General features: G+C 61.9%; 54 protein-coding genes and 7 tRNA genes. 45 read left to right on the top strand and 16 right to left on the bottom strand.

Features of this window, described 5'->3' with window-relative positions:
• Positions 1-139: 139 nt before the first annotated feature.
• From U0004_RS20685 to U0004_RS20670, 4 genes are all read right to left on the bottom strand, one after another.
• Positions 140-661, bottom strand: coding sequence for a helix-turn-helix transcriptional regulator (locus tag U0004_RS20685; RefSeq protein ID WP_070255377.1), 522 nt, complete (start codon positions 659-661; stop codon positions 140-142).
• 5 nt (positions 662-666) lie between these two features.
• Entirely contained in the window at positions 667-945 is a 279-nt protein-coding gene (locus U0004_RS20680; RefSeq protein WP_070255374.1) for a hypothetical protein, read from the bottom strand.
• A 72-nt stretch (positions 946-1017) separates the two neighbouring features.
• Positions 1018-1806 carry an enoyl-ACP reductase FabI gene (fabI, locus tag U0004_RS20675; protein ID WP_034779273.1) on the bottom strand — a complete coding sequence of 263 codons (789 nt, stop codon included), beginning with the start codon at positions 1804-1806 and terminating at the stop codon, positions 1018-1020.
• A gap of 103 nt (positions 1807-1909) precedes the next feature.
• Complete coding sequence (locus U0004_RS20670; RefSeq protein WP_070255371.1) at positions 1910-3322, bottom strand: transglycosylase SLT domain-containing protein; 1413 nt, start codon at positions 3320-3322, stop codon at positions 1910-1912.
• Positions 3323-3660: 338 nt separating this feature from the next.
• Here U0004_RS20670 and U0004_RS20665 point away from each other — a divergent pair, with 338 nt between their 5' ends.
• Both U0004_RS20665 and U0004_RS20660 read left to right on the top strand, forming a co-directional pair.
• The gene (locus U0004_RS20665; protein ID WP_034779269.1) at positions 3661-4233 is read left to right on the top strand and encodes a DUF1415 domain-containing protein; all 573 of its coding nucleotides are present in this window, start codon (positions 3661-3663) and stop codon (positions 4231-4233) included.
• Positions 4233-4427, top strand: coding sequence for a DUF1289 domain-containing protein (locus tag U0004_RS20660; RefSeq protein WP_070255368.1), 195 nt, complete (start codon positions 4233-4235; stop codon positions 4425-4427). The genes U0004_RS20665 and U0004_RS20660 overlap by 1 nt, the downstream gene beginning before the upstream one ends.
• A 158-nt stretch (positions 4428-4585) precedes the next feature.
• Here U0004_RS20660 and U0004_RS20655 read toward each other — a convergent pair whose 3' ends face one another.
• The gene (locus U0004_RS20655; protein ID WP_070255365.1) at positions 4586-5092 is read right to left on the bottom strand and encodes a DUF1993 domain-containing protein; all 507 of its coding nucleotides are present in this window, start codon (positions 5090-5092) and stop codon (positions 4586-4588) included.
• A 259-nt stretch (positions 5093-5351) separates the two neighbouring features.
• Between U0004_RS20655 and U0004_RS20650 the strand changes: the two genes are divergently transcribed.
• Together U0004_RS20650 and U0004_RS20645 are read left to right on the top strand one after the other, a co-directional pair.
• The gene (locus tag U0004_RS20650; RefSeq protein ID WP_070255362.1) at positions 5352-8489 is read left to right on the top strand and encodes an EAL domain-containing protein; all 3138 of its coding nucleotides are present in this window, start codon (positions 5352-5354) and stop codon (positions 8487-8489) included.
• Positions 8490-8499: 10 nt separating this feature from the next.
• Complete coding sequence (locus U0004_RS20645; protein WP_070255359.1) at positions 8500-10773, top strand: xanthine dehydrogenase family protein molybdopterin-binding subunit; 2274 nt, start codon at positions 8500-8502, stop codon at positions 10771-10773.
• 6 nt (positions 10774-10779) lie between these two features.
• Here the strand turns inward: U0004_RS20645 and U0004_RS20640 are convergent, their stop codons facing one another.
• Positions 10780-11208 carry a thioredoxin family protein gene (locus U0004_RS20640; protein ID WP_034779256.1) on the bottom strand — a complete coding sequence of 143 codons (429 nt, stop codon included), beginning with the start codon at positions 11206-11208 and terminating at the stop codon, positions 10780-10782.
• A 270-nt stretch (positions 11209-11478) separates the two neighbouring features.
• On the opposite strand from U0004_RS20640, the gene U0004_RS20635 reads away from it, so the two are divergent.
• Positions 11479-12396 (top strand): 23S rRNA (adenine(2030)-N(6))-methyltransferase RlmJ, encoded by a 918-nt coding sequence (locus U0004_RS20635; protein WP_070255356.1) that lies wholly within the window; start codon positions 11479-11481, stop codon positions 12394-12396.
• Positions 12397-12473: 77 nt separating this feature from the next.
• Here the strand turns inward: U0004_RS20635 and U0004_RS20630 are convergent, their stop codons facing one another.
• On the bottom strand, positions 12474-13223 hold the full coding sequence (locus tag U0004_RS20630; RefSeq protein WP_070255353.1) for an SAM-dependent methyltransferase: 750 nt from the start codon (positions 13221-13223) through the stop codon (positions 12474-12476).
• Between the two features lie 18 nt (positions 13224-13241).
• Positions 13242-13850, bottom strand: a complete 609-nt coding sequence (locus U0004_RS20625; RefSeq protein WP_070255350.1) for a Maf-like protein — start codon at positions 13848-13850, stop codon at positions 13242-13244.
• Positions 13851-14073: 223 nt separating this feature from the next.
• On the opposite strand from U0004_RS20625, the gene U0004_RS20620 reads away from it, so the two are divergent.
• The 31 genes from U0004_RS20620 to U0004_RS20470 all read left to right on the top strand — a co-directional run bounded on the left by U0004_RS20620 (position 14074) and on the right by U0004_RS20470 (position 37486).
• Positions 14074-14571: a YceD family protein gene (locus U0004_RS20620; RefSeq protein ID WP_034779242.1), complete on the top strand. Its 498-nt coding sequence runs from the start codon at positions 14074-14076 to the stop codon at positions 14569-14571.
• Between the two features lie 332 nt (positions 14572-14903).
• A complete protein-coding gene (gene rpmF / locus U0004_RS20615) occupies positions 14904-15086 on the top strand; it encodes a 50S ribosomal protein L32 (RefSeq protein ID WP_034749653.1) in 183 nt (60 codons plus the stop codon).
• 210 nt (positions 15087-15296) lie between these two features.
• A complete protein-coding gene (gene plsX, locus U0004_RS20610) occupies positions 15297-16364 on the top strand; it encodes a phosphate acyltransferase PlsX (RefSeq protein ID WP_034779241.1) in 1068 nt (355 codons plus the stop codon).
• Between the two features lie 15 nt (positions 16365-16379).
• The gene (locus tag U0004_RS20605) at positions 16380-17378 is read left to right on the top strand and encodes a beta-ketoacyl-ACP synthase III (protein WP_034779239.1); all 999 of its coding nucleotides are present in this window, start codon (positions 16380-16382) and stop codon (positions 17376-17378) included.
• A gap of 32 nt (positions 17379-17410) precedes the next feature.
• The gene (gene fabD / locus U0004_RS20600) at positions 17411-18352 is read left to right on the top strand and encodes an ACP S-malonyltransferase (protein ID WP_070255347.1); all 942 of its coding nucleotides are present in this window, start codon (positions 17411-17413) and stop codon (positions 18350-18352) included.
• A gap of 49 nt (positions 18353-18401) precedes the next feature.
• On the top strand, positions 18402-19145 hold the full coding sequence (gene fabG, locus U0004_RS20595) for a 3-oxoacyl-ACP reductase FabG (RefSeq protein WP_034749638.1): 744 nt from the start codon (positions 18402-18404) through the stop codon (positions 19143-19145).
• Between the two features lie 178 nt (positions 19146-19323).
• Positions 19324-19563, top strand: a complete 240-nt coding sequence (gene acpP / locus U0004_RS20590; RefSeq protein WP_008449912.1) for an acyl carrier protein — start codon at positions 19324-19326, stop codon at positions 19561-19563.
• Positions 19564-19592: 29 nt separating this feature from the next.
• A complete protein-coding gene (gene fabF, locus U0004_RS20585; protein WP_070255345.1) occupies positions 19593-20843 on the top strand; it encodes a beta-ketoacyl-ACP synthase II in 1251 nt (416 codons plus the stop codon).
• Positions 20844-21005: 162 nt separating this feature from the next.
• Positions 21006-21494, top strand: a complete 489-nt coding sequence (locus U0004_RS20580) for a hypothetical protein (protein WP_070255342.1) — start codon at positions 21006-21008, stop codon at positions 21492-21494.
• Between the two features lie 66 nt (positions 21495-21560).
• Positions 21561-22184: an RNA polymerase sigma factor RpoE gene (gene rpoE, locus U0004_RS20575; protein ID WP_070255339.1), complete on the top strand. Its 624-nt coding sequence runs from the start codon at positions 21561-21563 to the stop codon at positions 22182-22184.
• Between the two features lie 72 nt (positions 22185-22256).
• On the top strand, positions 22257-22592 hold the full coding sequence (locus tag U0004_RS20570; protein ID WP_070255336.1) for a sigma-E factor negative regulatory protein: 336 nt from the start codon (positions 22257-22259) through the stop codon (positions 22590-22592).
• Between the two features lie 247 nt (positions 22593-22839).
• Positions 22840-24342: a DegQ family serine endoprotease gene (locus tag U0004_RS20565; protein ID WP_070255333.1), complete on the top strand. Its 1503-nt coding sequence runs from the start codon at positions 22840-22842 to the stop codon at positions 24340-24342.
• Between the two features lie 54 nt (positions 24343-24396).
• On the top strand, positions 24397-24642 hold the full coding sequence (locus tag U0004_RS20560) for a glutaredoxin family protein (protein ID WP_070255330.1): 246 nt from the start codon (positions 24397-24399) through the stop codon (positions 24640-24642).
• Positions 24643-24960: 318 nt separating this feature from the next.
• Positions 24961-26751: a translation elongation factor 4 gene (lepA, locus tag U0004_RS20555; RefSeq protein ID WP_034749621.1), complete on the top strand. Its 1791-nt coding sequence runs from the start codon at positions 24961-24963 to the stop codon at positions 26749-26751.
• A gap of 3 nt (positions 26752-26754) precedes the next feature.
• Entirely contained in the window at positions 26755-27672 is a 918-nt protein-coding gene (gene lepB, locus U0004_RS20550) for a signal peptidase I (RefSeq protein WP_034749618.1), read from the top strand.
• Positions 27673-27764: 92 nt separating this feature from the next.
• The gene (rnc, locus tag U0004_RS20545) at positions 27765-28580 is read left to right on the top strand and encodes a ribonuclease III (RefSeq protein WP_034749615.1); all 816 of its coding nucleotides are present in this window, start codon (positions 27765-27767) and stop codon (positions 28578-28580) included.
• 1 nt (position 28581) lies between these two features.
• Positions 28582-29484: a GTPase Era gene (gene era, locus U0004_RS20540; protein ID WP_034749612.1), complete on the top strand. Its 903-nt coding sequence runs from the start codon at positions 28582-28584 to the stop codon at positions 29482-29484.
• Positions 29485-29512: 28 nt separating this feature from the next.
• Positions 29513-30361, top strand: a complete 849-nt coding sequence (recO, locus tag U0004_RS20535) for a DNA repair protein RecO (RefSeq protein ID WP_070255323.1) — start codon at positions 29513-29515, stop codon at positions 30359-30361.
• 42 nt (positions 30362-30403) lie between these two features.
• A complete protein-coding gene (pdxJ, locus tag U0004_RS20530) occupies positions 30404-31165 on the top strand; it encodes a pyridoxine 5'-phosphate synthase (RefSeq protein WP_070255320.1) in 762 nt (253 codons plus the stop codon).
• Positions 31166-31179: 14 nt separating this feature from the next.
• A complete protein-coding gene (gene acpS, locus U0004_RS20525) occupies positions 31180-31575 on the top strand; it encodes a holo-ACP synthase (protein WP_034779219.1) in 396 nt (131 codons plus the stop codon).
• Between the two features lie 93 nt (positions 31576-31668).
• Positions 31669-33549: an excinuclease ABC subunit UvrC gene (uvrC, locus tag U0004_RS20520; protein ID WP_070255317.1), complete on the top strand. Its 1881-nt coding sequence runs from the start codon at positions 31669-31671 to the stop codon at positions 33547-33549.
• 195 nt (positions 33550-33744) lie between these two features.
• Positions 33745-34329 carry a CDP-diacylglycerol--glycerol-3-phosphate 3-phosphatidyltransferase gene (pgsA, locus tag U0004_RS20515; protein WP_034749601.1) on the top strand — a complete coding sequence of 195 codons (585 nt, stop codon included), beginning with the start codon at positions 33745-33747 and terminating at the stop codon, positions 34327-34329.
• Between the two features lie 105 nt (positions 34330-34434).
• Positions 34435-34510 (top strand) — tRNA-Gly (locus U0004_RS20510).
• A 92-nt stretch (positions 34511-34602) separates the two neighbouring features.
• Positions 34603-34678 (top strand) — tRNA-Gly (locus tag U0004_RS20505).
• Between the two features lie 71 nt (positions 34679-34749).
• Positions 34750-34825 (top strand) — tRNA-Gly (locus tag U0004_RS20500).
• A gap of 56 nt (positions 34826-34881) precedes the next feature.
• A tRNA-Gly gene (locus U0004_RS20495) sits at positions 34882-34957 on the top strand.
• 83 nt (positions 34958-35040) lie between these two features.
• Positions 35041-35116: transfer RNA gene (locus U0004_RS20490), tRNA-Gly, on the top strand.
• 42 nt (positions 35117-35158) lie between these two features.
• A tRNA-Cys gene (locus tag U0004_RS20485) sits at positions 35159-35232 on the top strand.
• Positions 35233-35270: 38 nt separating this feature from the next.
• A complete protein-coding gene (locus tag U0004_RS20480; RefSeq protein ID WP_139144102.1) occupies positions 35271-35516 on the top strand; it encodes a hypothetical protein in 246 nt (81 codons plus the stop codon).
• A complete protein-coding gene (locus U0004_RS20475) occupies positions 35513-37000 on the top strand; it encodes a SulP family inorganic anion transporter (RefSeq protein ID WP_070254519.1) in 1488 nt (495 codons plus the stop codon). The genes U0004_RS20480 and U0004_RS20475 overlap by 4 nt, the downstream gene beginning before the upstream one ends.
• A 33-nt stretch (positions 37001-37033) precedes the next feature.
• The gene (locus tag U0004_RS20470) at positions 37034-37486 is read left to right on the top strand and encodes a hypothetical protein (RefSeq protein ID WP_070254520.1); all 453 of its coding nucleotides are present in this window, start codon (positions 37034-37036) and stop codon (positions 37484-37486) included.
• A gap of 25 nt (positions 37487-37511) precedes the next feature.
• Here U0004_RS20470 and U0004_RS20465 read toward each other — a convergent pair whose 3' ends face one another.
• Positions 37512-39218, bottom strand: a complete 1707-nt coding sequence (locus U0004_RS20465; protein WP_070254521.1) for a methyl-accepting chemotaxis protein — start codon at positions 39216-39218, stop codon at positions 37512-37514.
• Positions 39219-39600: 382 nt separating this feature from the next.
• Here U0004_RS20465 and U0004_RS20460 point away from each other — a divergent pair, with 382 nt between their 5' ends.
• The 9 genes from U0004_RS20460 to U0004_RS20420 all read left to right on the top strand — a co-directional run bounded on the left by U0004_RS20460 (position 39601) and on the right by U0004_RS20420 (position 52199).
• On the top strand, positions 39601-41745 hold the full coding sequence (locus tag U0004_RS20460; RefSeq protein WP_070254522.1) for a TonB-dependent receptor: 2145 nt from the start codon (positions 39601-39603) through the stop codon (positions 41743-41745).
• Positions 41746-42030: 285 nt separating this feature from the next.
• Entirely contained in the window at positions 42031-45102 is a 3072-nt protein-coding gene (gene fdnG, locus U0004_RS20455) for a formate dehydrogenase-N subunit alpha (protein ID WP_092605954.1), read from the top strand.
• Between the two features lie 13 nt (positions 45103-45115).
• Positions 45116-46039, top strand: a complete 924-nt coding sequence (gene fdxH, locus U0004_RS20450) for a formate dehydrogenase subunit beta (RefSeq protein WP_034779207.1) — start codon at positions 45116-45118, stop codon at positions 46037-46039.
• The gene (locus U0004_RS20445; RefSeq protein ID WP_070254524.1) at positions 46026-46697 is read left to right on the top strand and encodes a formate dehydrogenase subunit gamma; all 672 of its coding nucleotides are present in this window, start codon (positions 46026-46028) and stop codon (positions 46695-46697) included. The genes fdxH and U0004_RS20445 overlap by 14 nt, the downstream gene beginning before the upstream one ends.
• A gap of 109 nt (positions 46698-46806) precedes the next feature.
• Positions 46807-47862, top strand: coding sequence for a formate dehydrogenase accessory protein FdhE (gene fdhE, locus U0004_RS20440; RefSeq protein ID WP_070254525.1), 1056 nt, complete (start codon positions 46807-46809; stop codon positions 47860-47862).
• Positions 47859-49268, top strand: a complete 1410-nt coding sequence (gene selA / locus U0004_RS20435; RefSeq protein ID WP_070254526.1) for an L-seryl-tRNA(Sec) selenium transferase — start codon at positions 47859-47861, stop codon at positions 49266-49268. The genes fdhE and selA overlap by 4 nt, the downstream gene beginning before the upstream one ends.
• Positions 49265-51220 carry a selenocysteine-specific translation elongation factor gene (selB, locus tag U0004_RS20430; RefSeq protein WP_070254527.1) on the top strand — a complete coding sequence of 652 codons (1956 nt, stop codon included), beginning with the start codon at positions 49265-49267 and terminating at the stop codon, positions 51218-51220. The genes selA and selB overlap by 4 nt, the downstream gene beginning before the upstream one ends.
• 12 nt (positions 51221-51232) lie before the next feature.
• A tRNA-Sec gene (locus U0004_RS20425) sits at positions 51233-51328 on the top strand.
• A 157-nt stretch (positions 51329-51485) separates the two neighbouring features.
• Entirely contained in the window at positions 51486-52199 is a 714-nt protein-coding gene (locus tag U0004_RS20420; protein ID WP_231958035.1) for a substrate-binding periplasmic protein, read from the top strand.
• Positions 52200-52207: 8 nt separating this feature from the next.
• Here U0004_RS20420 and U0004_RS20415 read toward each other — a convergent pair whose 3' ends face one another.
• The 7 genes from U0004_RS20415 to fur all read right to left on the bottom strand — a co-directional run bounded on the left by U0004_RS20415 (position 52208) and on the right by fur (position 56921).
• Positions 52208-52948, bottom strand: coding sequence for a GGDEF domain-containing protein (locus U0004_RS20415; RefSeq protein WP_070254529.1), 741 nt, complete (start codon positions 52946-52948; stop codon positions 52208-52210).
• A 3-nt stretch (positions 52949-52951) separates the two neighbouring features.
• On the bottom strand, positions 52952-53350 hold the full coding sequence (locus tag U0004_RS20410; protein ID WP_034779193.1) for a DUF1987 domain-containing protein: 399 nt from the start codon (positions 53348-53350) through the stop codon (positions 52952-52954).
• A 22-nt stretch (positions 53351-53372) separates the two neighbouring features.
• A complete protein-coding gene (locus U0004_RS20405; RefSeq protein ID WP_034756676.1) occupies positions 53373-53930 on the bottom strand; it encodes a SiaB family protein kinase in 558 nt (185 codons plus the stop codon).
• Between the two features lie 65 nt (positions 53931-53995).
• Positions 53996-55213, bottom strand: coding sequence for a SpoIIE family protein phosphatase (locus U0004_RS20400; protein WP_070254530.1), 1218 nt, complete (start codon positions 55211-55213; stop codon positions 53996-53998).
• A 172-nt stretch (positions 55214-55385) separates the two neighbouring features.
• On the bottom strand, positions 55386-55976 hold the full coding sequence (locus U0004_RS20395) for an NAD(P)H-dependent oxidoreductase (RefSeq protein WP_070254531.1): 591 nt from the start codon (positions 55974-55976) through the stop codon (positions 55386-55388).
• Positions 55977-56035: 59 nt separating this feature from the next.
• Positions 56036-56401: a MerR family transcriptional regulator gene (locus tag U0004_RS20390; protein ID WP_070254532.1), complete on the bottom strand. Its 366-nt coding sequence runs from the start codon at positions 56399-56401 to the stop codon at positions 56036-56038.
• Between the two features lie 79 nt (positions 56402-56480).
• Positions 56481-56921, bottom strand: a complete 441-nt coding sequence (gene fur / locus U0004_RS20385; protein ID WP_034756687.1) for a ferric iron uptake transcriptional regulator — start codon at positions 56919-56921, stop codon at positions 56481-56483.
• Between the last annotated feature and the right edge of the window lie 177 nt (positions 56922-57098).

Raw genomic sequence — 57098 nt, 5'->3', positions numbered from 1 at the left:
AACATATTGCAGCGCACAACGACACTATACCGTATTTGCAGCCGTTTTGCACGGCTTAAATGGGAAGAAACGACAGTCCTACCACGTTTTGATCATGTTTCCTATGTGAAATCAGTAAGAATACGTAGTTTTCTTCCGTTTAATGGAGCATGGCCACGAGGTCGGCGGGCAGCGGCGGCGCCTGTCGCGTTTCCCTGGCCAGGTTGATTTGCCGGGCCGCTTGCGCCACGTCGACCAGGCTGCGTTCCAGCTGGTAAGTTCCCTTGGCCTGCAGCCAAGCCAGCACGTCGGCCAGGTGCCAGATGGTGGCGCTGCCCTCATGTACGGGCGCGGGGAAGTTGTGGCGGTGTTTGTTCATCAGCTTGTGCAGGTTTTGGCGAGACAAGCCCAGCACTTGCGCCACGTCCGTCAGTCCCACGAAGTCGGGGGCGGCCTCGACCAGCACGGCCCCGGGCACGATGGCTTTCACATCGGCCATGGCGCTCAGCAGTGCTTCGCTGGCATTGCTGGCCTCGCGCGTGAATTCCAGCGCCAGGCGTCCCGCTTGCCCGATGCCGGCCAGGGCATCGTCGCAACCGCCGCCGCCCAGGCGATCGGCCAGCGCATCGAGGTCGGTTTCGTTATCGGGCAGGCGGTATTTGAGAGTAAAGATGTAATCCATGATGGCTACCCCTTGGATTTGCGTTGCATGCAGTCGTGCATCAGCTTATTGAAAGTGCAATTGTCGACCACCCGCCGTATCGCCCGCGCATGGTTGCCGGGATTTTTCGGCGTGCTCCAGATGCAGGCGATGCAGAATTCGCCGCAGCGGCAGCCGGCATCATTGTACGGGCAGTAGATCTTGCCCCAGGCATGGCTGCCACCCGTTTCCACGCGCCAGCCCTGGCTTTCCGCGTGGCGCAATGCCGCTTCGATGTCCTTCTTCGGGTGCGGGGAGCGCGCCATGCGATGCCTCCAATGTAGGTCGATACTGGTCGGTTGTCAAGTGACAACCGCAAAACATCGACCATCACCGCCTCACTCTACTTCGGGATTGACGGCCATCACTTGCGAAAAACCGCCATCGACGTAGGTAATCTCGCCCGTGATGCCGGAGGCCAGGTCTGAGAGCAGGAAGGCGGCCGTATTGCCGACCTCTTCGATGGTGACGTTGCGGCGCAGCGGGGCGTGCTCGGCCACAAAGCCCAGCAGTTTGCTGAAATCCTTGATGCCGGACGCGGCCAGGGTCTTGATGGGGCCGGCCGAGATGCCATTGGCGCGGATGCCGCGCGGACCCAGCGATTCGGCCAGGTAGCGCACGGATGCTTCCAGCGACGCCTTGGCCAGGCCCATGGTGTTGTAGTAGGGCACGGCGCGCATGGCGCCCAGGTAGGTCAGGGTCAGCACCGAAGCGCCCGGGTGCAGCAGGGGCAGGGCGGCCTTGGCCATGGCGGGAAAGCTGTAGGCGGAAATGTCGTGCGCGATACGGAAGCTGTCGCGCGACAGGCCATCGAGGAAGTCGCCGGCGATCGCTTCGCGCGGCGCAAAACCGATGGCGTGCACCAGGCCATCGAGGTGTTCCCAGTGGCGCGCCAGGTCGCTGAAGACGGCGCTGATCTGTTCATCGCTGGAAACGTCGCAGTCGAATACCAGTTCGCTGCCGAATTCCGCCGCAAATTCCGTGATGCGCTCCTTGAAGCGTTCGCCCACATACGTGAAGGCGAGGGTGGCGCCTTCGCGGTGGCAAGCCTTGGCGATGCCATAGGCGATGGAACGGTTCGACAGCAAGCCCGTGATGAGGATTTTTTTGCCTTGCAAGAAAGCCATGACGACTCCTGTCTGGGTAGGTGGGCGGGGTGGGCGGATGTACAACCGGCCGCGACAGCAAAGCTGTGGCGGCCGGTGAGGTAGGTCAATACAGCTCAGGCGATCAGTGACGGGCCTTGGCGCGACTGTTGCCACCGCCGCGCTGGATGCGCGGTTTCACCAGGGAAATTGGCGCGGCTTGCACCTTGCCACCCTTGGCGGCGCGGCGCAGTGCCTTGGCGGCCCGTTCCGGACGGTCCGCTTCCAGCAGCATGGTGGCGCTGTCGGCGATTTCCTGGGTGATGTCCTTGTTCATCGTGGCCGAAGTTTTCGGCACGAGGATGGTGGAGCCGGCACGCAGGCTGGTGCGCTGGGGAATATTGTTGGCCTGGCGCAGCACGTCGGCCGTGGTGCCGAATTTCGACGCCAGGGTTTCGATGCGTTCGCGCGCATTGGTGATCTTGTGCGTCGTCCAGCTGGACAAGGCATGGCCCCATTGCGCCAGGTTGGTGGTGAACTTGGCGGCGTTTTCCTGCGGCAACAGAATCTTGGTCTTTTCACCGCCGATGATGACGGGGCGGTTAAATTGCGGATTCAAGGCCTTGAATTCATCCATTGACAGCTCGGCCAGCTGGGCGGCAACGGTGATGTCGATGTCGCTGGTCTTGTCGATGGCCGTGAAATACGGCTGGTTGTCGACCACGGGCAGGGTCAGGCCGAACTGGGCCGGATTGGCGATGATGTTTTTCACCGCTTGCAGTTTCGGCACGTAGTTGCGCGTTTCGGCCGGCATCAGGTCGGCCAGGCTTTCGAAGTCGGTCGGCTTGCCCAGCGCCTGGTTTTTCTTGATGGCCCGCTGCACGGAGCCTTCGCCCCAGTTGTAGGCGGCCAGGGCCAGTTGCCAGTCGCCAAACATGTCATACAGGCGCTGCAGGTAGGTCAGGGCCGCATCGGTCGAGGCAAGCACGCCGCGGCGCTCGTCCTTGAACATGTTTTGCTTGAGGTTGAAATCACGCCCGGTGGCGGGCACGAATTGCCACATGCCGGCCGCATTGGCGCTGGAGAATGCTTGCGGGTTGAAGGCGGACTCGATGAACGGCAGCAAGGCCAGTTCCGTCGGCATGCCGCGCTTTTCCAATTCCTGCACCACGTGGAAGATGTAGCGCGATGCGCGCGCCGTGGTGCGGGCGATGTAGTCGGGGCGGGTGGCGTACCAGTTGACATGGTTCGCCACCAGCTGGTTGTTGATGTCGGGAATCGCATAGCCGCTGCGGATGCGGCCCCAGACGTCGGCTTCGCGCAGCGGATCGGAATTGTCGCTGAGGTTTTTCAGCAGACGGTCGGTCTTTTGCAGGCGGTTGTCGAGGGTGGGGAGTTTCGCCGTGACCTGGGCGGTCATCGGGATCAGGGCGGGTGCGGCGGCGGCGATTGGCGCGTTATCGCTCTCAACACCGGCTTCGTACGCCTGGCTGAGGGCGGGCGCAAGCGCCAGGGCCAACGCCGCCAGGACGGTAGATTTAAAGGAGTTTTCGTGCATAGTGTTCCATTGTTGTCGTCGGAGAAACATCGGACAGACCCATGATCAAGCAGCGAGTGTACGTATATCCACATGCCGGAGTCAAGAATTATGTCAGCATGATGACAGGAAATAAGCGGCAATAAGTGGGTAACGGCTGAGTTTCCATTCGCAAATGCTGTCATTATTGCAAATTTAATTTGCCCGATGCGTGATTCGGCCGCTGTTATAGCATACATGGCGAGGAGGCTGGCGCAAGCCTGGATGGCGCCCGGTATGAGGCTGCGCAAAAGTGCGTACAATTTGGCTTTGGCCGGCCATTCAGCCGCCGGCCGTCTTATTAATAGAGAGTCAAGTATATGAACACCCCGCCGCGCCACGACGACGACAACGCCGTCATCATCGCCAATACCGTTGCCTGGCTGGAAAAGGCCGTGATCGGCCTGAACCTGTGCCCGTTCGCCAAGGCCGTGCACGTCAAGAAGCAGATCCGTTATGTGGTGTGCGAATCGGGCAACCCGGAAGATCTGCTGGCGATGCTGATGGACGAGCTGCAAACCCTGGCCGACACGGATCCCGAGCAGATCGACACGACCCTGCTGATCCATCCGTACACCTTGAACGATTTCCTCGACTACAACGAGTTTCTCGACGTGGCCGACGCGGCCGTGGAAGACATGCACCTGGCCGGCGAACTGCAAGTGGCCAGTTTCCATCCCAATTACCAGTTTGCCGAAACGTTCGAGGACGACATCAGCAACTACACCAACCGCTCGCCGTACCCGACCCTGCACCTGCTGCGCGAAGACAGCATCGAGCGCGCCGTCGAGGCGTTCCCGGAAGCGTCGGAGATCTTTGACAAGAATATTGCCACGCTGGAAGCGTTGGGCACCGAAGGCTGGGAAAAGCTCGGCTTGCCGAAGGTGTCCTGATGGCGGACAAGGAATTGCCGCCGCGTCCAGACACGCCTTGCGTGGCCGTGTGCTCGACAACCTTCGATGAAATCTGCCGCGGCTGCGGCCGCAGCGTAGTGGAAGTGGCCCACTGGGTGTCGATGACGGACGAGGAGAAGGAAGTGGTGTGGGTGCGGATTCTTTCGCAAGGGTATCCGCGCCGGAATACTTGATAGCGACGCAATAGAGTATTGCATTACTCCATTGCGTCGACGCTTAAGCAAATCGTAGCGAGCGGCGATGATTTGTGGCTAAGAAGCGCAGCCGTACTCAAGTACGGCGAGCATCGCAGGCCGCAAAGCGCGCCGCGCAGTAGATTTGCTTATGCGTCTCAGAAGCTGCCGATGAAGTCTTTCTTGCCCACTTCAATGCCGTTATGGCGCAGGATGTCGTACGCCGTCGTCGCGTGGAAGAAGAAGTGCGGCAGCGCATAGTGGAACAGATAGGTCTGGCCCGTGAAGTGCTTGGTCTTTTCGCCGCTGCCGGTGGTGATGGCGCGCGTTTCGCTGCCGTCGATGTCCGCTTGCGGCAGGCTTTCCAGGAAAGCGATGGTTTTCACGATGCGCGCTTTCAGTTCCGCAAAGCTCTGTTCGCTGTCTTCATACGGTGGCACGGCCACGCCGGCCAGGCGCGCGCCGCAGCCCTTGGCGAAGTCGGTGGCGATCTGGATCTGGCGCACGAACGGCAGCATGTCCGGGAACAGGCGGAATTGCAGCAGGGCGTTCGGGTCGATTTTCTTGTCTTGCGCGTGCGTTTCCGCCTTGTCCAGGATGGTGGCCAGGCTGCCCAGGATCTGTTTGAAGACGGGGATCGAAGCGGAGTAGATGGAGAAGGTCATGGTGGTTCCTCTAGGTAAAGTGGCGCGATGATAGCAAGCTGCGCGCTTTTCTGCTGGCGCCGGCCGGACGCGCCGGGCGGCGTGTGGTTTTTCAACCCTGTTTATATGACATGAGGTAGCCGTTGGCGTGTGTTTATTGGTGACTTTCCCCGCTTTTTCCATGCATAATTGCTCCTGATAAAGTTTCTTCCCGCCTCACCACCCGATTCCCCTGTAAAGTCAATGATCGCCCGCCTGATCCCTGTTGCCCTGTTGCCGCATGTTTAATTCACCTTACCAGCGCCTGCGCGCCAGCCTGCGTGTGCTGTACGGCTCGTCTATCTATGGCGCCTTGCTGCTGGTGGTATTTGGCGGCCTCGTCGTTCCCGCCATCTTCGGCAGCTATGTGCTGGTCGGCGTGCATGAGCGCCAGTCGGCGCGCACCAGCCTGAACGAAGCCTTGCAGCGCAATGCCGATATCCTGGCGCTGGGCATGCAGGAGTCGCTGTGGAACATGAACGCGGAATCGGCCCATTCGCTGGTCGAGTCGGTGATGCGCGACCGTTCCGTGCTGCTGGTGAAGGTGCTGGGGCAGGGCGACACGGAATTCATCCGCCTGCAGGCGCCGCAGCGGCCCGTGGGCAATCTGTACCGCGCCGAGCGCGACATCCTCGTGCGCGGCGAACGCATCGGCCACGTCGTCGTCGAGATGGACGATGCGCGCAGCCAGCAGGAGCTGCGCGAAAAGCAGATCTCCTATATTTTCGTGCTGGGCGCGCAACTGGCCGTGTCGATGGCGCTGATCGTGCTGTTCCTGAACCGCCGCCTGTTGAAACCCCTGCGCCGCCTGACGCGCTTTTCCGACCGCCTGTCGCACGGCGATTTCGACACGCCCCTGACCTCGCACAGCACTGACGAGCTGGGTCGCCTGACGGCCCAGCTTGAGCAAATGCGCGCGGCCATCGGCCAGTTGTTCGAGGATGTGGGCCAGCGCGAAGAGCGTTTCCGCACCATCGTCACGCAGGTGCCGGGCGCCGTCTTCCGCTACCGGCCCGACGGCCCCATCGATTTTGTCAGCGATGCCATCGAAGAGATTTCCGGCTATTCGGCGCGCCAGTTCATGCGCGGCACCACGCATGCCTGGGCCGACCTGATCTGCCCGGAAGACCGCCGCGAGCACCGCCGCGCCGTCCGCCAGGCGGTGGCCGAGGTGCGTCCATATGCGCTCGAATACCGCATCATCGACGCTTTCGGCATCGAGCGCTGGGTGGCCGAGAATGGCCAGCCGCAGGCGGGCGAGCAGGGCGTCATCTGGGTCGACGGCATCATTGCCGACATCAGCCAGCGCAAGCACCACGAGATGCGCATCGAAGCGCTGCTGACGGAGCAGAGCGCGATTCTCGACAACGTGATGTTCGGCGTGATGTTCGTGCGCCACCGCCGCATCATTTCCGTCAACCGCCGCTGCGAGGAACTGTTCGGCTACGAGCATGCCGAGATGACGGGTAATTCGACGGCCATGGTGTTTATGAGTTCGTATGACTTCGAGGAGGCGGGCGAGCGCCAGTATCCGGCGCTGGCCATGGGCGGCGATTTCAGCGAGGAGCGCCAGTACAAGCGCCGCGACGGCAGCCTGTTCTGGGCGTTGGTCAGCGGCTGCGCGCTCGATCCGCTGCGCCCCAATGAAGGCAGCATCTGGGTGTATGCCGACATCACGGCGCGCAAGGAAGCCGAGGAAAAACTGCGCCTGTCGGCCACCGTGCTCGAACATATCGCCGACGGTGTGATGGTGGTCGATGCCAGCGGCATCATCGTCACCGTCAATCCCGCCTTCACGCAGATCACCGGCTATGCCGAAGCGGAGGCGGTGGGCCAGCACTCTTCGCTGACCCGCTCGGCGCGCCACGACTCTGCGTTCTACGAAGCCATGTGGAACGAGCTGAAGGCCAGCGGTTTCTGGCGCGGCGAAATCTGGCATCAGCGCAAGAATGGCGAGCTGTATCTGGAGTGGCTGACCATCAGCGCCGTGCGCGACGCGCGCGCCGGCACCACGCATTACGTGGGCGTGTTCAGCGACATCACCCTGATCAAGGAGTCGCAGGAAAAGCTCGACCACATGGCCCACCACGATCCGCTGACGGCCCTGCCGAACCGTTTGCTGTTCCACGACCGCCTGCAGCACGCCTTGCTGCGCGCCGCGCGCGACCAGGAGCAGCTGGCCGTGCTGTTCATCGACCTGGACCGCTTCAAGAACGTCAACGACACCCTGGGCCACCATGTGGGCGACGAACTGCTGCAAAAGGTGGCCGGCCAGCTGGCGGCCCGCCTGCGCGAGGGCGATACCCTGGCGCGCCTGGGCGGCGACGAGTTCATCGTGCTGCTCGAACGCGTCGACGGCGAGTACGGTGCGACGCAGGTGGCGGAAAAGCTGATGACCATGTTCGACCAGCCGTTCACGGTGGCCGACCACGAACTGTTCGTCACCTGCAGCGTGGGCATCAGCCTGTATCCGGACGATGCGCTGGACTTGAACATGTTGATCCGCAATGCCGACGTGGCCATGTACCAGGCCAAGGCGCGCGGGCGCAATGGCTACCGCTTCTATGCGCCGTCGATGACGGGCGAAGGCGTCGAGCGGCTGCGCCTGGAAACCTTTTTACGCCGCTCGATCGAGAAAAACGAGATGTTCCTCAATTACCAGCCGCAGGTGGAAATCGACACGGGCCGCCTGGTCGGCGTCGAGGCGCTGGTGCGCTGGAACCACCCGGAACTGGGCCTGGTGCCGCCCGCGCGCTTCATCCCGCTGGCCGAGGACAGCGGCTTCATCAACCAGTTGGGCAAATGGGTGCTCGACGAAGCATGCCGCCAGATGATGCGCTGGCAGGCGCAGGGCTTGCACGTGCCGAAGATGGCCGTGAATCTGTCGGTAAAGCAGTTCGAGCGGGGCAGCATCGCCGGCATGGTGGCCGACATTCTGAAGGAAACGGGTCTCGAGCCGCAGCGCCTGCAGCTGGAAGTGACGGAGTCCGTCATCATGAACACGGGCGATGCGCTCGGTTTCATCAACGACTTGCACGCCATCGGCGTGGGCCTGGCCATCGACGATTTCGGCACCGGTTATTCCTCGCTCGCGTATCTGAAGCAGTTGCCCGTGCAAACCCTGAAGATCGACCGCTCCTTCATCAAGGATATCTCGACGGACGTCAATGACGAAGCGATTGCGATTGCCATCATCCAGCTGGGCAAGAGCATGCAATTGTCCGTGATCGCCGAAGGCGTGGAGACGGAAGAGCAGGCGGCTTTCCTGCTGCGCCATGGCTGCAAGCTGGCGCAAGGTTATTTTTATAGCCGCCCGGTGCTGGCACAGGATATGCTGGAGCGCTGGATCGACCCGCTGGATCAACCACTAACCAATTAAAGGGTATCCCATGGCCGGAGAAAAAAATACGTCGCGCCGCCGTTTCCTGCTCCGCGGCCTGGGTCTCGGCGTGGCCGGCGTGGGTGCCCTGGTGCTGGGCTGGGGCGTGTTGCCGCCGCGCCAGCGCCTGCATGGCAGCGTGCCGCTGCCGCTCCAGGATGGCGCCGTGGCGCTGAACGGCTGGCTGGCCATCGGCACCGATGGCACGGTGACCCTGGCCATGCCGCGCAGCGAGATGGGGCAGGGTGTGCACACGGCCTTGCCGATGCTGGTCGCAGAGGAGCTCGACGTGCCTTTGAGCAGCGTGAAGCTGATCCAGGCGCCCATGGACAAGATCTTTGGCAATGTCGCCATGCTCCAGGACGGCTTGCCTTTCCACCCGGACGACCAGGGCCGCGTAAAAGCGCTGGCCCAGTGGACGGTGGCCAAGGCGGCGCGCGAGCTGGGCGTGATTGTCACGGGCGGCTCGTCGAGCGTGAAGGATGGCTGGGGTCCCATGCGCGAAGCGGGCGCGTCGGCGCGCGCCATGCTGGTGGGGGCCGCCGCCGCGTTGTGGCAGGTGCCGGCTGCGCAGTGCCGCACGGAAAATGGCGCAGTGCTGCACCCGGATGGCCGGCGCGCCAGCTACGCCAGCCTGGCGCAGCGCGCCGCCGCAATCGACCCGGGCACGCCCGTGCTGAAGCTGCCCAGGGATTTCAAATTGATCGGCCAGCCGGCGCCGCGCCGCGACACGCCATCCAAAGTCAATGGCAGCGCGCGTTTCGGCATCGATGCGCGCCCGCCCGGCATGCTGTATGCGGCCCTGCATCTGCCGCCGCGCCTGGGCGATATCCTGTCCGCGTTCGACGCGGCGCCCGTGCTGGCCATGCCCGGGGTGAAAAAGGTGCTGGACCTGACGCCGCACCTGGCTCAGCGCAGCGTCTCGTGTGCCGCCGTGGTGGCCGACACCTGGTGGCGCGCCAGGCAGGCGGCGGCCGCCTTGCCGACGCAGTGGAAGGCTGGCCCGCAGGCGAATTTGTCCAGCGCCGGCGTGTATGCGGAGTTTGCCCGCCTGCTCGATAGCGAAGCGGGCTATGCCTATCACGCCAGCGGCCAGGTGGAAAGCAAGGCCGTGCAGGGCATGCGGCAGGTTAGCGCCGAGTACCGCGCGCCATTCCTCGCGCACGCCGCCATGGAACCCGTCAACTGCACCGCGCAAGTCAAGGATGGCAAGGTGATGCTGTGGGTCTCGACGCAGGCGCCCGGCATCGCCGTCGACGTGGCGGCGAAAGTGGCCGGCGTCGCTGCGAAGGACGTCGTCATCGAGGTGCTGCTGCTCGGTGGCGGTTTTGGCCGCCGCCTGGAAGTGGACATGATCGCCCAGGCCGTGGCCATCGCACTGCAGTGCGGCGGCGCGCCCGTGCAGCTGGTGTGGACGCGCGAACAGGATACGCAGCACGATATGTACCGTCCCGCCGCGCTGGCCCGCTTTGCGGCCCGCCTCGATGAACACGGCCGCATCGCTTCCTGGGACAACAAATCCGTCAGCGGCTCCATCACGCACCAGTTTTTGCAGCGTAATTTCGGCTTGCCCGGTGCGGGGCCGGACAAGACCACGGCCGAAGGCGAATTCGACATGCCGTATGAAATTGCCAGCCAGCGCATCGCCCACGTGATCGCCGACAGTCCTGTGCCCATCGGTTACTGGCGCTCGGTGGGACACTCGCACAACGCTTTTTTCAAGGAAAGCTTTATCGACGAACTGGCCCACGCGGCGGGGCAGGATGGCATTGCTTTCCGCCGTGCCATGCTGGTGCGGCACCCGCGCCACCTTGCCGTGCTCGATGCGGCAGTTGCCAAGGCGGGAATGCCTCCGCCCGGCCATGCGCATGGCGTGGCCTTGCATCAGTCGTTCGGCAGCATCGTGGCGCAAGTGGCGCAGGTGTCCGTGGAAAACGGAGAAATCCGCGTGCAGCGCGTGGTGTGCGCCATCGATTGCGGCATCGCCGTCAATCCGAACATCATCGCCCAGCAGATGGAGTCGGCCGTGCTGTTTGGCCTGTCAGCGGCGCTGGGTGGCGAGATCACCTTCAAGGAGGGGAAAGTCGAGCAGGCTAACTTCCACGACTATCCCGTGCTGCGCATGGGGCAAACGCCCGAGGTGGAAACCGTCATCATCGCCAGCGCCGAGCATCCGGAAGGCGTGGGAGAGCCCGGTACGCCGCCGATTGCGCCGGCCGTGGCCAACGCCGTGTTCAGTTTGACGGGGAAACGGCTGCGCAGCCTGCCGCTGCGCCTGGGTTAATTTACATCAAGCCAGGGTGGCGGCGAGGAGGTTGCGCAGATTGCAGTCGCGCTGCCAGTCTCGCCGCTCCTGCGTGCTGGCGGCCAGCGCCGCCAGTTCCGCCCCGCTGAGGGCCTGCTGCGCCTGCACCATGCGGTGCGCCAGGCCGCCGTCGGGCAGCACGGTGCCGAAGAAGGCCACGTTGTCCTCGTGCTGGATCAGCAGGGTGGGGAAGTTGTCGATGTCGAGGTCGCCCACCACGTCGGCCTGGTCTTCGATGTCGACCCAGACGAAGACGGTGTCAGGATGGCGCGCGGCCAGTTCCTCGAATGTGGCGCGGTAGCTGCCGCAAGTGCCGCACCACAGCGCGCACAGGCAGGCCACCGTCCAGCGCGGGCCGGCCAGGGCTGCCGCGACGTCGGCGCGGTTATCGGTCGTGAGGGTCAGGCTGTGCATGGTCGTATCTGGTTAGTAGGGCGCCGGGCGCCCGATGCGCGTATTCTACCGCGCCCGGCCACCGCAGTCCCGGGAATGCATGGGCTTGTTTATCCGTGTTTTTTGATGCAATACACCTTTCTGGTGGATAATGCTGGTAATTGCGCGCTGATTACGCTGGCCCATGCTGTTTCCTGGCCCCGCAGCCTGACCCCTCCAGTCTGTTTTCATGCCCTGCCCGGTGTCAGCGCTCCCGCCTTTATTTATTTTTATTATGGAATTAGCCAGCTTATGTTGAGTTACCGCCACGCCTTTCACGCGGGTAATCACGCCGATGTGTTGAAACATTATGTGCAGATTCAGTTGTTGCAATATCTGAATCAAAAAGATACCGCCTATAGCTATATTGATACCCACTCCGGCGCGGGCGTGTATGCGCTCGACGGCGGCTATGCGTCGAAAAATGCCGAGTACGAAACGGGCATCGCGCCCCTGTGGGATCGCACGGACTTGCCGGCCTCGCTGGCCGAGTACATGAAGCTGATCAAGGAAATGAATCCGAGCGGCAAGATGCGTTATTACCCGGGGTCGCCGTACTGCGCGGACAAGGTCAGCCGCGAGCAAGACCGTCTGCGCCTGTTCGAGCTGCATCCGGCGGACGCAAAGATTCTGGCCGACAACTTCCGCAAGGTCGAGGCGCATGCGCTGGCCCAGGGCGAGCGTCCTACCGTGCGCGGCAAGCGCGTCATCATCACCAAGGCGGACGGTTTCCAGAGTCTGAAAGCCCTGCTGCCGCCGCCATCGCGCCGCGCGCTGGTGCTGATCGACCCGCCATATGAAGACAAGATGGATTACCGCAAGGTCAAGGACACCCTGGCCGACGCCCTCGTGCGCTTCCCTTCGGGCATGTATGCCGTCTGGTACCCGGTGCTGCAGCGCATGGAATCGCGCCAGTTCGCCGACAAGCTCAAGCAATTGCCCAGCTCGGACTGGCTGCACGTGACCCTGACGGTCAACACCCCGTCGCCGGACGGTTTTGGCTTGCACAGCAGTGGCATGTTCATCTTGAACCCGCCATACACGCTGGAGCCGATGTTGCGCGAAGTCATGCCGTACCTGGTGAAGGTGCTGGGCCGCGACGATGGCGCGAAGTTCGTATTGGAAACGGGCAAGGGCGGACAGAAAAATACCGGTACAAGAAGAGTGTAATCATATTTCTCTTGGTAGTGCTGTAATAAAAAACGCCACGGGCAATGTACCCGTGGCGTTTTTTTATGGGCGGGGGATTACTGTCCCAGCAGCAAGAACACGGTCGGTTTCTTGTGGAAGTCAGGTGCCTTGCCGGCGGCCAATTGTTTCCTCCACTGGCCGCCATTCCACGTTTGCACGCTTTCCGTGTCCAGACTCAGGTCGGTGGCGACGCAGATCAGGGTCGACGGTGCGCATTGCGCCACCAGCGCTTCGAGCATGGCCGCATTGCGGTACGGCGTTTCGATGAACAGCTGGGTCTGCTTTTCATTGCGCGAACGCACTTCCAGTTCCTTGATGCGCTTGGCGCGCAGGGCCGCGTCCGTGGGCAGGTAGCCGTTGAAGGCGAAGCTCTGGCCGTTCAAGCCGCTGGCCATCACGGCCAGCAGGATCGACGATGGGCCCACCAGCGGGCGCACCTTGATGCCGTGCTGATGCGCCAGGCGCACCAGGTCGGCGCCGGGGTCGGCCACGGCGGGTACGCCTGCTTCCGAGACGAGGCCCGCATCGCGCCCCGCCAGCAGGGGTGCCAGCAAGCCGGTCAGCGCTTGCGCCGGGGTATTTACGTTAAGTTCGGAAATCGTGATTTCCTGCAGCGGCTTGGCCAGCGGATGCTGGTTGCCGATCAGTTTCAGGAAGGCGCGCGCCGTCTTGGCGTTTTCCGCCACGAAATAATCGAGCTGCGACGTGATCTGCCGTACTTGCTCTGGAATGATGTGGGCCAGCGGGTCGGCCGGGCTGTCGGACAGGCCGAGGTGGTTGGGAATCAGGTACAGGGTGCCGGTCATATTGTTATTGTCGGTAAATTAAAGGGTGAAAAACGCGACGCCCGCCTTGCGCAGCATGCCGGTGAGGGCGATCAGCGGCAAGCCGGTCAGGGCGGTCGGGTCAACGCTGTCGATGCGCTCGAGCAGGGCGATGCCCAGGCCCTCGTTCTTGGCGCTGCCGGCGCAATCGTACGGCTGCTCGATGCGCAGGTAGGCATCCAGCTCGGCATCGGGCAAGTCGCGCACGGTGACGAGGGTCTGGATATCTTCCACTTGCGCCACAGGCGGACTCTGGCGGCCATCGAGCAGGCACAGGGCCGTGTGGAACACGGTCTGGCGCCCGCGCATGGTTTGCAGCTGCAGCAGGGCATTCGCATGGTTGCCCGGCTTGCCGATCTGCGCGCCATCCAGGGTGGCGACCTGGTCGGAGCCGATGACGAGGCTGCGAGGGTAGCGGTCGAGCACGGCCTGCGCCTTTGCCTGGGCCAGGCGCAGGGCCGTGGCGCTGGGGCTTTCGCCTGGCAGCGGGCTTTCGTCGAGATCGGGCACGGCGACCTCGAAAGGCAGGCGCAGGCGTTGCAGCAATTCCTTGCGGTAGGTCGAACTCGATGCAAGAATCAAGCGCAATGGGACGGAAGTTGGTATCATTCGGTAGTGGATGGCGGCCGGCATGGCCGCGCTGGTCGATGTCAGTGGAATTTCACGCAAATTCCAGGGCGCAGAGCCCACAACTGAGGCTCCATGCGGCATGACGGTGTTGATGAAGTTGTCATGTTTATGGCAATGATTGCGTCAAAAAAGATGCTTAGCCTTTGACTCCGTGCTAAAAACCCTGTTATTATCGCAGGTTTTCCGGGGAAATTTTCTACCAATGAATGCTTTTGTGATCGACGCCTTTGATTTTTGTCGTATCAGCGGGAGCCGCGAGGGTGTAACTCCTGTCGCTGAAATGACCCGGTTGACCAAGGATTGTGCAGATAGTTCCGGCGAGATCGCCTGGAAGATCGTCGGCGGCACCAGCAAGCTGGGCTACCCACAACTGACCTTGTCGGTCAACGGCACCGTTCAGCTGGTTTGCCAGCGCTGCCTGACTCCGTATGCTTACGCAATTGATTCGACGACCACTCTGATGCTGGGCAAGGATGACGAGCACGCGGACGAGATCGAAGAAATCATCAACGATGAATCGATCGACGTGATCGTCGGCAGCCGCAGCATGGATGCCGCGGCCCTGATCGAAGATGAAGCCTTGCTGGCCCTGCCGCAGGTACCCAAACACGACGTCTGCCCCGATACGGCGCAGCTCGATGCTCTCAAGACTGAAAAGAAGTCGCCGTTTGCGGCCCTGAAAGACTTGAAGCCAGAATAAGTTAAGAGAATAAGTAGTAGTGGTAGTTTGTAGGGGGCCTCAAAAACCGTAGCGAGCGGCCCAATATCGTCTTGAGTAGCGCAAGCGTACGGAAGTACTTTGAGCAACGCCGAGGCGATAGTGGGACGCGCAGTAGGTTTGTGAGGCTCCGCTTAGAGAACGTGTCAAACGCGTGTAGTAATCGAGTATGGCAAGTGTAGTGAAATGTAATTGTAATAAACGATGTCGGTCCGGGCTATTTTCGGGTAGTCTTTGCCGCTGGGATACTCGATTCGCATGTATTTGCTAATCGATTGTGCTAAAATTTTAGAACTTATGTATTAGGAGTCATCATGGCAGTTCAACAGAACAAGAAAACCCCTTCCAAGCGCGGCATGCACCGTTCGCACGACTTCCTGGTCGCGCCGCAATTGAGCGTCGAGCCAGTTACCGGCGAAACACACATGCGTCACCATATCAGCCCTAACGGCTTCTATCGTGGCCGTAAAGTGTTGAAGACCAAAAACGACGAGTAATCGACGTTTTTGTTGGGTAAGATGAAAGCGGTGTTGCGTGGTTATTCGGCGTGGCGCCGCTTCTTCTTTTTTATCGGCTGCAATTCATCTTGCGCACCCGTCATTTTGAATCAAGCTTGCTCAGGCGGTGCATGACATGCTGCGCCCTGCATATGCTCCAGTCCGATTCACATCTTGCCGCACGCCCGCAGCGGTATTGAATCAACACAAATGACAATCAAAATTTCTATCGACTGCATGGGCGGAGATCACGGTCCCTCAGTCACTATCCCCGCAGCAATTTCCTTCGTAAAACATGAGCCTGAAGCTGAACTGATCCTTGTTGGATTGGAAGACGTGATCCGTGCCGAACTGAAAAAACATAAAGCCGACACGCATCCGCGCCTGTCGGTATTGCATGCCTCCGAACAAGTTACCATGGACGATCCCCTGGAAGTGGCCCTGCGCCGCAAGAAGGATTCCTCCATGCGCGTGGCCATCGAACAGGTCAAGAACGGCGTGGCGCAAGCCTCCGTTTCCGCCGGTAATACGGCAGCCCTGATGGCTGTGTCGCGCTATGTATTGAAAACCATGTCCGGCGTCGACCGCCCGGCCATCTGCAGCATCTTGCCGAATCAAAAGAACGGCCCCACCTACATGCTGGACCTGGGCGCCAACGTCGATTGCGAACCGCATCACTTGCACCAGTTCGCCATCATGGGTTCCGTGCTGGTGTCCGCCATGGAAGGCATCGCACGCCCGACGATCGGCTTGCTGAACGTGGGCACGGAAGATATCAAGGGCAATGAAGTGGTCAAGCTCACCTCGAAGCTGCTGCAGGCCGACCACGAGCGTGGCGCGCTGAACTTCTACGGCAACGTGGAAGGCAACGATATCTTCAAGGGCACGACCGATATCGTCGTCTGCGACGGTTTTGTCGGCAATGTCACCCTGAAAGCCATCGAAGGTCTGGCGCGCTTCATGAAAGACGTGCTCACTTCCGAATTCAAGCGCAATCCGATCACCATGCTGGGCGCGCTGATCGCCCGCGGGGCCCTGAAAGCCATCGGCAACCGCTTGAATCCATCGCGTTACAACGGCGCCAGCCTGCTGGGCTTGCGTGGCCTCGTCTTCAAGAGCCATGGCAGCGCCGATGCCTATTCGTTCGAATGGGCCTTGCGCCGCGCCTTTGATGCGGCAAAAAATGACGTGCAAGCGCACCTGGCCAGCCTGATCGCCGAGCTGATGCCGCGCACGCCAGTACCGGACGAACCTACATCAACAAGCTCTACCATTTAGTGGACGGGTATTTGCATGACTGTTTTTAGCAAAACTTACAGCAAAATTATCGGTACCGGCAGCTACTTGCCGGAGAAGCGCGTCACCAACCAGGATTTGACCGAACAGCTCGCCGCCAAGGGCATCGAGACGTCGGATGAATGGATCGTATCGCGCAGCGGCATTTCGGCGCGCCATTATGCGGCGCCGTCGCAAAACTCCTCGGACCTGGGCGTGGAAGCGGCCAAAAAGGCCCTGGAAATGGCTGGCCTGAACGGCAATGACCTGGACCTGATCATCGTTGCCAGCTCGACTCCCGATTTCTTCGGCAGCTTCCCCAGCACGGCTTGCATCGTGCAAAACAAGCTGGGCATCACGAACAACTGCGCTGCCGTCGACGTGCAAGCCGTCTGCAGCGGTTTCGTGTATGCGGTCGCCACGGCCGACAGCTTCATCCAGTCGGGCATGCACAAGAATGTGCTGGTGATCGGCGCCGAAGTGTTTTCGCGCATCCTCAATTTCGACGACCGCGGCACCTGCGTGCTGTTCGGCGACGGCGCTGGCGCCATCGTCATGACGGCCTCCAAGGAGCCGGGCATCCTGGCCACCAAGCTGCACGCGGATGGCCGCCACTCGAACATCCTCAGCGTGCCGGGCAGCCTGGCTGGCGGCGCGCTGGACGGCAGCGCCTTCCTCTACATGGATGGCCCGGCCGTATTCAAGCTGGCCGTGTCCGTGCTGGAAAAGGTCGCGCACGAAGCGCTGGAACACGCCAACATGACGTCGGACCAGATCGACTGGCTGATCCCGCACCAGGCGAATATCCGCATCATGAACAGCACGGCCAAGAAACTTGGCTTGCCGCTGGAGAAGATGGTTGTCACCGTCGACCAGCATGGCAACACCTCGGCCGCCTCGATCCCGCTGGCGCTCGACATCGCCGTGCGCGATGGTCGCGTCAAGAAGGGCGACAACGTCATGATGGAAGGCGTGGGCGGCGGCTTTACCTGGGGCGCCGTGCTGGCGCGCATGTAATCCCGTAACACTATTAAAAAAACGGAGTCGACATGACACAATTTGCATTTGTTTTCCCAGGTCAAGGCTCGCAAGCGATTGCGATGCTCGACGGTTTCGCCGGCAACCCCGTGGTTGCGCAGACCGTTGCCGAAGCGTCGGACGCCCTGCAATTCGACCTGGGCAAGCTGATCGCCGAAGGTCCGAAGGAAGAACTCGATCTCACCACCAATACGCAGCCGGTGATGCTGACGGCGGCCGTGGCTTTCTATCGCGCCTGGCTGGCGGCCGGCGGCCCCGTGCCGACGGTCGTGGCCGGTCACAGCCTCGGTGAATACTCGGCGCTGGTCGCCGCCGGCGTCATCCCGTTCAAGGATGCCGTGCCGCTCGTGCGTTTCCGCGCGCAAGCCATGCAGGAAGCCGTGCCCGTCGGGCAGGGCACGATGGCTGTCGTGCTGGGCCTGTCGGATGACGACGTGCGCGCCGCCTGTGCGGAAGCGGCGGCGGAAAACCCGGCCCTGGTGGTCGAGCCCGTCAATTTCAATGCGCCAGCACAAGTCGTCATCGCCGGCCATACGGCGGCCGTCGAGCGTGCCTGCGAACTGGCCAAGGCCAAGGGCGCCAAGCGCGCCATGAAGCTGCCCGTCTCCGCGCCATTCCACTCGTCGCTGCTGAAGCCCGCATCGGACCGTTTGCGCGAATACATGGCCGGCTTGACGTTCTCGGCGCCGCAGATCGCCCTGATCAACAACGTCGACGTGGCCATCGTCAACGATGTGGCCGGCATCAAGGATGCACTGGTGCGCCAGGCAGCCAGCCCCGTGCGCTGGGTGGAAACCATGCAAAAAGTGGCGGCCGACGGCATCACGCAAGTGATCGAGTGCGGTCCGGGCAAGGTCCTGATGGGCCTGGCCAAGCGCATCGATCCGGTGCTGGTGGGCGACGCCATCGTCGATCAGGCATCGCTGGAACGCATTTTGACGCAGCTCAAATAAACATCAGACCGCGGCAGCCTGCCTGCCGCGGTTGCTCTTAAGGATACTCATGAATTTAGCAAATCAAGTCGTGCTGGTCACGGGCGCCTCGCGCGGCATCGGCCGCGCCATCGCCACCGAACTGGGCAAGCAGGGTGCCACCGTGGTCGGCACCGCCACCTCGGAAAGCGGCGCGCAAGCCATCACCGATTACCTGGCCGCCGAAGGCGTGACAGGCAAAGGTCTGGTGCTGAACGTGACCGATGCGGCGCGCTGCGCTGCCGTCGTCGATGAGGTGCAGAAAACCTACGGCAGCCTGTCGATCCTGGTCAACAATGCAGGCATCACGCAAGACCAGCTGGCCATGCGCATGAAGGATGAAGAGTGGGACAGCGTCATTTCCACCAACCTGTCGGCCGTCGGCCGCCTGTCGCGTGCCGTGTTGCGCGGCATGATGAAAGCCAAAACTGGGCGTATCATCAATATCACGTCGGTGGTGGCTTCGTCGGGTAATCCTGGGCAAATGAATTACGCGGCGGCCAAGGCCGGCGTGGAAGGCATGAGCCGCGCCCTGGCGCGCGAAATCGGCAGCCGCAACATTACCGTGAACTGCATCGCCCCGGGCTTCATCGATACCGACATGACCAAGGCGCTGAGCGAAGAGCAGCACGCAGCCCTGTTGACGCAAATTCCCCTGTCCCGCCTGGGCAAGCCGGAAGACGTGGCAGCGGCGGTGGCCTTTTTGGCTTCGCCGCAAGCGGCGTATATCACGGGCACAACCCTGCACGTGAACGGTGGAATGTACATGAATTGATGTGAAAGCTAGACGGGGCGGGCGTTTGTGGCATGATTCAACGGCCGTTTTTGTCTATAATCGCATCTTTTAGCAGCAGCTTCGGTCGAATTAGCAGCAGACACCGAAATTAGTATTCGGACGCGCAAACCTGATAAAATGCGCGCACTTTCCGTAACACACACTTTGGAGCCATAACATGTCGGATATCGAACAACGCGTTAAGAAAATCGTCGCTGAGCAACTGGGCGTTGCAGAAGCAGACATCAAAATCGAATCCTCCTTCGTCGACGATCTCGGCGCCGATTCCCTGGACACCGTGGAACTGGTCATGGCCCTGGAAGACGAATTCGAAATGGAAATCCCTGACGAACAAGCTGAAAAAATCACCACCGTGCAACAGGCGATCGACTACGCCACTGCACACGTCAAGGCCTAAGCCTGTCTGACCGACTTCAGGAGAATCGCTTGAGCCGTTCTAAAAACCGTCGTGTTGTTGTCACCGGCCTGGGCTGCGTTTCACCTGTCGGCAATACTATTGCCGAGGCGTGGGGCGCAATCATTGAAGGTAAATCCGGCATTGCCACGATTACCAAGTTCGATGCACTGCCATTCACCACGCATTTTGCTGGTGAAGTCAAAGGCTTCAATATCGAAGAGTACATCTCCGGTAAGGAAGCCCGCCACATGGATACCTTTATCCATTACGGCATGGCTGCGGGCATCCAGGCGATGCAGGACTCCGGTCTGGAAGTCACCGAAGAGAACGCCGAGCGTATCGGCGTGATCATCGGTTCCGGTATCGGTGGCTTGCCGCTGATCGAAGACACCAAGTCCGAGTACGAAAAGCGCGGTCCGCGCCGTATCTCGCCATTTTTCGTGCCTGCCTCGATCATTAACATGATCTCTGGCAACCTTTCGATCAAATATGGTCTGAAGGGCCCGAACCTGGCGATCGTTACAGCGTGTACTACCGGTTTGCACAGCATCGGTGCCGCAGCGCGCATGATCGAGTACGGCGATGCCGACGTCATGATCGCCGGCGGTGCTGAATCGACCGTGTCGCCACTGGGCCTGGGCGGTTTCGCTTCGGCGCGTGCCTTGTCGACCCGCAACGACGATCCGGCAACGGCATCGCGTCCGTGGGATACCGACCGCGACGGCTTCGTGCTGGGCGAGGGCGCTGGCGTCATGGTGCTGGAAGAGTACGAGCACGCGGTGGCCCGTGGTGCCAAGATATATGCCGAAGTGCATGGTTTCGGGATGAGCGCAGATGCTTATCACATGACCTCGCCGCTGGAAGATGGTAGCGGCGGCAGCAAATCGGTGATCGCGGCCCTCAACAACGCTGGCTTGAACGCGGATCAGATTCAGTACCTGAACGCGCACGGCACGTCGACCCCGCAAGGCGACGTGGCGGAAGTGATGGGCATCAAGCGCACCTTCGGCGAGCACGCCAAGAATCTGGTCGTCAACTCGACCAAGTCGATGACGGGCCATTTGCTGGGCGGCGCGGGCGGTCTGGAAGCGGTGTTTACGGTCCTGGCATTGCACCATCAGGTGTCGCCACCGACCATCAACATCTTCAACCAGGATCCGGCTTGCGATCTCGATTTCTGTGCCAACACGGCGCGTGATATGAAGATCGATTATGCAGTGAAGAATTCGTTCGGCTTCGGCGGAACGAATGGCACGCTGATTTTCGGTAAGGCGAAATAAGCAGGAACTTTCAAGCGCTCGCTACGGTCAAACTGTAGTGAGCGCTGATTCGGCGCCAACGTTCGTTGGCGCCTGAATTTGCCCGGCATGGTGTCGGCGCGCCTTTTTTTCCCATGAAGTATGTCTATCGCAGTAGCGGCTGTCATTCGCACGCCTGTCTGTTTGCGCCTGTTACAAGCGGCGCTGGGGCTGTGCGCGGTGCTGGCCGCCTGGCCCTTGAGCGGTGCGTGGCGCGTTGCTGCCGTGTCCGGTCAGCTGGTGGGCGGCTACGCGCTGGGCTGGAGTGCTGCGCTGCTGAGTGCGGCTGGCGGCGTGTTTTTGCTGGCTTTGCTGCGCCGGCGCAGAAAGCCGCAGGCGCTTGATATTTCGCCGGTTGGCCAGGTGCGCCTGGCGGTATATCTGGAGCGTGGCGAGGTGCCGGGGGCTATTGCTGACGGGGGAGCGGAGCCGGCCGGGCCGGGACTTGCGGGGGTGCAGGGGCTGCGCCTGTTGCCGGGCTCGACCTTGTGGCCGTCGCTGCTCGTGCTGTGCCTGGCCGATGCGGCCGGGCGGCGCACGGATGTGCTGGTGCAGCGTGGCGGCAGCTGCGCCGCCTTCCGTCCGCTGGCCGTGGCTTGCCGGGCGATCGCGGCGCGGAACAGGGAAGAATAAAAGTGCGGCGAACACTGAACTTCTTGCAGCGGGCCAACTCTATATCCATACAGGCGCCCACGCTGCATGACTACAGGGACATCGGGCGTGAGGACAGAGCGCGAGTATGATCAGTTACTGGTCGAGCGGGTACAGGCTGGCGACAAACGGGCATTTGATGTGCTGGTATCGAAATATCAGCGCCGCTTGATGCGCCTGGTGTCGCGCCTCGTGCATGACCCGGCGGAGGCCGAAGATGTGGTGCAGGAAACCTTTATCAAGGCCTACCGGGCGCTGCGCCATTTTCGCGGCGAGGCTGCCTTTTATACGTGGTTGTACCGCATCGGCATCAATACGGCCAAGAATTATCTCGTCATGCAGGGGCGGCGCGCCGCCACGTCCAGCGATACCGACGCCGAGCAGGCGGAGTCTTTCGATGACGGTAATAAATTGCGCGATAACAATACACCCGAATCGGTGCTGGCCAGCAAGCAGATTGCCGCCACCGTCAATGCGGCCATGGATGTGCTGCCCATCGAGTTGCGCACGGCCATCGTGCTGCGCGAGATCGAGGGCCTGAGCTATGAGGAAATATCGGAGATCATGGCGTGCCCCATCGGCACCGTGCGCAGCCGGATTTTTCGCGCGCGCGAAGTGATTGCGGAGAAATTGAAGCCATTGCTGGACATGCCGATTGACAAGCGCTGGTAATCTGGGGAGTATGAGGTTGGCATGGCTGCGTCCGTTTTCCGCACCGACCCTCTTGAAATGGCAGGATCCATCATGGATACGCACACACGATTGCACGAGACTATTTCCGCGCTGGCCGATGGCGAGCTGGCGGCGAACGAACTCGAACTGGCTTTTGCCGCCCTCGATACGCCATCGGGACGGCAAGCCTGGGATGCCTATCGCCATATCGGTGACGTGCTGCGCTCGGAGCAGTACGGCCATGCCTTGAGCACCCAGTTCGATGCGCGCCTGGCCAGCCGCCTGGCCGCCGAGCCGGCGCCCGATGAGCCGGCTGCCCATGCGGAACCGTTGCTGCCCCTGTCCACGGCCATCGTGCCGCCGGGCGCGGCCGAACCGCTGGAGGCGGGGCCGCTGGCGCAGCGCTAGCTGTCGCGTTTTCCATCTTATGCCAGGCTTAACGTTCCTGTCACTCTCTTGACACTGGCCTTCGGTACGATTGACACTGTGCACAGGCAATATCTTGCTTTTGCGATATATTGTTGCTGCCATGCGCGCTGTCAGGTGAGTTTGCCCCTGGTTTCCCGTCATGACGGCGCAATCATGCGCGCAGGCAATTGCCTGATCCGCGTTTTGATCCGTTTACCGTTTATATATACTCGAAAAGATCCTTTCCATGAAAAAAAACATGTGTGCCGCCAGCAAGTCGTTTTCAGTGAAGACGCTTTCCGCCTTATTGTTCGGTACGGCTGGCGTCTTCCTTGCTCCCACCATGCTGGGCCTTGCGCCGCAGGCGCAGGCCGCCGTGCCTTCCGTGAAACTGCCTGATTTTTCTGACCTGGTCGATGCCGTCGGCCCGGCCGTGGTGAATATCCGCACCACCGAGCGCCTGAAAATGGGCGCCGCCGGGGCTGGCGTGGGCGGCCAGGATGAACAGGAAATGCAGGAATTCCTGCGCCGCTTCTTTGGCGGCGCCATGCCCACGCCGCGCCAGCAGGCGCCACGCGGCGGCCGCCGCGCCGTGCCGCAGGAGCAGGAAGTGCAGCGCGGTGTCGGTTCCGGCTTCATCATCTCGGCCGATGGCTATGTGCTGAGCAATGCCCACGTGGTCGATGGCGCCGACGAGGTGTACGTGACCTTGACGGACAAGCGCGAATTCAAGGCCAAGGTGATTGGTGCCGATGCGCGTACCGACGTTGCTCTGCTGAAAATCGAGGGCGGCAACCTGCCGCGCCTGACCATCGGCGACTCGGACAAGATCCGCGTGGGCGAGTGGGTCATCGCCATCGGCTCGCCGTTCAACCTGGAGAACACGGTGACGGCCGGCATCATTTCCGCCAAGTCGCGCGACACGGGTGACTACTTGCCGCTGATCCAGAGCGACGTGGCCGTCAACCCTGGCAACTCGGGCGGTCCGCTGATCAATATGCGCGGCGAAGTGATCGGCATCAATTCGCAGATCGCCACCTTGTCCGGCGCCTACAATGGCATTTCGTTTGCCGTGCCCATCGATGAAGCCATGCGCGTGGGCGAGCAGCTGAAAAAGACGGGCAAGGTTGTGCGCGGGCGCATCGGCGTGCAGATTGGCGAAGTGAGCAAGGACGTGGCGGAATCGCTGGGTTTGCCGAATGCCAAGGGCGCGCAAGTATCGATGGTGGAGCCGGGCGGTCCGGCCGACAAGGCGGGCATCAAGCCGGGCGATATCATCCTGAAATTCAACGGTGCTCAGATCGAGCGTTCGTCCGATCTGCCGCGCCTGGTAGGCGGTGCCGCCGTCAACGGCAAATCCACGATAACGGTCTGGCGCAAGGGCGCGCAGCAGGATATTCCCGTCACCGTCGTCGAGCTGGAAAGCGAGAAGACGGCGAAGAAGGGCGCCAAGGAGCCGGAAGCGCAAGCCGTCAACGCACTGGGGCTGAAGGTCAGCGATGTGCCGGCCGCGAAGAAGCTGGAATTGAAGATCGACGCGGGCGTGCTGGTCGACGAGGCGGATGGCGTGGCGGCCCTGGCTGGCCTGCAGCCTGGCGATGTGATCTTGCAATTGAATAACGTTGCCGTGAAAGACGCCAAGCAATTCAACGCCCTGGTCGCCAAGCTCGATCCGAAAAAGACATCGGCCGTGCTGGTGCGCCGTGGCGACGTGGCGCAATTCGTTTCGCTGCGTCCATCAGCGAAGTAACTATGTGATCATCCCGCATTCCGGCCGCAGCCGGGATGCGGTATTCTTCCCGCTATGCACTTCACCCTCTATTCCCGCAGTTATTGCCATTTATGCCAGGATATGCTCGATGCCTTGCTCCTGCTGCAGCCGCCTGAAAAACCGTTTACCGTGGACGTGATCGATATCGATGCCTCGCCCGATGCCTCGCTGCTGGCCCGTTTCGATGAACTGGTGCCGGTGCTGTTTGGCGACCTGGCGCAGCCCGAGCTATGTCATTATTTTCTTGATGAAGAGGCTGTGCGGCGCTGCTTGACGTAGCTTAACTGTCAATATTGACACTGCATTGCACCATTCTGGTGCCGAAAACAGCCGAAAATGTCGGCTTGCCCCGGTGCCGGCCTCATAAGACGGGCTTTCTACTCTGAAATCCGGTAAAATGGGGAGGTCGAAAAAGCTACTGTCCGAGGCAGCAGCTTCTGTCGCTTCAAAAGCGCTCGCCTGGGCATGCAGATGTCCTGCTCGGAGCGCTTTTTTTCATCATGAGTGGGGCGCCCGGTTTTGGCCCTGTTTGGCCCGAGCATGATCCCCATGATTCCTGTTAAAGCAGTGTCGTCAACTTCGCACTTATATTAGTTAATGAACAACATACGCAATTTCTCCATCATCGCCCATATTGACCACGGTAAATCGACCCTGGCTGACCGCATCATTCAATTGTGCGGCGGCTTGTCCGACCGCGAGATGGAGGCGCAGGTGCTCGATTCGATGGATCTGGAGCGCGAGCGCGGCATTACCATCAAGGCGCAAACGGCGGCCTTGCACTACAAGGCGCGCGATGGCCAGATCTACAATCTGAACCTGATCGATACGCCAGGCCACGTCGACTTCAGCTATGAAGTGTCGCGCTCGCTGTCGGCGTGCGAAGGCGCGCTGCTGGTTGTTGACGCGTCGCAAGGCGTGGAAGCGCAAACGGTCGCCAACTGCTACACGGCGCTGGACCTGGGCGTGGAAGTGGTGCCCGTCCTGAACAAGATCGACTTGCCGAACGCGGATCCTCCGAGCGCCATTGCCGAGATCGAAGACGTGATCGGCATCGACGCGGGCGACGCCGTGCATTGCTCGGCCAAGACGGGCTTCGGCGTGCTGGACGTGCTCGAGCAGCTGATCGTCAAGGTGCCGCCACCGAAGGGCGACCCCGATGCGCCGCTGCAGGCGCTGATTGTCGACTCCTGGTATGACGCCTATGTGGGCGTGGTCATGCTGGTGCGCGTCATCAACGGCACCCTGAAACCAAAAGACAAGATCCGCCTGATGGCCACCGATTCGGTGCAGCTGGTGGAAGACATCGGCGTGTTTTCGCCCCGTTCGCAATCCTTGCCGCAATTGTCGGCAGGCCAGGTGGGCTTCATCATCGCCGGCATCAAGGAATTGAAAGCGGCGAAAGTGGGCGATACCGTCACCCTGGCCAACCGTCCTGCCGCCGCGCCATTGCCCGGCTTCAAGGAAGTGCAGCCGCAAGTGTTCGCCGGCCTGTTCCCCGTGGAAGCGAATCAGTATGACGCGCTGCGCGACTCGCTGGAAAAGCTGAAACTGAATGACGCGGCCCTGATGTACGAGCCGGAAGTGTCGCAGGCGCTGGGCTTCGGCTTCCGCTGCGGTTTCCTGGGTTTGCTGCACATGGAAATCGTGCAGGAACGCCTCGAGCGCGAATTCGACATGGATCTGATCACGACGGCGCCAACCGTGGTGTATGAAGTGATCCAGCGCGACGGCACCATGATCAACGTCGACAATCCATCGAAGATGCCCGATCCGTCGCGCATCGAGGAAGTGCGCGAGCCTATCGTCACGGTCAATCTGTACATGCCGCAGGAATACGTGGGCTCCGTGATCACCCTGTGTATCGGCAAGCGCGGCATCCAGATGGACATGAGCTACCACGGCCGCCAGGTCAAGCTCGTGTATGAAATGCCGATGGCCGAAATCGTGCTGGACTTCTTCGACCGCCTGAAGTCGACGTCGCGCGGCTATGCCTCGATGGATTACGAGTTCAAGGAATACCGCGCGGCCGACGTGGTCAAGGTCGACATGCTGATCAACAGCGAAAAAGTCGATGCGCTGGCGATTATCGTCCACCGTTCGAACAGCCAGTACCGTGGCCGCCAGGTGGCTGCCAAGATGCGTGAACTGATCCCGCGCCAGATGTTCGACGTGGCCATTCAAGCGACCATCGGCGCCAACATCATTTCGCGCGAGAACGTGAAAGCCTTGCGCAAGAACGTGCTGGCCAAATGCTATGGCGGCGATATCAGCCGCAAGAAAAAATTGCTGGAAAAACAAAAAGCGGGTAAGAAACGCATGAAGCAAGTGGGTTCCGTGGAGATCCCGCAAGAGGCATTCCTGGCAATTTTACAAGTGGATGGTTAATCAATGAACCTGCAAGTGATTTTAGGAAATTTCGCTTTAATCCTGTTCGTGCTGATGGTGTTGACGGGCCTGGTCTGGTGCCTGGATGTGTTTTATCTGTCCAAGCAGCGCCGCAAGGCGGCCGACCGCGCCCTGGCCGAGTTCGACGCACGCCAGTCCAAGCTGGCCGCCGAGGGCATCAAGTCCGATGCGGGCGGCAGCCGCGCCAGCATCGAGGCGGCCCTGTTGCGCCAGCCGACCTGGGTCGAGTATTCGGGCAGCTTCTTCCCCGTCATCGCGCTCGTGTTCTGCCTGCGCTCGTTCCTGTACGAGCCATTCAAGATCCCGTCGAGCTCGATGGTGCCGACCTTGCTGGTGGGCGACCTGATCCTGGTGAACAAGTTCACCTATGGTATCCGTTTGCCGATCGTCAACAAGCGCATCATTGAAGTCAACGATCCGCAGCGCGGCGACGTGATGGTGTTCAAGTATCCGAAAGATATGTCGCAAGACTATATCAAGCGCGTGATCGGTGTGCCCGGTGATAAAATCACCTATGAAAACAAGCGCTTGACGGTCAACGGCAAGGAAGTCGCCTACACGCCGCTGGACGACTACCTGGACGATGAAAGCACGGTCTACCACAAGCAGCTGGAAGAAAACCTGACGGGCGTGAGCCACCGCATCCTCAACGACGAGCCTGCTCCAACGTTGAACTTGCGCGAAGTGAAGGATTTCCCGCACAAGGATGCGTGCAACTACAACGAAGACGGTTTTACGTGTGTAGTGCCACAAGGCAATTACTTCATGATGGGCGACAACCGCGACAACAGTGCGGACAGCCGCTACTGGGGCTTCGTGCCGAACGAGAACATCGTCGGCAAGGCTTTCCTGGTGTGGATGAACTTCAGCAATCCGAAACGCGTGGGCGGCATACACTAAGCCGGTCTGGTCTGTAAAGGACCGGCCATGGCTGCCGCGCCGATTCCCCGCGTGGCGGCCAGCCGAATTACTCAGATGACACAGAAACAACAATGAATCTTCAGCTATTGCAAACCCGTTTAGGCTATACGTTCCAGGATGCTGGCCTGTTGCAGCAAGCCTTGACGCATCGTAGCCACAGCAGTTTGCATAACGAGCGGCTGGAATTCCTCGGCGACTCCATCCTCAACTGCGTGGTCGCTTCCATCCTGTACGAGCGCTTCAAGTCCATCGACGAGGGCGACCTGTCGCGCCTGCGCGCCAATCTGGTCAAGCAGCAGTCGCTGTATGAAATCGCGCAAAAGCTGGAACTGTCGCAATTCCTGCGCCTGGGCGAAGGCGAACTCAAATCGGGCGGCTTCCGCCGTCCATCGATCCTCGCCGACACCCTGGAAGCCTTGCTGGGCGCGATTTTCCTCGACACGGGCTTCGATGCCGCCAGCACGGTGATACGCGCCTTCTACATCCCTATCCTCGATTCGGTCGATCCGCAAACCCTGGGCAAGGATGCCAAGACCCTGCTGCAGGAGTTTTTGCAAAGCAAGAAAATTTCGCTGCCACAGTACAACGTGGTGGCCACCCACGGCGCCGCCCACAGCCAGGAATTCGAGATCGAATGCCTGGTGCCGAAATTGAACATCCAGGTCTACGGCCGTGGCGGAAGCCGCCGCGCCGGTGAGCAAGCCGCCGCCAAACTGGCGCTGGACGTGGCCGAGCAGGCGCTGTTGAAGTCGCCTGCCGCCAGCCGCAAGCCCAAACCGCGCGCCGCCCAGCTCAAGCTGGCCGGCATTGCCACCATCCAGAGCGACGACGCGCAAGCTCCTGCAGCCCCGGCGATCGCCGCTCACACTAAACAGAATCGACACTAGCATGACAGCCACCAAAATGCCCGACAACTTCCGCTGTGGCTATATCGCCATCGTGGGCCGCCCCAACGTGGGCAAATCGACCCTGATGAACGTGCTGATCGGCGCGAAGGTCAGCATCACTTCGCGCAAGGCGCAAACCACGCGCCACCGCATCACGGGCATCCAGACGGTGCCGGATGCGCAGTTCATCTACGTCGACACGCCAGGTTTCCAGACGCGCCACTCGAACGCGCTGAACAAGACGCTGAACAAGACCGTCACTAACACCCTGATTTCCTCGGACGTCATCCTGTACGTGATCGAAGCGGGCACGTTCGGCCCGGCCGACCAGCAAGTGATGGACCTGTTGCCGAAGGAAGTGCCATGCATCCTCGTCATCAATAAATCCGACCGCGTGAAGGACAAGGCCGTACTGCTGCCGTTCGCGCAAAAGATCGCCGCCATGCGCGACTTCGCCGCCATCGTGCCTGTTTCCGCCAAGCTGCACTTCCAGCTGGAAGGCTTGCAGAACGAAATCAAGCGCTTCTTGCCGGAAAACCAGCCCATCTTTGGCCCGGACGACATCACGGACCGCAGCGAGAAATTCCTCGCCTCGGAAATCGTGCGCGAAAAACTCTTCCGTTTCGTGGGCGACGAACTGCCGTACACGAGCACCGTGCTGATCGAGAAATTCGAGCAGGAAGGCGATCTGCGCCGCGTGTTTGCCGCCATCCTGGTCGAGCGCGACACGCACAAGTCCATGATTATCGGCAACAAGGGCGCGCGCCTGAAGGAAGTCTCCACCCAGGCCCGCCTGGATATGGAAAAGCTGTTCGGCGGTCCCGTGTACCTGGAAATCTGGGTCAAGGTCAAGTCGGGCTGGGCCGACAACGAGGCGGGCTTGCGCGCCTACGGCTACGAGTAATCCGCAACCCGGGGGCGACGCCACACGCATGAGCACCACCACGCCAGCGCTGCAGCATCCTGCGCCAGCTTCACCTGCTGTTTCCGCACCTGTCCCCGCGCCGGTGGCCATCGCGCCGCCGGCCGTACCTCCCACAGCACCCCGGCGCAGCCGTCCGCCCACGCGCGACGGCCGCATCACGGGCCAGCCAGCCTTTGTGCTGCACAGCTACCCACATAAAGAAACCAGCCTCATCGTCGACGTGTTTACGCGCGAGTATGGCCGCATCGCGCTCGTTGCCAAGGGCGCCAAGCGGCCCCATTCGCAGTTGCGCGGCGTGCTGCAGACGTTCCAGCCGCTGCAAGCGGGCTGGACGGGCAAGTCCGAGCTGCGCATCCTCACCGGTGCGGAATGGGTGGGTGGCATGTTGCCGTTGGAAAAGACCGCCTTGTTGTGCGGCTTTTATTTGAACGAATTGCTGGTCAAATTGCTCGCGCGCGACGATCCGCATCCCGTCCTGTTCGACCACTACGTTGCTACCTTGAATCAACTGGCGCACAATGAGCCGCCGCCCATCGTGCTGCGCAAGTTCGAGCGCGCCCTGCTCAAGGAAACGGGCGTGGCGGCCGACCTGACGCGCTGCACGGGCACGCGCCATGCCGTCGAGGCGGGGCAGGTGTACGTGGTCGACCCGGAACGGGGGCCGCGCCCGGCGCGCGCCGCCGACGCTTGGCCCAGGATCACGGGCAAGACCCTGCTCGACATGGAGCGCGAAGATTATCTTGACGTGGCCACGCAGGCGCAAAGCAAGCTGTTGATGCGCTTTTTGCTGGCCCATCAACTGGGCGGCGCCACCTTGAACACGCGCCAGATACTGATTGATTTAATGCAGCTGTAGCTGAAGTTTGCAGCAGGACAGCACTTTACGGATACCATTTATATGAGCTTTTTGCAGCCTTCCGGCCCCGTCATCGACCTGGGCGTCAATATCGACCACGTGGCCACCTTGCGCAATGCGCGCGGCACCGCGTATCCGGACCCGATCCGCGCGGCCCTGCTGGCCGAACAGGCCGGCGCCGACGCCATCACCCTGCATTTGCGCGAAGACCGCCGTCACATCAAGGATGCGGACGTGATCGCCATCGCGCCGCAATTACTGACGCGCATGAACCTGGAAGCGGCTGTCACGGCCGAGATGATCGATTTCGCCTGCCGCATCAAGCCGGCGGACGTCTGCCTGGTGCCGGAAAAGCGCACGGAGGTGACGACCGAAGGGGGCCTGGACGTGGTGCGCTACTTCAAGGAAGTGCAGGCGGCGGTGCAACAATTGCAAGGCGAGGGCATCCGCGTGAGCCTGTTCATCGATGCGGACGAGCAGCAGATCGCTGCCGCCGCCGAGCTCGGCGCGCCCGTGATCGAGCTGCACACGGGGCGCTATGCCGATACGCAAGGCGCCGAGCAGCTGGCGGAACTGGAGCGCATCAAGGCGGGCGTGCTGTTTGGCGTGGGCTGCGGCTTGAAAGTCAACGCGGGTCACGGCTTGCATTACACCAATGTGCAGGCCATCGCCGCCATTCCCGATATTGCTGAGCTGAACATCGGCCACGCCATCGTCGCGCATGCCGTGTTTGTCGGCTGGGAAAACGCCGTGCGCGAAATGAAGGCCATCATGGTGGCCACGCGCCTCGGTCACAGGGCTTGACACGGGAGTAGGGCATGATCTACGGCATCGGTACCGATATCTGCAAGATACCCCGCATCGAGGCGGCCCTGGCGCGGCACGGCGAGCGTTTCGCGAAAAAGATACTGGGGCCGCAGGAGCTGGAAAAATTCCGCGCCCGCAGCGCCAAGAATGCCGCGCGCGGCGTGCGCTTCCTTGCCACGCGCTTCGCGGCAAAGGAAGCGTTTTCCAAGGCCATCGGCCTGGGCTTGCGCATGCCGATGACCTGGCCCGCCGCGCAGATGCTGAACCACCCCAGCGGCAAGCCGATGATCGTCTGCAGTGGCGTGCTGGCGCAGTTCATGGAGAAAAATCGCCTGAGCGCGCAAGTGACCATCAGCGACGAGGAAGAATATGCCGTGGCGTTTGTGATTGTGGAGCAAGCGCCGTAATGCAGACGACTGCTGGGGTCAGTCTTTTCGATCGGAATGCGTCCCACCGGGACGTATTCCCCCGGCGGGTCTGACCCCATTTAAGAGCCAGCAATGACTGAAGCAATACCCGACCTCAATTCCGCGGAAACGCCACCCGACCCGCGCGCGCAGGTGCTGGCGACCGTCGCCAAGCTGCCGAATTTGCCCGGCGTGTACCGCTATTTCGACGCCGCCGACAAGGTGCTGTATGTCGGCAAGGCGCGCGACCTGAAAAAACGCGTCTCCAGCTACTTCCAGAAGAACCTGGCCAGTCCCCGCATCGCCATGATGGTCGAGCGCATCGCGCGCCTGGAAACGACGGTCACGCACAGCGAAGCGGAAGCATTGATCCTGGAAAACAACCTGATCAAGGCGCTGCAGCCGCGCTACAACATCCTGTTCCGCGACGACAAGTCGTATCCGTATCTGAAGATCACGAATGGCGATGCGCCGCGCATGGTGTATTACCGGGGCGCGGTGGACAAGAAAAACCAGTATTTCGGGCCGTTCCCCAGTTCCTGGGCCGTCAAGGAATCGATGCAGATCCTGCAAAAGGTGTTCCTGATCCGTACCTGCGAGGACAGCGTGTATGCGAACCGCACCCGTCCCTGCCTGCTGCACCAGATCGGCCGCTGCAGTGCGCCCTGTGTGGACCTGATCAGCAAGGAAGACTACAAGAACGACGTGGAAAACGCGGCGCGCTTCCTGCGCGGGCGCCAGAGCGAAGTGCTGGCCGACCTGGAAAAGAAGATGCACGCGTTTGCCGCTGAATTAAAATTCGAGCAGGCCGTGGTGGTGCGCAACCAGATCGCCTCGCTGTCGCGCGTGCTGCACCAACAAAGCATGGAGACGACGGGTGACGCCGATGTCGACATTCTCGCCGTGCTGGTGCAGGGCGGGCGCGCCTGCGTCAACCTGGCCATGGTACGCGGCGGACGCCATCTGGGCGACCGCGCTTATTTCCCCAGCCAGCTCAGCGATGCGGCGGCGATTGCCGAGGAGCCGATCGAGGTGGAAGTGCTGGCCGCCTTCCTGGCCCAGCACTACACGGAAAAATTCATTCCCGGCACCCTGATCCTGAATATCGAATTCGACCAGCCAGCCCTGATGGTGGCGCTGATGGAGCAGTGTGGCCACCGCATCAACCTGATCTTCCAGCCGCAGGGGCAGCGCCGCCAGTGGCTGGAAATGGCGCAGAAGGGCGCCGAGATTTCGCTGGCGCGCTTGTTGTCCGAGCAGGGTTCGCAGCAGTCGCGCACGCGCGCGCTGGCCGAAGCGCTGCGCCTGGAAACGGAAGACCTCGACAGCCTGCGCGTGGAGTGTTTCGACATCAGCCACACGCAGGGCGAGGCGACGCAGGCGTCGTGCGTCGTGTTCCACCATCACGCCATGCAGAATGGCGAATACCGGCGCTACAACATCAATGACATCACGCCCGGCGACGATTACGCGGCCATGCGCCAGGTCCTCATGCGCCGTTACGAGAAAGTGGCGAATGGCGATGGCGTGATGCCCGACGTGGTCTTGATCGACGGCGGCAAGGGGCAGATCGAAATGGCGCGCCAGGTGTTTGCCGAGCTGGGACTCGATATCAGCTTGATTGTCGGCGTGGCCAAGGGGGAGGGGCGCAAGGTGGGCCTGGAAACCCTGCTGTTCGTCGATGGCCGCGCGGCGCAGGAACTGGGCAAGGAATCGGCGGCTCTGATGCTGATCGCGCAAATCCGCGACGAGGCGCACCGCTTCGCCATCACCGGCATGCGCGCCAAGCGCGCCAAGACGCGCCAGACGTCGCGCCTGGAAGAGATCGAGGGCATCGGCGCCAAGCGCCGCCAGAAACTGCTGTCGCGCTTTGGCGGCTTGCGCGGCGTGGTCGACGCCAGCATCGAGGATCTGATGTCGGTGGAGGGGATTTCCACGCAGCTGGCAGAAGAGATTTACAAGCAGCTGCATTAGAACTCCTAACCAAACCTACTGCGCTTCTCGGTCGCAACTCACTGCCGCTCGCTACGGTTTTGTGAGGGTTCTATGACGGCCTGGTCCGGTGCCGCGGCAACCGGACTAGGCTAATACCCTGGGGCCATGTAGACTAGTGGCGCTTTCTTCACGCTTTCCTCATGTTCAATTTACCCGTCGGCCGATTGCTCTCTTATGCCTTTTAATATTCCCATCCTTTTGACCTGGCTGCGCGTGGCCCTGATACCGCTCGTCGTCGGCGTGTTTTATTTGCCGCCGTCGATGCTGCTGCATGGCGACCAGAACCTGGTTGCCACCCTGGTCTTCATTGTTGCCGCCGTCACCGACTGGTTTGATGGTTTCCTCGCGCGGCGCTGGAACCAGACCTCGGCCTTCGGCGCCTTCCTCGACCCGGTCGCCGACAAGCTGATGGTGGCGGGCGCCTTGCTGGTGCTGGTGCAGCTGGACCGTGTGAATGCCGTGCTGGCCTTCATCATCATCGGCCGCGAAATCACGATTTCCGCGTTGCGCGAATGGATGGCGCAGATCGGTGCATCGAAATCGGTGGCCGTCAGCTCGATCGGCAAGATCAAGACGGCCGCGCAAATGACGGCCATTCCCCTGCTGCTGTACCACGAAGTGATCTTTGGCGCGATCGACACGCACGTGTGGGGCGAGAAGCTGCTGTGGATCGCCTGCGTGCTGACGGTGTGGTCGATGTTCTATTATTTGCGTCTGGCATGGCCGCTGATTAAAGAAAAAGCGGGAAATTTGCACTAAGAATAGGCAGGCGGCTGCTTTGTGCGGAATATTTTGCAAAACACCAGATATTGCCCGTTGACAGCCCCTGTAATCCCTCTATAATGCTGGCCTGTTGTTGATGACGCGGGAGTAGCTCAGTTGGTAGAGCGCAACCTTGCCAAGGTTGAGGTCGAGAGTTCGAGACTCTTCTCCCGCTCCAGTTTTCTGGATCGTGTCATAGGTAAAAACAGCGACTGCAGTAAAAAGTAGTACTGGCGATGTAGTAGAGCTTCTGATACAATGTTGTCCACTGCGGGAGTAGCTCAGTTGGTAGAGCGCAACCTTGCCAAGGTTGAGGTCGAGAGTTCGAGACTCTTCTCCCGCTCCAGTGAATGCTGGATCAGCAGTAAAGCAGCACTGGTAAACGGTAGCAAAAAGCAGTAAAATAGCGGTTCGTATGCGGGAGTAGCTCAGTTGGTAGAGCGCAACCTTGCCAAGGTTGAGGTCGAGAGTTCGAGACTCTTCTCCCGCTCCAGCGAAAGCTGAAGTAGTACAGCAAGAATGGCAGTAGCAGAAAATAGAAGCTCCAATGCGGGAGTAGCTCAGTTGGTAGAGCGCAACCTTGCCAAGGTTGAGGTCGAGAGTTCGAGACTCTTCTCCCGCTCCAGAATTCTAAAGGGAAGCTAAGCTGGCTTCCTTTTTTTATCCGCCGAAGTAGCAGGCGCGATTAGGCAGTATCCAAGCTCCAATGCGGGAGTAGCTCAGTTGGTAGAGCGCAACCTTGCCAAGGTTGAGGTCGAGAGTTCGAGACTCTTCTCCCGCTCCAGTTTTCAAGGTGTGCCGCAAGGCCCATCCAAGCAGTTCCTCTGGCGAGGTAGCAAAGAGGTTATGCAGCGGCCTGCAAAGCCGTTTAGACGGGTTCGATTCCCGTCCTCGCCTCCAGATGAAAAAAATAGCCCACTTTCGAGTGGGCTATTTTTTTGTCCGCGCATTTGCCGGACTTTTGCCGGCTGCGCATCTTGTATAATGCCGGCAAGCTCAGCCGCGCCGCCTGGCGCCTTGATGAAACTTCCCCTTTCCGCCATACCGATGTAGTCACTGACGACTTTCCTGCTCCGATCGACCTCAGCGCAGCTTTTTTTGTGACGCCCGCTGGTATGGCTGTGCCTGATGATTGTCCATCAGGCCGGCATTTTCCTGTTCCGACTTTGGATACGCATCAATGATCAACACAACTTTTCGGGATGAGTGGTTCTCGAACCTGCAAAAGAACGTCCTGGCGGGCCTGACCACTTCCTTTGCCCTGGTACCTGAATGCATCGCCTTTGCCCTGGTGGCGCAATTGAATCCCCTGATGGGCCTGTATGGCGCCTTCATCATTTGCGCATTCACGGCCATTTTTGGCGGACGCCCCGGCATGATTTCCGGCGCCGCCGGCTCCATGGCCGTCGTCATCGTGGCACTGGTGGCTCAGCATGGCGTGCAGTATCTGCTGGCCACCGTGGTGCTGAGCGGCATCCTGATGGCCTTGTTCGGCATCTTGCGCCTCGGGAAATTGATCCGCATGGTGCCCTATCCGGTGATGCTGGGCTTTGTGAATGGCCTGGCCATCGTCATCGCCATGGCCCAGCTGGAACACTTTCGCCAGGCCACGCCGCAGGGCGAAACCTGGCTGCAAGGCATGCCCTTGTATGTGATGGGCGCGCTGGTGGCGCTGACCATGGCCATCGTCTACGTGCTGCCGCGCGTCACGAAGGCCGTGCCTCCCGCGCTGGTGGCCATCCTCGGCGTGGGCGTGCTCAGCCATTTCTTGCACCTGCCCACGCGCACCCTGGGCGACCTCGCGCATATCGCCGGCGGCCTGCCGGCCCTGCATTGGCCCACCGTGCCGCTGGACATGGCGACCTTGCATATCATTTTCCCATATGCAGCCCTGATGGCCATGGTGGGCTTGCTGGAAACTTTGCTCACTTTTAATCTCACCGATGAGATGACTGAAACGCGGGGCCAGCCGAACCGCGAATGCATCGCCCTTGGCGCCTCGAACGTCGTCTCGGGCCTGTTTGGCGGCATGGGCGGTTGCGCCATGATCGGGCAGACGATGATCAACCTGAGCTCGGGCGGCCGCTCGCGCCTGTCGGGCGTGACGGCCGGCGTGATGATTTTGCTGTTCATCCTGTTCCTGTCGCCGCTGATCGAGCGCATCCCGCTGGCCGCCCTGGTGGGCGTGATGTTCGTCGTGGCGCAGCAGACGTTTGCCTGGGGTTCCTTGCGCGTACTGGGCAAGGTGCCGTTGCAGGATGCGCTGGTGATCGTTGCCGTGACGGTCATTACCGTATTCACGGACCTGGCGATGGCCGTGCTGTGCGGCATCGTCATCGCCGCCTTGAATTTTGCCTGGCAACATGCGCGTGAAATGCGTGCCGATATCGATGACAGCAGCGCCGGCGTGCGCGTGTACCTGCCGCATGGCACGCTGTTTTTTGCTTCCACCACGCATTTCCTGGAACTGTTCCAGCCAGCGTCGGACCCGGCCCGCGTCATCCTTGACTGCCGGCACCTGCACATGGCCGATCACTCGGCCATTGCCGCCATCGAATCCTTGTATGAACGCTATGACAAGGCGGGCAAGCATCTGCAGGTGACGCATCTGTCCACCCGCAACCAGGCCTTGCTGCAGCGGGCCGGGGTGGATGTGGGAGTGGCGTAAAATAGGGGATTGTTGAATGTCTGTGGAGTATGAATGCTGTCGAACGAACAAGAACAATTGTTGCAACAAAGCCAGGCGGGCTTCGACGCCTACTATGACGCGCTGGGCGCCTCGCTGGTGAATTTCGTCGAGCGCCTGGGCATCCAGCCGGCGCACGAAGTGCTGACCAACGCTGCCGAATACCTGCCGTATATCGACGCGGCCATGCGCACCATCGTCATCCGCGACGAGAGCTGGCAGTGGGTAAAAACCATGCTCGGCTATTTTATCGGCGAATACTTCGTGCAAGGCCATGCGGGCTGCTGGTATGTGGAAACGCGGGCGGAATCGCCGCATTTTTGCCGCACCATGGTGGGCGGCTTCGAGCATGGCTTGCCAGCGGACGCCGCCATCGATCCGGAGGCGCTGGCGCTGGAATTTCTGGGGCAATCCGTGCCGCGCGAGCTGGCGGTGCTGATCGCCAAAGCGCAAGCCCGTGCGGCTTGATGCCGCACGGCTTGCTTAAACAGATTTAAAACTCTTCCCACTCGCCTTCGGCCGGCGCAGTGGCCTTGCTGCTGGCGCGCGTCGCGGGCAGGCGCAGGGCAGGGGCCGAAGCCTTGCGGGCTGGTGCGGCAGCAGTCGGCGTTGCGCTGCGCTGTGCCGCTTTTACGCTGAAACGGTCGGTCGCTACTGCATTGGCATCGAGGCGGAAGACGCTGACCACCTGCGCCAGTTCGCTCGCCTGTTCCTGCATCGCTTCGGCCGCTGCCGAGGCTTCTTCCACCAGGGCCGCATTTTGCTGGGTTACCTGGTCCATTTCGGAAATGGCCTGGTTGACTTGCTCGATGCCCGCGCTCTGCTCTTCGCTGGCGTTGCTGATCTCGCTCATGATGGAAGTGACAAAGCCGATGCTTTGCACGATTTCTTCCATCGTCTTGCCGGCCTTGTCGACCAGGTCCGTGCCCACGTCGACCTTTTGCACGGAGTCGTCGATCAAGCCCTTGATCTCTTTTGCCGCCGCTGCCGAGCGCTGCGCCAGGTTGCGCACTTCCGTGGCCACCACGGCGAAGCCGCGGCCCTGTTCGCCGGCGCGCGCCGCTTCCACGGCCGCGTTCAATGCCAGGATATTCGTCTGGAAGGCGATGCCGTCGATGACGGAAATGATGTCGACGATTTTCTTCGACGAGGTATTGATTTCGCCCATGGTGGCGACCACTTCGGCCACCACGGCGCCGCCGCGGCTGGCGATGCCGGCCGCGTCGCCGGCCAGTTTATTCGCCTGGCGCGCATTGTCGGCGTTCTGTTTCACGGTCGAGGTCAGTTCTTCCATCGACGAGGCCGTTTCTTCCAGCGAACTGGCTTGCTGTTCCGTGCGCGACGACAGGTCCTGGTTGCCGGCGGCGATTTCCGCGGAGGCCGTGGCGATGGTGTCGGTGCCGCTGCGCACCTGGCCCACGATGCCCACCAGGCTGTCGTTCATGGTTTTCAGGGCATGCATCAGCTGGCCCGTTTCATCGCGGCCCTGGGCCGTGATGGTGCTGGTGAGGTCGCCAGCTGCCACGGTTTCCGCCACTTTCACGGCGGCGCGGATGGGGCCGGTGATCGAGCGCGTGATCCACCACGCGAAACCGATGCCCATCAGCACGGCCAGCACGCCCATGGTGATCAGGAAGATGCGGGTGCCGCTGTAGGCTTCGATGATGCTGGCGCCGACGCCGTCGGCGGCCTTGATCTGCATGTTGGCAAAGCGTTTGACTTCGGCCAGGTAGGCCACGGTGATCGGCGCCACTTCCTTGTCGAACACGACCTTGGCGCCCGCCACGTCGCCGTCGGCCTTCATCTTGAAGGCGCGCGCGCGCGTCGTCACGTAGTCGGTGCGGACCTTGCGCACGACCTTGAATTGCTCGATCACGGCAGGATTGAGCAAGGACGCGATGATGTCATCCTGCAGCTTGCTGGAACGCTCCGCATCGACTTTCAAGTCTTCCTCGATCTTGGCGCGCACGACAGGATCGGTGATCTCGAACGAGGCGACGCCGCGCACGCTGTTGAGTTCAATGATCTTCGACCATTCGGCCACCATGCGCTGGTTCTTGATGCTGGTATTGATGAGGCGGTAAGTCAGGTCGCTGGCCGTTTGCATGCGCACGAGGGCGGTGATGGTCAAGGCGGCAAGCAACAGCAATACGACAGCAAAGCCGACGCCAAGGCGGCTGCCGATGTTCAGGTTTTTCATGTAATTCCTAACAGTTTAATAGTCATGATCGCCGCCGCCAGCAGGGGCGGACAGGCGCCGCAAGGCGCAGGGGATCGGGGTCTTCGGGTGCCGCGTGATGGCTGTGCGGCGCGCCACGCTGAGCGTGGCGATGGAGGTGAAGCAAGGGGCATGTCGGTCAGGCTGACCGCTGCCCAGCAAGCCGCAAGTATAGCATTGACGCAGGGAAATAGTTTTTCAAAGCAATTTTAATTGTTTTTTGATATTGATTTCCTGTTGTGTTTTTACATCAAGTACCTGCGCTATAAGTACTATCACTTACATAAGTGCTGACTTATCGCATGGTCGCCTGATAAAATACTAATGATAATCATTCGTATTAAAACATCGAACAGGGAATTGTATGCAGCGCAAGCCAGGATTCAAACCGATCACCATCGCCGTACTGGGCGCCTTGACCTTGGGCGCCATTCCGCTGGCCAGCTGGGCGCAGGAAAGTTTGCCCGCCGTCACCGTGACGGCGGCTAAGGACAAGGATGGCTATGTTGCCGCCAGCTCGGCCAGCGGCACCAAGACGGAAATGGCTTTGCGCGACGTGCCGCAGACGATCAACGTGGTGCCTGCCGCCGTCATCCGCGACCAGAACGCCATGTCGATCCAGGACATCATGAAGAATATCCCCGGCGTGGGCCTGTCCACGGGCGACGGCCAGCGCGACCAGGTGTTCATCCGCGGCTTCACGGCCATCGGCGACCAGTTCGTCGACGGCTTCCGCGATGACGCGCTGTACTTCCGCGACCTGTCGAATGTGGAGCGCCTGGAAGTGATCAAGGGGCCGGCCGCCGTGCTGTACGGCCGCGGTTCCTCGGGTGGCCTGGTCAATCGCATCACCAAGAAGCCGGGCGTGGACATCACGGACGTGGCCCTGAGCCTGACGAACACAAAAGGGCGCCGCGGCGAAGTCGACGTGGGCCGTGTCGGCGAGACGGTGGACTGGCGTTTCACGGGTGCGCGCGAATTGTCGGACAGCTACCGCGACCAGCAATTCATCAACCGCACGGCGTTGGCCCCGTCCGTGGCCATCCGCTTGTCGAGCGCGACGAAACTGCTGCTGCAGGGCGATTACCTGGAAGACCGCCGCCTGACGGACTTCGGCATTCCGTCCTACCAGGGCCGTCCCGTCGCCGTCGATGCTGGCACCTATTATGGCGCCGCCAACGCCCGCGATGCGGACTTCAGCCAGTCGCGCGTGGTGTCCACGGCCGCGACACTGACGCACAAGTTCAGCGATACTCTGTCGCTGCGCAATGCCTTCCGCTACTACGATTACCACCTGGACCGCAACAACACGAATATTTCCGGCAACGTCAACGAAGTCAAGGGCACGATGAGCCTGGGTCACGCCAAGCTCAACCGCGACGAGAGCGGCTGGTTTAACCAGACGGAACTGACGCAAAAGCTGGTCACGGGCACCTTGCGCCATGCAGTGCTGTACGGCGCCGAGTTCGGCAAGCAAAACAAGGATGCGTCGAGCTGGGCTTCGACCGTGGTGGCGACGAATGTATCGATCTTCAACCCCGTCCTGCCGCAGGTCAACCGCAGCAAGCTGGGCGTGCGCAGCGATACTTTCGGCACCTATGACACGGCCGCCGCCTACGTGCAGGACGCCATCAGTTTCAGCGACGAATGGAAGGCGCTGGCCGGCTTGCGCTACGACCGCTACAAGCAGCAGTCGCGCCTGGCCAATGCGGCCGGCCTGACGACGGCGGATTTGTCGCGCACGGATTCGGCCTACAGTCCCCGCGCCGGCCTCGTCTGGCAACCGAGCGCCGTGCAATCGTACTACGCGTCGTGGAGCCGCTCGTTCCAGCCGAGTGGCGAGAACTTCGCCCTGGCCGCCAACAATGCCGACCTGGCGCCGGAAACCACGCGCAACACGGAAGTGGGCGCCAAGTATGACCTGTGGGGTGGCCGTGCCAACGCCACCGTGTCGCTGTTCCGCCTGGAGCGCGACAATATCAAGACCAGCGACCCGATCACGAACCGCATCGTGCCCGTCGGCACGCAGCGCACGGACGGCCTGGAGCTGACCTTCAACGCCGACTTGCACGATGGCTGGAAGATGATGGCCGGCTACGCTTACCTGGACGCCACCATCACCGATTCCATCGCCGTCGACCGCAGCGTGAATGCGCCGGGCACGACGACGGCCAGTTCCGTCGCCATCAAGGGCAAGCGCGCCACCTTGACGGCGCGCAACACGGCCAATCTGTGGCTGACGAAAGACCTGGGCCACGGCTTCACCGTGGGCGGCGGCGCGAATGCCGTGGGCAGCCGCTTCGCCAACCCGGGCAACACCGTCGTGCTGCCAGGCTACGTGACGGCCGACGCCATGGCCGCTTACCGCACGGGTCGCTATGAAGTGCAACTGAACGTCAATAATATCGGCGACACGCGCTACATCGTCTCGGGCCACGGTTCCAGCCCGAACCTGAGCTTGCCGGGCGCGCCGCGCAACGTGGCGCTGACCTTGCGCTACAGCTTGTAATTTGTCATTTTTCTGACGCATCCCAAACCCGCTCGCGAGCGGGTTTTTTCATGGTGGGTAGCGATGTGCAAGCGTGCCAGGCAGGCTGGCATTGTTTAGAGGGAATATTCGGTATCGTCAAATTAATGTTGACTAAAGGCAATTTTTTCCAGCGGACTAAGCCTTGTCGGAGTTTGAGGGGTAAAATACTGTCATACGGCACAGGCATGGTGCTTATATCTTGGTGATATGACACGACCACGACGCCGTATGACTTTTATTTACTCACATCATAGAGGCCTGAATATGGTTCAGATGTCCAGGCGCCAGTTCCTTCGGGTAACTGGCGCGACCATTGCTGGTTCCAGCCTCGCCCTGCTCGGTTTCGCACCGGGCCAGGCGATGGCGGAAGTGCGGCAATACAAGCTGTCTCGCACGACCGAGACACGCAATACCTGTCCCTACTGTTCGGTAGGATGCGGCGTCCTGCTGTATGGGCTGGGCGACGGCGCGAAAAATGCCGTTTCCAGCATCATCCACGTGGAAGGCGATGCCGATCACCCGGTGAACCGCGGCACCTTGTGCCCGAAAGGCGCCAGCCTGGTCGACTTCATCCACAGTCCGAACCGCCTGAAAGTGCCCGAATACCGCGCACCGGGCGGCACGGAATGGCAACCGATCTCCTGGGATGTGGCGCTCGACAAGATCGCGCGCCTGATGAAGGATGACCGCGATGCCAACCTGATCGAAAAGAATGCCGACGGCAAGACCGTCAACCGCTGGCTCTCCACCGGCATGCTTGCCGCGTCCGCCGGCAGCAACGAGGTGGGGTATCTGACCCACAAGACAGTGCGCAGCATGGGGATGCTGACCTTTGATAATCAGGCGCGTGTATGACACGGACCGACGGTGGCAGGTCTTGCCCCGACGTTTGGCCGTGGCGCGATGACGAATCATTGGGTCGATATCAAGAATGCCGACGTGATCCTGGTCATGGGCGGCAATGCAGCAGAAGCACATCCTTGCGGATTCAAATGGGTAACGGAAGCGAAGGCGCATAACAAGGCCAAGCTGATCGTTGTCGATCCGCGCTTTACCCGTACCGCATCCGTGGCAGATTACTACTGCGCCACGCGTACCGGCACGGACATCGTCTTCCTCGGCGCGATCATCAATTACCTGCTGACGAACGACAAGATCCAGCATGAGTACGTGCGCAACTACACGGACATGCCTTTCATCGTGCGCGAAGACTATGCGTTCGAGGATGGCCTGTTCTCGGGTTTCGACAAGGAAAAAGGCAAGTACACGGACAAGGCCACCTGGGATTACGAGATCGGCGACGACGGCTATGCCAAGGTCGACCCGACCCTGGAACACCCGCGCTGCGTCTACCAGATGATGAAGAAGCACTACGCGCGCTACACGACCGAGATGGTCGAACGCACGTGCGGCGTGTCGGCCGACAAGTTCCACAAGGTGGCGGAGGCGTTGGCTTCGACCGCCGTGCCGGGACGCGCCGGCACCATCCTGTACGCGCTGGGCTGGACGCACCACTCGACGGGCGCGCAAACCATCCGCACGGGCGCCATGGTGCAGCTGTTGCTGGGTAATATGGGGATCGCCGGCGGCGGCATGAACGCCTTGCGCGGCCACTCGAACATCCAGGGCTTGACCGATCTGGGCCTGATGTCGAACCTGTTGCCAGGTTACATGACCCTGCCCAACGAGGGCGAGCAGGATTTCGACGCCTACATCGCCGCGCGCGCCACCAAGCCGCTGCGGCCGAACCAGCTCAGCTACTGGAGCAATTACCGCAAATTCCACGTCAGTTTCATGAAGACGTGGTGGGGCGACTTTGCCACGGCGGAAAATAACTACGCCTTCGACTACCTGCCGAAACTCGACAAGCCGTATGACTTGATGCAAGCCATCGAGAACATGCACCAAGGCAAGATGACGGGCTATATCTGCCAGGGCTTCAATGTGCTGGCGTCCGCGCCGAACAAGCAGAAGGTCACGGAAGCGCTGTCGAAGCTGAAGTTCCTCGTCATCATGGATCCGCTGGCCGTGGAAACGGGCGAATTCTGGAAGGCGCACGGGCAGTATCACGAAGTCGATCCCACCAAGATCATGACGGAAGTGTTCCGCCTGCCGACCAGCTGCTTTGCCGAAGAGCGCGGTTCGCTGGTGAGCTCTTCGCGCGTGCTGCAATGGCACTGGCAGGCGGCCGAACCGCCGGGCCAGGCGCGCAGCGACCTGGAGATCATGTCCGGCCTGTTCCTGCGCATGCGCAGCATGTACCAGAAGGAGGGCGGCAAGTTCCCCGATCCTATCGTCAACCTGACGTGGAATTATGCGCAGCCGCATAATCCGCAGCCGGAAGAAATCGCCCGCGAATTCAACGGCCGTGCGCTGGCCGACCTGTACGATCCGAAGGACGCGACCAAGCTGCTGGTGAAAAAGGGCGAGCAGCTGGCTTCGTTCGCGCAATTGCGCGACGATGGCACGACCACCAGCGGTTGCTGGATCTTCGCCGGCAGCTGGACGCAGGCGGGCAATCAGATGGGACGGCGCGACAATAGCGACCCGACCGGCATCGGCCAGACGTTGGGCTGGGCCTGGGCCTGGCCGGCGAACCGCCGCGTGCTGTACAACCGCGCCTCGTGCGACTTGAAGGGCAAGCCTTTCGATCCGACCCGCAAGCTCATCGAGTGGAATGGCACGAACTGGAGCGGGGCCGATATTCCCGACTTCAAGGTCGACGAACCGCCGGAAAACGGCATGGGCCCGTTCATCATGCTGGGCGAGGGCGTGGCGCGCTTCTTTGCGCGTGGCGCCATGGCCGAAGGGCCGTTCCCCGAGCATTACGAGCCGTTCGAAAATCCGCTGGGCTACAACCCCATGCATCCGAAAAACCCGCAGGCGACCAGCAATCCGGCCGCGCGCGTGTTCGCCGATGACCGGAAAATGTTCGGCACGCACGAGGAATACCCGCATGTGGCCACCAGCTACCGCCTGACCGAGCATTTCCATTACTGGACCAAGCATGCACGCCTGAATGCCATCATCCAGCCGCAGCAATTCGTTGAAATCGGCGAAGAACTGGCCAAGAGCATCGGCGTCGTTGCCGGCGGTGAAGTGCGCGTCAGTTCCAAGCGGGGACACATCATCGCCAAGGCCGTCGTCACCAAGCGCATCAAGGCTTTGATGATCGAGGGCAAGCCGGTGCATACCGTGGGCCTGCCGCTGCACTGGGGCTTTACGGGCGTGGCCAAGCCGGGGTATCTGATCAATACCTTGACGCCGGGCGTGGGGGATGCGAATTCGCAAACGCCGGAATTCAAGTCCTTCCTCGTGAAGGTGGAAAAAGCATGATGGGAGCTCAATAATGGCACTGCAATCCTTAGATATCCGGCGCCTGTCGGCTACCACGGTAACGCCGCCGCAAGCGCGCAGCCCGGTGACGGGCACCGTGGCCAAGCTGATCGATGTGTCGAAATGCATCGGCTGCAAGGCTTGCCAGACGGCGTGCATGGAATGGAACGACTTGCGCGATGAAGTCGGCGAAAACCATGGCACCTATGACAATCCGACGGACCTGACGCCGCAATCGTGGACGGTGATGCGTTTTGCCGAACACGAAAACAACGACGGCAACCTCGAGTGGCTGATCCGCAAGGATGGCTGCATGCACTGCGAGGACCCGGGCTGTCTGAAAGCCTGTCCGGCGCCGGGCGCCATCGTGCAGTACACGAACGGCATCGTCGATTTCCACCAGGAAAACTGCATCGGCTGCGGCTACTGCGTGGCCGGCTGTCCTTTCGACGTGCCCCGCATTTCGAAAAAGGACGACCGCGCCTACAAGTGCACGCTCTGCTCGGACCGCGTGGCCGTGGGCCAGGAACCGGCTTGCGTGAAAACCTGCCCGACGGGCGCCATCGTTTTCGGCACCAAGGAAGACATGAAGGTGCATGCGGAAGAGCGCATCGTCGACCTGAAGTCGCGCGGTTTCGAAAATGCGGGCCTGTACGATCCGCTGGGCGTGGGCGGCACGCACGTGATGTACGTGCTGCACCATGCGGACAAGCCGAAGCTGTATTCGAACTTGCCGGAACGTCCGCGCATCAGCCCGATGGTGGGCTTCTGGAAGGGCTGGTCCAAGCCGCTCGCGGTGGCCGGCATGGCCGCCACGGCCCTGGCAGGCTTCTTCCATTACACGCGTGTCGGTCCGAACGAAGTGAGCAAGGACGAAGAGCACGAGGCGCTGGAAGAGGCCAAGCGCATCCGGGAGGAAGACCATGAGCCACAGTGATCTGCATGATAGAAAGCTGCGCGACAAGGATGGCAACCCGCTGATCCAGCGCTACGACCCGAACGAGCGCACGAATCACTGGGTGACCGCCATCACCTTCGTCATGCTGGCGCTGTCCGGCCTGGCCATGTTCCATCCCTCGATGGCGTGGCTGGCGAACCTGTTCGGCGGCGGGCAATGGACGCGCATCCTGCATCCGTTTGCCGGCCTGGTGATGTTTGTCTCGTTCGCGATCCTCGTGGTGCGCTTCTGGCACCACAACAAGTTCGAGGACGGCGACAAGCAGTGGCTGAAACAGATGGACGACGTGCTCAACAACCGCGAAGAAAAGCTTCCGAAGATCGGCAAATACAATGCCGGCCAGAAGATCCTGTTCTTCGTGCTGCTCGCTTGCATGGTGGGCTTGCTGCTGTCGGGCATCGTGATCTGGCGCGCGTACTTTGCGTTCTATTTCCCGATTCCCGTCATCCGCGCGGCCGCCTTGCTGCATGCCGTGTGCGCGTTTGGCATCATCTGCTCCATCATCGTGCACATCTATGCGGCACTGTGGGTCAAGGGTTCGATCGGCGCCATGGTGCGCGGCACCGTCACCTACGGCTGGGCGCGCAAGCACCATCCGAAGTGGTTTGAGGCTGTCATTCGCAATACAAAAGACTAAGTTCTTGATATTGATGACACCGGCATTACCCGGGGTCAGTCCCAGGACTGACCCCTTTCTTTTTATCGATTAGAATACTTTACAGCCCCTTTTTTGATGGGAAACTCCATTGGTACAACGCATTCTTCAGCCAGGCGAAATCGAAGGCCTGGACCACAACGCGATTCCGCGCCTGCTGCTGCCGCAGCCTGACAGCCTGTTCAAGGCGCGCGCCTTGCGCTTGCGCGAACTGGCGCAGGGAAAAATCAAGGGCATTCCCGTCGATGCGGGCATGCAGGGCTACCTGGTGCTGATGGCCGCGCTGGCCGATGCGCAGGCCGCCGTGGTGGGAAAACTGGCGCCCGGCGCCGTGCCGGCCGCCGACCCGGACGCGCTGCGCCGCGCCATCCAGCACCGCATGCCCGTGCTGCCCGTCAGCGGCGCCCGTCCGCCCGTCTGGCGCGACATCTTTGCCAGCCTGCTCGATGAACTGGCCGCCACGGCGACAAGCCAGCCGGCATTGTCCGGCGGCCTGACGCAGGTGCTGGCCCAGCTGCGCGCGCTCGATGCCTCTGCGCTGGACGCCTGCGCCGATGCCGTGCTCGATGAAAACGGCGACAACCTCAATCCCATGCATGCGCCGTTCGTCGCGGCCGCCCTGCAAATTTTATGGTCGGTGTCGGCCAGCGAATTGCGCGCCGCGCGCGTGCCGGACCTGGAAACGGGCACCCTGTGCCCCGTCTGCGGTTCGCACCCCGTCGCCAGCGTGATCCGCATCGGCGGCGGGTCGCAGGGCTACCGCTACCTGCACTGCGGCATCTGCGAAAGCGAATGGCATATGGTGCGCGTGAAGTGCTCGACCTGCGAACAGAATGGCAAGATCGCCTACCAGGGCCTGGACGCTGCCGACGCCGCGCCGTTCGACCCCGTGACGGCAAAGGACGACAAATTGCCCAACAAGGCGAACGATCCGAAGAAGGTGGCGCGCGCGGAAACCTGCGACGACTGCCACACCTACCGCAAGGTCTTCAACCAGGAACACGATTACAACGTCGAACCGCTGGCCGACGACCTTGCCAGCCTGATGCTCGACCTGCTGGTGGGCGAAGCGGGCTACCAGCGCGCCAGCGGCAATCCGCTGCTGTGGCTGGGGAAGAGCGACAGCAGCGAGGGCCAGCAGTCATGACGACGGGGCAAACCGTGCGCCTGCCATCGGTAGACCGCATCCTGGGAGACACGGCTTGCCTGGCCCTGATTGCGCACCATGGCCGCGTGCAAACGCTGGCCTGTGCGCGCGCCGTGCTGGCCGAACTGCGCACCGCCATGCTGGCGGGTGCCGTGTGCGAAGAGGGCGCGTCGATTGCCGCCATCGCCGCGCACATGGAAGAACGGCTGCAATCGCAATCGCGTTCGCAACTGCGCGCCGTGTTCAACCTGACGGGCACCGTGCTGCACACGAACCTGGGCCGCGCGCTGCTGCCCGACGCCGCCGTGCAAGCCGTGGTGGAAGCGTTGCAGTGGCCGATGAACCTGGAATTCGACCTGGAAACGGGCAAGCGCGGCGACCGCGACGACCTCGTCGAGGAACTGTTGCGCGAATTGACGGGGGCCGAAGCGGCCACCGTCGTCAACAACAATGCGGCCGCCGTGCTGCTGATGCTGAACACCCTGGCGCAGAACAGGGAAGTCATCGTCTCGCGCGGCGAACTCGTGGAAATCGGCGGCGCCTTCCGCATCCCCGACGTCATGACGCGCGCCGGCGCCGTGCTGCGCGAAGTGGGCAGCACCAACCGCACGCACCTGGCCGACTATGCGAATGGCGTGAATGACGACACGGCCCTGTTGATGAAGGTCCATTGCAGCAATTACGCGATCACCGGCTTTACCAAGAGCGTGGAGCTCGACGAACTGGTGCCGCTGGCGGCAAAACACCATGTGCCGACCGCCGTGGACCTGGGCAGCGGGACCCTGGTCGACCTGGCGCAATACGGCCTGCCGCATGAAACGACGGTGCGCGAAACCATAGCAGCGGGGGCCGACCTGGTCACCTTCAGCGGCGACAAGCTGCTCGGTGGCCCCCAATGCGGCGTGATCGTCGGTCGCGCCGACCTGATCGCAAAGATCAAGCGGAACCCCTTGAAACGCGCGCTGCGGGTCGGCAAGCTGACGCTGGCCGCCTTGGAACCCGTGCTGCAGCTGTATCGCGCGCCGGACTTGCTGGCCGAACGCCTGACCACCTTGCGCCTCTTGACGCGTCCCGCCGCCGTCATGCGCGCGCAGGCGCAAACCCTGCTGCCGCTGTTGCAAAGCGTACTCGGCGCCACCTATATGGTTACCGCCGAAGCCATGAAAAGCCAGATCGGCAGCGGCGCCTTGCCCGTCGACCAGCTGCCCAGCTTTGGCCTGGCCATCCGCAGCGCGCCCGGTTCGCGCCTGAGCAATCCATTGGGCGTGCTGGAGCAGCGTTTGCGCGCCTTGCCGTGCCCCGTGATCGGGCGCATCGGGCAAGATACGCTATGGCTCGACTTGCGCTGCCTGGAAGCGGCGCACGTGACGACCTTCATCGCGCAGCTTGCCGGGTTGTCCGCATGATCGTCGGCACCGCAGGCCATATCGACCATGGCAAGACGACGCTGACGCGCGCGCTGACGGGCGTGCACACGGACCGCCTGAAGGAAGAGCAGGCGCGCGGCATTTCGATAGAACTCGGTTACGCCTATCTGCCGCTGGCGGACGGCACGGTGCTGGGCGTGATCGACGTGCCTGGCCACGAAAAATTCATCCGCACCATGGCCTCCGGCGTGACGGGCATCGACTTCGCCCTGCTGGTGGTGGCCGCCGACGATGGCGTCATGCCGCAGACGCACGAGCATCTGGCCATCTTGCAGCTGCTGGGCGTGACGCAGGGCGCCGTGGCGCTGACCAAGATCGACCGCGCCGATGGCGCCCGCGTGGCGCAGGTGGAAGCGGATATCGAAGTGCTGCTGGCCGGCACGCCGCTGGCGGGCAGCCCGATTTTCCCCACGGCCGCCAATCGCGACAATGATGCCGGCGTGGCCGCTTTGCTAGCGCATCTGACGCAAGCGGCGCGCAGCCTGCCGCAGCGTGACGAACGGCGCTTGTTCCGCCTCGGCGTGGACCGGGTGTTCACCTTGTCGGGGCAGGGCACCATCGTCACCGGCACGGCGCTGGCGGGACGGGTGCAAGTGGGCGACATGCTGCAACTGGCGCCCGGTGGCGCGCAAGCGCGGGTGCGCAGCATCCATGCGCAGAACCGCGCAGCCGGGACGGGCATGGCGGGCCAGAGATTGGCGCTGAACCTGGCAGGCATCGACCGCGAGCGCATCGAGCGGGGCAACTGGATCGTCGCGCCCGAGCTGGCGCAGTGTGCCGAGCGCCTCGACGTGGAACTGACCCTGCTGCCCGACGCGGGAGTACACCTGAAAGCCTGGTCGCCGCTGCACGTGCACCTGGGCGCGGCGCACCAGCTGGCGCGCGCCGTCATGCTCGATGGCGAAACCCTGTCGCCGGGACAGACGGGCAGGGTACAACTGGTATTCGAGTCTCCCATGCACGGCGTGCCGGGCGACCGTTTCGTCGTGCGCAACGCGCAGGCGACGCAAACGGTGGGCGGCGGCATGGTACTCGATCCGTTCGGGCCTGCGCGTAAGCGGCGCAGCCCGGCCAGGCTGGCCTGGCTCGATGCGCTGGCCGCGTTTGTCGCGCACGGCGACTATGCGGCCCTGCTGGCGCAAGGCCCGCTGGGCTTGCGCGAATCGTTGCTGGTGCGCCTGTCCTTGTTGCCGGCGGACGCCCTGGCGCTGCCGCCCGACACGCGGCGTATCGCCCTGCGCGGTGGCGACGCCCTGCTGGTGGCGCCACCGGCGTTGCTGGCGCTGGAAGGGCGGGTGCTGGCGGCATTGGAAACCTTCCACGCGCGCGCCCCCGACGAGGCGGGGCCGGAACTGTGGCGTTTGAAACGCATCGTCGACGCGGAGATGGAAGACGTCTTGTGGAGCCACCTGGTCGAAGGCTTGCTGGCGCGCGGCGAGGTACTGGCGCGCGGCGCCAGCCTGCACTTGCCGACGCACAGCGTGGAACTGACGCCGCAGGAGCAGGCGGTGGCCGAGCCCTTGCTGGCCGCCCTGGAGCAGGGACGATCCGATCCCCCATGGACGCGCGACCTGGCGCGCGGCTTCGGCCTGGCCGAGGATGAAACGCGCCGGCTGTTGCGCAAACTTGCCAAGGCAGGGCAGATCAGCCAGGTCGTGCACGACCTGTTTTATCACCAGACGGCGCTGGCCGAGCTGGCGCAGCTGGTGCGGGAACTGGCGCACAAGGAGGAAGGGGATGCAGGCTTGCCGGCCGGTAATGGCGCCGTGGGCGCGGCCACCTTCCGCGACGCCAGCGGCCTGGGCCGCAAGCGGGCGATCCAGGTTTTGGAATTTTTTGACCGCGTCGGTTATACTCGCCGTGTTGGCAATGGGCATCTATTACGCCCGCAAGCGTTGTGGTCCTACACCACAGCCTTGCCCAAGAGCTAGCTCAGGTACCGCGGAAAGCACACTCATCCGGTGATGTGGCCGGGCTTCAAACCCGGTGGAGGGCGTCAGACGTTCTCCCGTAGGTTCGACTCCTACTGTTTTCCGCCAATCATTTCTCTCTCCTCCTCCCTTGCATCATCATCCGCTGGCGTTGGCCTGTTGCCACGTTGTGGAAAGTATGTCCCGAAATTGACAATATCCGGCAATGCCAGGGTGAGCCGATGGTAACATCGGCTTGTATCCCCTGTGGCAGATGAAAGCAAGCATGAAACAAGCAAGCATGGCACGGCTGCTGGCAGTGGCGCTGCTGATGCCGGCGCTGGCCGCGGCGGCGGACGTGCGCATCGTCGGCGAGCATTTGCCGCCGTCGAGCATGATGGAAGGCAATGTCGTCGTGGGACGTGAAACGCTCAAGGTGCGCGACATCATGGCGCGCGCCGGCCTTTCCTACAGCATCGAGCTGCTGCCGTGGAAGCGCGCGTATGCGCAGGCGCTGCGCGAGCGTGATACCTGCATCTTTTCCACCAGCCGCACGCAGGAGCGCGAAGCGCAATTTCGCTGGATCGGTCCCCTCAACGAAGCGGAATGGATACTCTACGGCCTGGCCGAACGGCACCTGGCGTTGCGCACGCTGGCCGATGCGCGCGGCCTGGTAATCGGCACGGTGCTCGGCGACGCGCGCGACGATTACCTGCGCCAGCGCGGCCTGAACGTGGCGCCCGTGACGCAGGAGTGGCTCAATCCGCAAAAGCTGCTGCTCGGACGCATCGACTTGTGGGCCGTCGGCATGGCGGTGGGCAGCAAGCCGTTTGCCGGCAAGGAGTGGGAGGACAAGGTGGTGCCGCTGCTGACCTTCAACCGGGTGCAGACTTACCTCGCCTGCAACAAGCAATTGCCCGAGACGCAGGCATTGGCCATGCAGCGGGCGGCGGCGGCCATGCGCCGCGACGGCAGCATGGCGCGCGAACATATCCGCTAAGGGCCGCTTCAGCTTTCCAGCCACTGGCGCACGCAATTGCGTCCTTCGCGTTTGGCCTGGTACAGGGCCTGGTCCGCGTGGCTGTAGGCCGTTTCAAATGCCGTGCCGGCGCGGTTCCAGCTCAGGCCCACGCTGATGGTGATGGCGCGCGTGATGGGCGCGGCATGGCGCTGGCGGCCGACAGTCTCGCAGATGCGCTGCGCCACTTGCGCCGCGTCGTCGCGCGAGGAGGTGGGCCAGACCACGGAAAACTCTTCGCCGCCGACCCGGCCGATGGCCGTCTCCTGTCCCAGCAATCCTTTCAGGCAGTCGACCACGGCCTGGATCACGCCATCGCCGGCAGGGTGGCCGAAATCGTCGTTGACCTGCTTGAACAGGTCGATGTCGAGCACGATCAGCGCCATGTCGCCCTGCGCCAGGCAGCGCGAGGCGTGGTCGATCACGGCGCCGCGATTCAGGGCGCCCGTCAGCGGGTCGTGCGTGGCGCGGTATTCGAGTTGGCCGGCCAGGGTTTGCAATTGCCGGTTCAGCAGATGCATGTCGCGCTCGGCGCGGTCGCTGCGGCCGATCAGGCGCCGCGTCTCGCGCATCAGCCGCTCGTAGTGATTGATCAGTTCACCGAGCACGCGCCGCTGTTCCGCGCTCGACGCGCTGGCGTTGGCATGCATGCGGCGCGCGGCAGCCAGCGCCGCCGCTTCCACGGTGAACAGGTCGGGCTCCAGTCCGGACTCGGAGATGGCGGCGCGCATGTCCTAACTGCCCTGCACGGGATGGTCGCGGAAGTCCAGCGCAGTGAAGTCCTGCTGCAGCTCCTGGCCGAATTCCAGGATGGTGTCGTCGTCCTCGTCGTGATACCAGTTCAGGCGCACCTGGTTGCCGTCCACGGCCGCCTGGTTCAGGGTGTCGAACAGGGTAAACAGCATCTTCGTGCTGGAGCTGTTGAAGTAGGCCAGCGAGACGTTGACGGTGATGGCTGCTTCGCGGCAGCCTTCCAGGTAGGCGCGCACGGCGGCGATCAGCGGGCCATAGAAGGCGGCCGCGTTTTCCGGGTACGACTCGCCCTTGATCGACAGGGTGTGCTGCTCGAAACGGAAGTCGATTTCGGGCGAACTCGGGGTCGCGGCGATGAACAGTGGTGACGGTAATTGCATATGCTTTCCTGAGTCGGCTCTTTCAAATGATGGCTTTGATGCAGAAGATGGTGTGGCCCGGTTCCTGGGGATCCTGGACGAATTCGAATTCCAGCGGCTCGCTGGCGTCGCGCGCCATGGTGAGGAAACCCAGGCCCGCGCCCTTGCTGTCGGCGGGCGCTTCCTCGCGCAGGGCCTTTTTATACGCCAGGCGGATTTCCTCCATCGTCATGGTGTGCAGCGGCTCCAGCCGGGCGCGGATCTGCGCCACGTTGTCCGTCGAGACGGGGTTGGCGCACAGCAGGAAAAAGCTGTCGCCGCGCGTGCCGATGCAGAACGAGCCGCGCCGCATCTGCTGGTCCAGCTGCGCATCGGGCGTCAGGCTGTCGGCGGAATAATGCATGATGTTTTGCGACATCTCGATGAACGAGGAAAAGATGCGCCGCCGCGTGGGCCCGGCAGCGCCGGCCGTATCGAGGCGCGCCTTGATGGTTTCGGAAATGGCATTCACCACGTGCTGCGAGAAATAGCCCACGTAAAAAAAGATGATGTTGCGCTTGCGGGCCACATCCCAAAACTCGTTGAATTCTTCGTACAGCACGTCCGTGCTCCTGGCTAGCCGGTGACCCGGTTTCTTGTTGATAAGGTGGCTCGATGGCGCCAAAACTACAGGCGGAAACAGAAAAAGGTCAGGTCGTCGCGGCGCGGCTGCTTGCCTTGCCATGCGGCGCTGTCCTGCAGCAGCGCCGCCGCCACATCGCCAGCGGAAGCGTCGCGCCGCGCCAGCAATTGCTCGCGCATGCGCCGCTTGCCGTAGGCGATGTCGCGCGCGCCGCCGATCTGGTCGAGCAAGCCGTCGGTGGTGAGGAACAGCAGGCTGCCGGCGGGAATGGCGAGCGTCTCGTTGTGCCAGCAGTAGCCGGCTGGCGTGTCGACATAGCCCACGCCCATGCGCGCGCCGTCGATGGCGCGCACGCTCTCTTCGCCCGGCGCGACCACATGCAGCGCCAGTTTCGCGCCCGCGAAACGCAGGCTGGCGCTGGCCGTGTCGTAGCACAGGAAGGCGCAATCCATGCCGTCGTTCGAGCCGGCGTGGCCGGTGGCTTCACCGCTGCTGGCGCCGTCCTGGCCCAGCAAGGTCTTGATGGCGCGGCTGACGGCGCCGATCAGGGCGGCCGGATCGTGCGGCCCCAGCTCGCGCAAGGCCTGGCTCAGGGCCGACGAGGCGATCAGGGTCATGAAGGCGCCCGGCACGCCGTGGCCGGTGCAGTCGGCGATGGCGGCGAACCAGCCGCCCGCGTGGCGCTCGAAAAAGTAAAAATCGCCGCCGACGACGTCGCGCGGCTGCCATTCCAGATGCGCGTCGGGCAGGGTGGCGCGCAATTCCGCATCGGAGGTGCGCAGCAGGGCGCGCTGGATCACGCTGGCGTAATCGATGCTGTGCATGATTTGCCGGTTCTTTTCCGCCTGCATGGTGGCCACCACGTTCATCAGCTGCAAGCCGAAGCCCACGCCGGCCAGCGCGCCATCGGCAGTGATGATGAAGCCGTCGGCCAGCGCCTTTTCGCCCGCTTCCACGGCGCGGAAGGTGAGGTCTTCGATGCTCATGGCGCCATCGACGATCAGCGGTTCCTTGTCCATGAAGGCGATGCAGCTCTTCTTGCCGTACACCTCGTGATAGAAGGGCTTGGACATCTGCGACATGAAGATGTTGCGGCTGATCAGGCCGATGGGCTTCTGCTGCTCCGTGACGGGCAGGCTCATCATGTCGCGCCGTTCCGTGAACAATTCCAGCACGGCGAAGTTGCTGGCGTCGGCCTGCACGGATTCCGTGGGGATGCACAGGTCGGACGCCACGGACGTGCGATAACGGGGAAGATGCAATCGAGAAGCGTTGAACTCCACAGCGGCTACCTTTACATGACGATCGGACCCTTGTTGTCGCGACGGCAAGGCGACTGACAAACAGGCAATATCATCATGGTAGTCTTGGAATATGACGGCTTGATTACCAGCTTGTCAAAACCGTATGCAAGATGGCTGCATGGCAAGCAACTTACAGGCGCCGGGCCAGCACCTGTGCCTGCGCCAGCCAGCGCGCGCGCTGCGGCTCGGTGGAGTTGAGGATGGGGCCGAAGCTGGCCACCCTGACGGGCTGGACGCCGCAAAACTCGAGCGTCGTCTTGCGCAGCTGGTGGATGCCGGGCATGCGGTAGACCCAGCGGAAATACCAGGGCGGCGTATCCATCGTCACCAGCAGCTGGGCCGTGCGGCCTTTCAGCAGTTGCGCCGGGAAAGCCTTGCCGGGCCGGTACTTGAAAGCGTAGCCGGGCAGGAAGACGCGGTCGACAAAGCCCTTCAGCAGGGCCGGTGCGCCGCCCCACCAGATCGGGTAGGCGAACACCAGGTGTTCGGCCCAGCTGATGGCTTCCTGCGCCGCCAGCAAGTCCGCTTCCAGCGGCTGCACCTGGCGGTAGCCTTCGTGCAGAATGGGATCGAAGTCCAGCTGGCCCAGGCGCAGTTCGCGCACAGTGTGGCCTGCGCTGCGGGCCGTGGCGGCGTAGGCTTCGGCCAGGGCGGCGCAAAAGCTGTCGCCCGACGGGTGGCCGAGGAGTATCAAAATGCGCTTGGGTGTCGTCTTGGTCATGATGCAGGCTGTCCGTTAAAGAAGAGCTTGCATGCTAAAGCCTGCCCCTGGGGGCAGAGTCAAGCGGCCTCTTGCAGACGCTGCTGCGCCAGGCAGTCGCGGATTTCCGTGTCGATGTCGGCCAATTGCGCATCGAGCTGGCGCAGGCGGGCGATATCCTGCCGCACCTGTGCGCGCTTGGCGGCGATGTGCTGCGACAGGGCGGCCCAGTCGGTATCGTCGCCGGCCAGAATGGGCAGCAGTTCGGCCAGGCGGAAGCCCAGGGCCTGCGCCTGGCGTATCAGCCTCACTTGCGCCAGGTCTTGCTGCGTGTAGACGCGGTAGGCGCCCGAGCGGCGCACGTCGCCCAGCAAGCCCAGCGCTTCATAGTGGCGCAAGGCCTTGGGCGAGGTGCCCGTCAGGCGGGCGATTTCTCCGATGTACATGCTGGTCCTTTGTTGAGCTGAGCTGCGGCGCACGCAGTGTAGCGCAGGTGGCTTGCCAGGCGCTACGCTGCGCGCTGCCTCAGGACGCTTTGCGCGGCGGGACTTTCTTCGCCGTGCACTCGGCGCAGGTGCCGTACAGTGACAGCGCGTGCTCGTGCAGCACGAAGCCCCGCTCGGCGGCGATCTCGTTCTGGCGCAGTTCAATGCCTTCGTCGACGAATTCATCGACCTTGCCGCAGCCCGTGCAGACCAGGTGGTCGTGGTGCTGGCCTTCGTTCAGTTCGAACACGGCGTGGCCGGATTCGAAGTGCCGGCGAAACAAAATGCCCGCTTCGGCAAACTGCATCAGCACGCGGTAGATGGTGGCCAGGCCCACGTCGATTTTTTCGGCCAGCAAGAGTTTGTAGACATCGTCCGCACTCAGGTGCTTGATCGTGCCTTCTTGAAACAGCTGCAGAATCCGCAAGCGGGGGATGGTTACTTTCAAGCCCGATTCACGCAGTTCCCTCAATATATCCATGTCTCCCATTCCTTTTTGTAGTCGCTTGAGCGAGGTAGTGCATTATATCGCAAATGATAATCATTACTATTCTCATTTGTATTGTGCGGAGTGGAAATATTATGCTGGCTAGCCGGCCGGCAGACCAGTGACATCGGCGCAAGCGTCGATTGCGTTGCACGCATCTTGCGTTGCAAT

The organism is Janthinobacterium lividum, from assembly GCF_034424625.1.
Classification (GTDB): domain Bacteria; phylum Pseudomonadota; class Gammaproteobacteria; order Burkholderiales; family Burkholderiaceae_D; genus Janthinobacterium; species Janthinobacterium lividum.
The sequence above is the reverse complement of the archived record's forward strand: the minus strand, read 5'-3'. Positions and strand labels throughout refer to the sequence as shown.

Bases quoted from the DNA above. Each gene is read 5' to 3' on its own strand.
- U0004_RS20645 (WP_070255359.1), top strand. From the start codon at position 8,500: ATGGCCGGAGAAAAAAATACGTCGCGCCGCCGTTTCCTGCTCCGCGGC.
- U0004_RS20420 (WP_231958035.1), top strand. From the start codon at position 51,486: ATGAAACAAGCAAGCATGGCACGGCTGCTGGCAGTGGCGCTGCTGATG.
- U0004_RS20660 (WP_070255368.1), top strand. From the start codon at position 4,233: ATGGCGGACAAGGAATTGCCGCCGCGTCCAGACACGCCTTGCGTGGCC.
- recO (WP_070255323.1), top strand. From the start codon at position 29,513: ATGAGCACCACCACGCCAGCGCTGCAGCATCCTGCGCCAGCTTCACCT.
- U0004_RS20670 (WP_070255371.1), bottom strand. From the start codon at position 3,322: ATGCACGAAAACTCCTTTAAATCTACCGTCCTGGCGGCGTTGGCCCTG.
- pgsA (WP_034749601.1), top strand. From the start codon at position 33,745: ATGCCTTTTAATATTCCCATCCTTTTGACCTGGCTGCGCGTGGCCCTG.
- U0004_RS20470 (WP_070254520.1), top strand. From the start codon at position 37,034: ATGCTGTCGAACGAACAAGAACAATTGTTGCAACAAAGCCAGGCGGGC.
- U0004_RS20680 (WP_070255374.1), bottom strand. From the start codon at position 945: ATGGCGCGCTCCCCGCACCCGAAGAAGGACATCGAAGCGGCATTGCGC.
- U0004_RS20415 (WP_070254529.1), bottom strand. From the start codon at position 52,948: ATGCGCGCCGCCATCTCCGAGTCCGGACTGGAGCCCGACCTGTTCACC.
- rnc (WP_034749615.1), top strand. From the start codon at position 27,765: ATGAATCTTCAGCTATTGCAAACCCGTTTAGGCTATACGTTCCAGGAT.
- U0004_RS20655 (WP_070255365.1), bottom strand. From the start codon at position 5,092: ATGACCTTCTCCATCTACTCCGCTTCGATCCCCGTCTTCAAACAGATC.
- fdxH (WP_034779207.1), top strand. From the start codon at position 45,116: ATGGCACTGCAATCCTTAGATATCCGGCGCCTGTCGGCTACCACGGTA.
- U0004_RS20565 (WP_070255333.1), top strand. From the start codon at position 22,840: ATGAAAAAAAACATGTGTGCCGCCAGCAAGTCGTTTTCAGTGAAGACG.
- acpP (WP_008449912.1), top strand. From the start codon at position 19,324: ATGTCGGATATCGAACAACGCGTTAAGAAAATCGTCGCTGAGCAACTG.
- U0004_RS20465 (WP_070254521.1), bottom strand. From the start codon at position 39,218: ATGAAAAACCTGAACATCGGCAGCCGCCTTGGCGTCGGCTTTGCTGTC.
- U0004_RS20410 (WP_034779193.1), bottom strand. From the start codon at position 53,350: ATGCAATTACCGTCACCACTGTTCATCGCCGCGACCCCGAGTTCGCCC.
- uvrC (WP_070255317.1), top strand. From the start codon at position 31,669: ATGACTGAAGCAATACCCGACCTCAATTCCGCGGAAACGCCACCCGAC.
- plsX (WP_034779241.1), top strand. From the start codon at position 15,297: ATGACAATCAAAATTTCTATCGACTGCATGGGCGGAGATCACGGTCCC.
- era (WP_034749612.1), top strand. From the start codon at position 28,582: ATGACAGCCACCAAAATGCCCGACAACTTCCGCTGTGGCTATATCGCC.
- lepA (WP_034749621.1), top strand. From the start codon at position 24,961: ATGAACAACATACGCAATTTCTCCATCATCGCCCATATTGACCACGGT.
- U0004_RS20635 (WP_070255356.1), top strand. From the start codon at position 11,479: ATGTTGAGTTACCGCCACGCCTTTCACGCGGGTAATCACGCCGATGTG.
- U0004_RS20650 (WP_070255362.1), top strand. From the start codon at position 5,352: ATGTTTAATTCACCTTACCAGCGCCTGCGCGCCAGCCTGCGTGTGCTG.
- acpS (WP_034779219.1), top strand. From the start codon at position 31,180: ATGATCTACGGCATCGGTACCGATATCTGCAAGATACCCCGCATCGAG.
- U0004_RS20390 (WP_070254532.1), bottom strand. From the start codon at position 56,401: ATGTACATCGGAGAAATCGCCCGCCTGACGGGCACCTCGCCCAAGGCC.
- U0004_RS20445 (WP_070254524.1), top strand. From the start codon at position 46,026: ATGAGCCACAGTGATCTGCATGATAGAAAGCTGCGCGACAAGGATGGC.
- pdxJ (WP_070255320.1), top strand. From the start codon at position 30,404: ATGAGCTTTTTGCAGCCTTCCGGCCCCGTCATCGACCTGGGCGTCAAT.
- U0004_RS20475 (WP_070254519.1), top strand. From the start codon at position 35,513: ATGATCAACACAACTTTTCGGGATGAGTGGTTCTCGAACCTGCAAAAG.
- U0004_RS20395 (WP_070254531.1), bottom strand. From the start codon at position 55,976: ATGACCAAGACGACACCCAAGCGCATTTTGATACTCCTCGGCCACCCG.
- selB (WP_070254527.1), top strand. From the start codon at position 49,265: ATGATCGTCGGCACCGCAGGCCATATCGACCATGGCAAGACGACGCTG.
- fabG (WP_034749638.1), top strand. From the start codon at position 18,402: ATGAATTTAGCAAATCAAGTCGTGCTGGTCACGGGCGCCTCGCGCGGC.
- U0004_RS20560 (WP_070255330.1), top strand. From the start codon at position 24,397: ATGCACTTCACCCTCTATTCCCGCAGTTATTGCCATTTATGCCAGGAT.
- U0004_RS20620 (WP_034779242.1), top strand. From the start codon at position 14,074: ATGAATGCTTTTGTGATCGACGCCTTTGATTTTTGTCGTATCAGCGGG.
- U0004_RS20640 (WP_034779256.1), bottom strand. From the start codon at position 11,208: ATGCACAGCCTGACCCTCACGACCGATAACCGCGCCGACGTCGCGGCA.
- fur (WP_034756687.1), bottom strand. From the start codon at position 56,921: ATGGATATATTGAGGGAACTGCGTGAATCGGGCTTGAAAGTAACCATC.
- U0004_RS20625 (WP_070255350.1), bottom strand. From the start codon at position 13,850: ATGATACCAACTTCCGTCCCATTGCGCTTGATTCTTGCATCGAGTTCG.
- lepB (WP_034749618.1), top strand. From the start codon at position 26,755: ATGAACCTGCAAGTGATTTTAGGAAATTTCGCTTTAATCCTGTTCGTG.
- U0004_RS20570 (WP_070255336.1), top strand. From the start codon at position 22,257: ATGGATACGCACACACGATTGCACGAGACTATTTCCGCGCTGGCCGAT.
- fabI (WP_034779273.1), bottom strand. From the start codon at position 1,806: ATGGCTTTCTTGCAAGGCAAAAAAATCCTCATCACGGGCTTGCTGTCG.
- U0004_RS20685 (WP_070255377.1), bottom strand. From the start codon at position 661: ATGGATTACATCTTTACTCTCAAATACCGCCTGCCCGATAACGAAACC.
- U0004_RS20460 (WP_070254522.1), top strand. From the start codon at position 39,601: ATGCAGCGCAAGCCAGGATTCAAACCGATCACCATCGCCGTACTGGGC.
- rpoE (WP_070255339.1), top strand. From the start codon at position 21,561: ATGACTACAGGGACATCGGGCGTGAGGACAGAGCGCGAGTATGATCAG.
- U0004_RS20605 (WP_034779239.1), top strand. From the start codon at position 16,380: ATGACTGTTTTTAGCAAAACTTACAGCAAAATTATCGGTACCGGCAGC.
- selA (WP_070254526.1), top strand. From the start codon at position 47,859: ATGACGACGGGGCAAACCGTGCGCCTGCCATCGGTAGACCGCATCCTG.
- U0004_RS20630 (WP_070255353.1), bottom strand. From the start codon at position 13,223: ATGACCGGCACCCTGTACCTGATTCCCAACCACCTCGGCCTGTCCGAC.
- rpmF (WP_034749653.1), top strand. From the start codon at position 14,904: ATGGCAGTTCAACAGAACAAGAAAACCCCTTCCAAGCGCGGCATGCAC.
- fabD (WP_070255347.1), top strand. From the start codon at position 17,411: ATGACACAATTTGCATTTGTTTTCCCAGGTCAAGGCTCGCAAGCGATT.
- U0004_RS20665 (WP_034779269.1), top strand. From the start codon at position 3,661: ATGAACACCCCGCCGCGCCACGACGACGACAACGCCGTCATCATCGCC.